The following is a 57,671-nucleotide window of genomic DNA, read 5'->3' on the forward strand; positions in this document are numbered from 1 at the left end:
GAGTGGCCAAAGGGATCAGACTGTAAATCTGACGGCTCAGCCTTCGAAGGTTCGAATCCTTCTCCCTCCACCATTTTACATCTTACTTTAATTCAACGCTGTTTTATTACTGTGTCCTGTAGCTTATTTACCCTTGTTAAAAATATTTCCCTATCTGCGCTTTGTCGACCTCATCTAGACCAATTTATGTCATCCAAGTTATAGTCTGTTTACACCACTATCTGTTGTACTCACTATCTGTTGTACTAACAATCTGTTGTACTAACAATCTGTTGTGATAACTATTGTGTTATTTATTGTGGTAGTACTTGTACTCACTACTGGGTTACTTGTGCACTAATTGTTGTTTTAATTGTTGTTCTAATTGTTGTGTGATTAGCTGATCTCAACAATATTGCCCTTCATCGCCGTTATTCAATAATAATTGTTTCCTTGTGTCGATAAACACTACTCTTAAGTTTGTATTTTAGTTATTATTTATTCCTTTTTGGAATAACGGGTGCAATTGCATGTCATCTACTTGGGTCAATCAGGCCATCGCAAAAATAGAAGCCGATTATCAACGTTCTGCAGATACGCATCTTATAAAATTAGATCTTCCACAACTTGATGGAATAGACATTTATTTAAAAGATGAGAGTACTCACCCCACTGGTAGCTTAAAACATCGCTTAGCTCGATCACTATTTCTGTATGCGCTCTGTAATGGCTGGATAAAAAAAGATACCCCGATTATTGAATCCTCCTCTGGCAGCACCGCCGTTTCGGAAGCCTATTTTGCAAGATTACTCGGATTACCTTTTATCGCAGTGATGCCAACTTCTACCGCCAAGAAAAAAATCCAACAAATTGAATTCTATGGTGCTCAATGCCATTTTGTCGATAATGGCAGTCAAATGTATGCAGAATCAGAAAGGTTAGCCACTGAGTTAAAGGGTCATTATATGGACCAATTCACTTATGCTGAACGCGCAACAGATTGGCGGGGTAATAACAATATTGCTGACTCGATTTTTAATCAGATGGAAAGAGAACCTCATCCAATTCCAAGTTGGATTGTCATGAGCCCTGGTACTGGAGGTACAAGTGCCACCATTGGCCGCTACATTCGTTATCAACAACAACAAACACAACTGTGCGTCGTTGACCCAGAAAATTCAGTATTTTATGATTACTTTCACAGTGGTGATGCCACTCTGGTTAGTGATAAAAGCAGTAAAATTGAAGGCATTGGTCGACCTCGCGTTGAACCGTCTTTTATTGCTGGTGTGATTGATAGCATGATTAAAATCCCTGATGCCGCCTCAATCGCAACGATTCAGTGGTTAGAACAACTCATCGGGCGTAAAACCGGTGCGTCAACCGGCACAAACTTATACGGCGCATTGTTGCTGGCATCGCAGATGCGAAGTGCCGGTCAAACAGGCTCGATTGTGACCTTGATTTGTGATGCCGGAGAGCGTTATCTAGATACCTATTACAATCCACAATGGATTGAGGACAACATTGGTTGTTTTGAGCACTATCGAGAAAAACTGACCGCGTTTAATGACACAGGTTTACTGAGTTAACTATCCGAACATAAAAAAGCCGTTGAACCTGTGTTCAACGGCTTTTTTATGGCACAACTGTGTTGACACAATTGTGCCTGAAATAAATACCTGCTAATCGATATTCAAATATTTGTGTGTTTGGATAGATAATCGCCAATTACGACTAATACATACTTTTATTGCAAGTTCTGTCGCGCGGGCCTTTTGGCTGATCGGTTGCAAACAAATGGTTTTATCGCTGACATCAATATTTCGCAATAGCTCATCTAATTCTTCAATATGATATTCTGTGGCGATCGGATGTTTAATTTCATTTGCGCGGTTTAATGCTTGTTCGAGCACCTTGTATCCACCTTTCATATTGATTTTAGGTGATACAGTTACCCAAACCTTAGCATGGCATTTCACTTCAAAAGTACCACTGGTTTCAATCTGGATCTTATAACCAGCCTCTATAAAGTCGGTAGTTAACTCTGTTAAATCATACAAGCACGGCTCACCACCGGTTAACACTATGTGCTTAGCCGTAAATCCTTTCTCTGTGAACGCTTGCAATAATGTTTGCCCAGTATGATCAGCCCATCGACCGAGGGTGCCATCCACTTGAATAACTTGATCCGCAGTAACTTTATTTTCAGGTAATACATCCCAAGTTTGCTTAGTATCACACCATGCACAACCCACAGGACAGCCCTGTAAGCGCACGAACAGTGCAGCAACACCAGTATATGAGCCCTCACCTTGTATTGTTTCAAATACTTCGTTAATGGGATATTTCATCGTTTACCTTACTTTTAGCGACAAGTATCGGCTACCTGACTTTCAACGGGGCGGCATTTATAGAGTATTTTGCCATTAGCTGCAAGTATTTACACCTATGGCTTTGCAGTTGGGTCTGCCTTAGGTAAAATATCATTTCTATTTACTTGAACCACTAAGCGTTGATCACACCGATCTTACCCGTCAGTTCAGTACGTTAATGAGTATATCCATGCCAGATGCAAAGCAAAACCCACCAACTAAAGCCCTTGTTGTTTTCAGTGGCGGTCAAGATTCAACTACTTGTGTTATCCAAGCTTTATCACAATATGATGAAGTACATGGGATCACTTTTGATTATGGTCAACGTCATCGTCAAGAAATAGAAGTGGCAAAATCATTGGCAACAGAGTTGAAATTAGCAAGCCATAAAGTCATGGATGCTACCTTGTTAAACGAGTTGGCCATTTCTGCGTTAACGCGTGACGCCATTCCCGTATCACATGATTTGATGAATAATGGTTTGCCAAATACCTTTGTGCCTGGGCGTAATATACTATTTTTAACCTTAGCGGGTATTTATGCTTATCAACTTGGTTGTGAGGTTATCATTACTGGCGTATGTGAAACGGATTTTTCCGGATATCCAGATTGTCGTAACGAGTTTATTCAATCGATGCAATCGTCTTTAGCTTTAGGTATGGACAAACCGATTAAAATCGTTACCCCACTAATGTGGCTCAATAAAGCTGAAACATGGGCATTGGCAGACAAATATCATCAATTAGCCTTAGTGCAACAACAAACGTTAACTTGTTATAACGGTATTATTGGTGAGGGCTGTGGAGATTGTCCTGCATGTTTACTGCGTCAACGAGGCTTAGATGATTATCTGCAAAATAGTCAATCAGTCATGACATCGTTAAACAATAAAATATGACCATATCGTTCACACTCTTTAACTAACAACAGAGGTTTACACTTTAATATCCCTCTGTTGTTATTGCATTATTTTTCATTAAGATACCAAAACGACATAGGGTTAACTCAAAATAACCTTTTTGCGCTACAGTTAACTCAGTGTCTTCAAAACAAATTGGCTTGACTGAAATTTGACGGTGAGTATAGAGGATATTTTGTTAAAACATAAATCAAACACTGTTGGCCTATATCATGTTGTTGTGGTGATCAGCCTCATTTGTATTGGGCTTTTTGCGGCAGATTTACCTTCGCCTTCATTTTGGCCTACTGATCAGTATTTCAGTTATCAGTATGACGCAATTGCTCATGGTCAAGTTTGGCGATTAATCACCGGTAACCTGCTGCATACTAATTTATGGCACTTGCTAATGAATTTAGCCGGTTTCTGGGTCATTATCTTCCTCCATGAAGTTCATTATAAGCAGCACGCCGGTAAATTATTGCTGCTTTTTTTCAGTTTATGCCTGTTAGAGGGCATAGGCTTATATATTTTTTATCCTAGCTTGAAAGCCTATGTGGGGCTAAGTGGATTATTACATGGCTTATTTGTATTTGGCGCGGTAATGGATATCCGCAGAGGTTATCGTTCAGGTTATTTACTCTTGCTCGGTGTCATCATCAAAGTGGGATATGAGCAATTATTTGGTGCGAGCGATAGCATTACTCAATTGATTAATGCGCGAGTTGCCACTGAATCCCATTTTGTCGGCTTAATCAGTGGGATGATCTGTGCATTATGCTGGTCTAGTGTCGTTCACCGTTTTAAGTATAAAAAAGTATAATCTCCGCTTCGCCTTATTGAGCATATTCAGCTCAATTACACTTCAACCAATTTTCGTTGATTGAAGTGACTATTCATTGCCGTTCAACAAACAAGCAAAGGCTCATTTAACACCGTTTAAACTTTGCTCCGCTATTGCACTTTTATCACATAAGCCATGCCACTGATGCTTTAGCTACCGGTAACACTCTCGACCTAGTATCGATCACAAGTCAGTATTGATCACAAGTCAGTGCGCAGCAAGAATATCAATAGACTACTGTATCGAAGCGGTCTAGAACCAATTTGATCCAATCAACACATTGAAGCATTAACCTTTTTGCAGACAATCAAGCTTATCTAGATTACTGGTGACGGGTGCCAACTCGGAAAGACTAACTCAGTGACGGTTACTTGCGCTGATCAGTGCTAGACATTGCCTTTTCAGGCGCTTGTACCACATCATTATTGATAACCTCAGTAACAGGTACATCTATTATTGCCGTATTATTGGTTGCATTCGATTTGAGATTAGCTCGCTCAACCAATTTGTCATACTCGGCTTGGGTGATGAGGTAACTTTTAAGTGGGGGTAAAGGCTTAGCTTGATTGCGACTTGCGGCATCGGTTAGCGGAATATCGAGTAAACCACCAACATCGACTTTCCAATAAATGCTCGCAAAAATAATCAGTAACACGTGTACCGTAACAACAATAATCATTGCATTTGTTGATGTCATTATTCGGGTAATAAGCTTATTAACAACAGAGCCTATTGGGGCTGTATCTGTTTCTGTTTCTGCATCTATCTCAGTCATTCCAGGCGCTACCAAATTATGTTGAGACTGAGTTGCCCCCAATAATTGCAGTTTAATCTTATTCGCAACTCGTTGTTGATGAGCATGAAGTTGACTGTCATCGACATCCTGTTGTTGAGGATCAATAAAAGGTGTCATATCTTCATTAAAGTCAATCTTAGCAATCTCATTAACTTGAGCGGTTTCATTACCCCACACAGAGGACTCATCAGTGTTAGCGTGGACATTTCGCGTAGGATTGGCCATAGGATACTTATAAAATAATTATGAATAAAGTAATACAGGTTTCATTGCCATAGTATAGCGTTAATCACCGCATAAGCGACACACAGTAAGATTAATTAAGTTAAACATAACGACCAATGGACACTTCACTTAACTCAATGCACTGTTAGCTGTACATCATAAAAGGTTGTTGCATGCTATCCTGCGATAGGGTTTTAGCACAACGAACAGCCTTAATGTTTGCGTCATATGTCTAACCTTTACAGTGGCAGCGTCGAGATTATTAGCTTGTATGAACAAACTATCTTGCTATTTTTTGTACTACAGCTATAGCAGTTCAAACGGATGTAGACCCAAGGATCATATTCAGCTTACACGTGTTCACCAATTTAATGCTATTGTAGTTGGACACTGTTAGACTTGATTTCGATTCATTTCCATTCAACAACACAACGGACAATCATGAATTCATCCATAGCCACATCGTCAGCTCATCAAGATAACTTAACTCATACTGCTTCTGACTATTGTCACAAAGAAGAAACAGCAAACAGCCTTTCCCATGGCTTAGGTATCTTAGCGGGAATAGTCGGCTTAATCCTAATGTTAACCAAAGCCCCTGCACACTTATCATTCATACAATTAGCCGGTGTGTTTATCTATGGCATTAGTATTATTGCGCTGTTTTTGGCCTCAACATTGTACCATTCAAGTAAAACAACACTTTGGCGTCGCCGTTTTAAGATGGCAGATCATTGTGCCATTTATACCCTCATCGCTGGCACTTATACCCCAATGATGTTGATAAGCCTTCAAAGCCCACAAGCTACAAGGGTACTTATCGCCATTTGGGCGTTGGCACTTGGCGGTATTATTTTTAAAACCTTATTTATCGGGCGATTTAAAGCGTTTAGTGTGGTGTTATATTTAGTGATGGGTTGGTTATGTGTCACCGTAATCAGCGATTTAAACCAACACATGAGTGATGTAGGTTTAGGCTTATTATTCGCGGGGGGCTTATTTTATAGTCTGGGAGTGATATTTTATATTGGAAAACGTATTCCCTTTAATCATGCTATATGGCACTTGTTTGTGCTCGGCGGCGCGGTGTCACACTTTTTATGTATCTACTTAACGGTACTCTAAACGTTGATAATACAGTTATTATATCCTCGCTATCACCTATATTGCGATTGTACACTTGATGCTATTTTTATTATCCTTGCCTAATATTCAATATTTAATCATTATTGCGTCTAAAGCATCTTTGTTTGGAATGTAATGGCAACCCTTTCTTCGATGGAGCGTATCTGGTTTATTGTTAACCTCATCCCCAAAGGCAATGTATTACCTTATGGCATAGCCGCCGATTTAGCGGGATTACCAGGACGGGCGCGTTACGTATCACGAGCCCTAAAATTAGCACCACAATCATTAGCATTACCATGGCATCGTGTCATTAACAGCCAAGGAAAAATATCATTCGCTAACAATACTGAACCTTTTCGAACCCAACAAGAATTATTAAGATTAGAAGGTATAGAAGTGAACGCAGGCAAGATTTCATTGTCTCAATATCAATGGAAACCTGATATTGCCACATTGGTAATGACATTACCCTTTTAATATCAGATTGTTAACTGTTTTTATACTTTAAGGTAATTATACATTGGCAAATAAATTAACTCGCTTATTCACGTTGATCTTGTGTATTAGTCCTGTGATTTTCGCACACGCCTCTGACAACCAACCGCTGACTTCAGATGCTGAGATGACGGAGCCATTAGGTGTGTCACAAACCGCTGTTATCGGAAAACAAGGTGAACAAGTTAATCCAACTGCGGCATTAAGTGGTATCCAAAAAGCGGCTATTTTATCACCCTTGACGGCCCACACCGCTAAATACAACGTATTTTATGGCAGCATTGAATTAGGTGTAGCAAATTATCGCTTACCTGCAACCGATAGCGGTTTTTACAGTTATCATTTTGATAGCGATGTCAGTTTATTCATACTGTCTGATCAACGTCACCTTAAAAGCGAGTTCACCCTAGAAGATGGTAAATTGGTGCCATTTAGATACATACATGAACGGACAGGTACAGGCAGTGATTACACAGAACAGACTGCATTTGCCAAAGCCCAACAATTTATTCATACCATCTATAAGCAGGAAGCATTAAAACTGCCATACGAAGAAAAAGTATTTGATCCTTTAATGGTGCAATTACAATTTAGAATGGATCTCGCTGCAAATATAAGACCGTTAGATTATAAAATGGTTAAAGAAAAAGAAGTCGATGACTATCAATTTAGAGTATTAGGCAAAGAAAAAGTCATCATAGAAAGCGGCACTTACGATACGGTTAAGGTTGAAGTTGTTCGCGATAGTACCAAAAGACAGACATTTTTCTGGATGGCACCAGATTTAGCTTATCTACCGGTGCGATTAAGTCATTTTTCAAAAGGCAGCAAGCAACTGGATATTCAGCTAGCAAGCTATCAATTTGAACAAGCATTGCCACCAATGACCCCCGTGCTCATTGATGGTCCTGAGCATGAAGGTTCAGCAGCGCTTGATAAACTAGTGGCAGATGCTGAAAATGACGCAGGCATCAGTGAGTCAGAATTAGACAACATTAAGCAATTAGCGACGGATTAACTCACCTTTACGGAATAACGTCCACTCACCTGGCTGTAAAATAACCCAATTTTCATTATTGGTTAACGGTCGGGTGGCAATTACTGTCACCACGTCATTGGGGGTGGTTTCTTGACTAAAATCGATGACCACATCGGTATCGATCAAGGTTGCCTTTCCAAATGGAGCTCGGCGAGTGATGTGGCATAAATTATTGGTACAGTAAGTCATTAAGTCTATGCCGTTACTGAGCAACATATTAAATACACCTAGTTGTCTTATTTCATCGGCAAGTTGGCCAATATACTCAAACACCTCATTCATATTGTCAGGTTCATACTCACCAAATTTATTGACCACAGATTCCAATATCCAGCAGAAAGCCAGTTCACTGTCAGTTTCTCCAACAGGTTGAAACCGTGACACGATAAATTTAGTCTGATAATCAGTTAATTGACCATTATGCACATAGGTCCAATAACGGCCCCAAAGCTCACGACTAAATGGGTGAGTATTGACCAAGGACACACAGCCTCGATTTGCCTGGCGAATATGACTGATCACTATTTCACTTTTAATTGGATATGACTTAATGAGCTCTGCAATATGTGACTTACTGCTAGGACAAGCATCTTTAAAGGTGCGGTGTCCTTTGCCTTCATAGAAGGTAATCCCCCAGCCATCAACATGAGGACCCGTTACCCCACCGCGCTCAGCTAAGCCCGTAAAACTAAATACAATATCCGTTGGTACATTGGCACTCATCGCCAGTAATTCACACATTAACCTTGCCTTTTTATTGCCATATTGAGCTAAACACTTCTTATAAACGTATTGTATATACTAAGCTTATTGAGTGGAATATTTCTGTCACACAAATATTTAAACAATTGTTTGAAAAACACTTGTAATCGAGTCTGCATAAGGTTAACTTTTACGTGACACAGGTCTGACCACGATCGAATCTGTGAATAAGATCAACAATTGACGGGCTATTCATTACCTATTTTGAATAGTTTTAAGGAGAAGTACATTGACCACCCTACTTTGGATCATCGCGATGATCTTTGTGCTCGGCGCTATGGCATACCTAAGGGTATCCCTACTATCAACCACAGTTGCAGCAGCCATTGTGCTCGTTGTCGGTAGCACTTTAGACATTACTGGTGTAATTGCATGGATTATTTTCATTGTTATTGCACTGCCACTCAATATCAAATCATTCAGGCAGAATTTTATCAGTCGCCCACTGATAAAAGTGTATCGCGGTATTATGCCAGAGATGTCTTCAACAGAAAAAGAAGCCATTGAAGCTGGTACTACGTGGTGGGAAGCAGATTTGTTTGCCGGTAACCCTAACTGGAGCAAATTACACAACTACCCAAAAGCACGGTTAACTGCCGATGAACAAGCATTCCTAGATGGTCCGGTTGAAGAAGTCTGTAAAATGCTTAATCAACATGAAGTGTCTCATGTGCTTGGGGATTTACCACCGGAGATCTGGCAATTCTTAAAAGATCATGGCTTCTTCGCGATGATCATCAAGAAAAAATTCGGTGGTCTTGAATATTCAGCTTATGCTCAATCATGTGTGTTACAAAAGTTGGCCGGCGTGAGTAGCGAACTAGCCTCTACAGTAGGCGTACCCAATTCACTAGGCCCTGGCGAGCTATTGCAACATTACGGTACTAAAGATCAGCAAGATCATTACTTACCACGTTTAGCGAAAGGCTTAGAAGTGCCATGTTTTGCATTAACGAGCCCTGAAGCAGGCAGTGATGCTGGTTCAATCCCAGATTTCGGCGTTGTATGTAAAGGTGAATTCCAAGGCGAAGAAGTTCTTGGCATGAAACTAACGTGGAACAAACGTTATATTACGTTAGCACCTGTCGCGACCGTATTAGGTCTTGCATTTAAACTACGCGACCCTGATCACCTTTTAGGTGACAAAGAAGAATTAGGCATTACTTGTGCGCTTATCCCTACGGATGTTCCTGGTGTTGAAACCGGCCGTCGTCACTTCCCATTGAACTGTATGTTCCAAAATGGTCCAACACGCGGAAACGAAGTGTTTGTGCCATTAAGCTTCATTATTGGTGGTCCAGAAATGGCAGGCCAAGGGTGGAGAATGTTGGTTGAATGTTTGTCAGTGGGTCGTGGTATTACCCTACCCTCAAACTCAGCCGGTGGAGTAAAAACCGCCGCGGTAGCGACTGGAGCTTACGCTCGTATTCGCCGCCAATTTAAATTACCTATCGGTAAGTTAGAAGGTATTGAAGAGCCAATGGCGCGTATTGGTGGTAACGCATACTTAATGGATGCTGTTGCCACATTAACGACTACTGCTATCGATTTAGGTGAAAAACCTTCGGTGATTTCTGCCATCGTTAAGTACCACTTAACCGACAGAATGCAAAAGTGTGTTATTGATGCAATGGACATTCATGGTGGTAAAGGTGTTTGTCTTGGCCCTAATAACTATTTAGGCCGTGGCTATCAAGCAGCACCGATTGCAATTACCGTAGAAGGTGCAAACATACTGACTCGTTCAATGATCATTTATGGTCAAGGCGCAATACGCTGCCACCCATATGTATTGGCCGAAATGGAGTCTGCATTTGATACGGATGCAAACCGTGGTTTAGCTAACTTTGACGCCGCGATATTTGGTCATATTGGTTTTGCAACATCTAACTTCATTCGTAGCTTCTGGATGGGCTTAACCTCATCTCGTTTCTCCAATAGCCCTTACTCAGATAAAACTAAACGTTATTATCAACAGATGAACCGTTTCAGTGCTAACTTAGCATTATTATCTGATTTAGCGATGGCAACCCTTGGTGGCAACCTAAAACGTAAAGAGCGTATTTCTGCTCGTTTAGGTGACTTGTTAAGTCAGCTGTACCTAACCTCTGCCACATTAAAACGTTATCAAGACGATGGCCGTTTAACTGAAGATTTACCGTTAGTGCAATGGGCTGTTGAAGATTCGTTATACAAGTTACAAGATTCGTTAGATGACTTGCTTAACAACTTCCCAATGGGCTTAGGCATTGCGCTTCGTGCGGTGATCTTCCCATTCGGTCGTCCAATTAAGCGTCCAAGTGATGTATTAGATCACAAAGTAGCTAAGATTATGCAAACCCCCTGTGCTAGCCGTGACCGTTTAGGTAAAGGCCAGTTCTGGACGCCATCTGAGTTCAATCCTGTTGGTATCCAAGAACAAACGTTTAAGGATATCCTAGCTGCAGAACCACTGTATGACAAAGTCTGTAAAGCTGCCGGTAAACGTCTACCATTTATGTGGTTAGACAAAGTTGCTGCAGAAGGTAAAGCGCTTGGTGTGTTAAGCGACAGCGAAATCGCTTTACTTGAACGAGCTGAAATTGGTCGTTTGAAATCAATTAACGTTGATGACTTCGATACCGATGAGCTCCGCGCGCAACTAGCGCCTAAAGCTAAGCGAGAAAAAGCAGCCTAGCTGCCTAGGTTATAAACCTAAAGTAAAAAGGGTAAAGCGGAAGCTTTACCCTTTTTTATTGCTACAGATTGTTCAGATAGACAAAGGGTTAACATGAAGCACTTTACCGGATTACAATTAATGCAAGCCATGCTCAATGGCGATATCCCAGCTCCCTCCATCACCAAAACCATGCCAATGACGGCCATTGAAGTGAGCCAAGGATCGGTTACCTTCGAGGCCTTCGCTGATGAGCGTCACTTAAACCCTATGGGTGGCGTTCATGGTGGTTTTGCCGCCACGGTATTAGACTCGGCAACGGCATGTGCAGTTCATTCAGCCTTGCCTGCTGGTGTCGGCTATTCAACCATAGATTTAAACATTAAGATGGTCCGCCCAGTACCGCAAAAACAACGTTTATTAGCCAAAGGTAGCGTGATGAACTTGTCTACATCATTGGGCATTGCTGAAGCAACATTAACCACTGAAGACGGCAAACTATTGGCCACGGCAACAGCAAGCTGCTTAATTTTACGTGGCGCATAGCTATTTCTCTATAAGAATGACCCGGTCACCATAAAGTCACCTATAAAGAGATCGCAACCACAATAAAATCGTCGATTAAACTGCCGCCGAAAAAGCTAAAAAGCCAGTCATTTGCATAACTGGCTTTTGACATCACTCAAAAAAGTAAAGTTAGTCGTCTTGTAATTCTATTTCTAACTGCTTCGCCACCGCTTGCGGTGAGCTGCTATTACGGGCAAATAAGCTATAAGCAACAGGAATAACAATCAAGGTAAAGAAAGTCGCCAGTAAAATACCTGACAACACCACTACCCCTATTACAAATCGAGTTTCAGCCCCTGCTCCACTGGACAACACTAATGGAATAGCGCCTGCAGCAGTGGTAATACCGGTCATTAAAATGGGCCGTAAACGTTGAGTCGAAGCTTGTAAAATCGCTTGTTGAAACTCAACACCTCGGTCGCGTAATTGATTGGCAAATTCAACGATTAAGATACCGTTTTTAGCAGCCAAGCCAACCAGCATGATAATTCCAATTTGACTGTAAATATTGATACTTTGGTCTGTAAACCATAACCCAATTAGCGCACCTAAAGTCGCGAGTGGTACAGTTAACATAATCACCAAAGGATGAATATAGCTTTCAAACTGTGCCGCAAGCACTAAAAAAACAATTCCCAATGCTAGTAAGAATACAAAGTTCATCGAGTTACCCGACTCTTGGTAATCTAACGATGGACCTTTATAACTGATCACCGCTTCTGCAGGTAAATACGTCACAGCAAGTTCATTGAGATAATCTAACGATTCACCCAGAGTATAATCATCTGCTAAGTTGGCTTCTAACGTGATGGCACGCATACGATTGTAGCGATTTAACGAACTCGCATCGGCAAACTCTTCAACCGAGACTAAGTTTGATAACGGGATCAGTTCTTGCGAGCGGTCAGAACGAACATAAATGTTCTCCATATCAGTCGCAGTACTTTGATTATCACGATTACCTTCAACAATAACATCATACTCCTCGCCATCGCGCATAAAGGTTGTGACCAAGCGCGACCCCAGCATTGACTCTAATGTTCTGCCAATATGGGAAATCGACACACCTAAATCTGCCGCGCGTTCCCGATCAATTACCACTCTCAACTGTGGTTTGGTTTCTTGATAATCGTGATCTAAACCAATGATTTTATGATTCTCTTTGGCTTTATCAAGCATAATATCACGCCACTCCGCCAGTTCTTCGTAGCTTGGACCACCGATAACAAACTGCACAGGTTTACCCACACCGCGACCAAACGCTTGGCGCATAATCGGGAAAGCACGAATGCCGGCTAAATCTGATAAGCGATTACGGATATCGACAATAATTTCATTAGCACTGCGGCGCTCAGCCCAATCTTCGAGCACAATGATCGCCATACCATTTGAAAAATCAGCAGAGGTTCCAAAACCACGAGGGGCACGGATCAATAAGCGCTTAATTTCGCCGCTTTCAACCAGTGGCATTAACCGACCTTCGACTTCATCCATGTATTTTTCAATGTATTCAAAGCTTGCGCCTTGAGGACCATTAACAATTAAAAACATAGAACCCCGGTCTTCTTGTGGGGCAAATTCTTGGGGGATTTTATTCAATAAAAACCCACTTAATGCAAACGAGAACAGTACAATTAATGACACTAAAATCGGTTTTTTCATGCCCGCTTGTAAACTTATCAAATACCAACTTGATAGCTTACTCATCATCTTATCGACTTGTTTAACTAACCACGGGTCTTGGTTTGCGGGTTTTAATAATTTTGAGCACATCATCGGGCTTAACGTTAACGCCACAATACTGGAAAAAATCACTGCCGCGCTCATGGTGACCGCAAACTCTTTAAACAGCTTGCCTAAATCACCCTCTAAGAAGGTGATCGGCATAAACACAGCAACAAGTACCAAGGTTGTTGCCACCACGGCAAATGCCACTTCACGCGCGCCTAAGAAGGCTGCTTTTAACGGTGAATCGCCTTCTTCAATACGTCGATGAATATTTTCGAGCATCACAATGGCATCATCGACCACCATGCCAATGGCGAGGATCATCGCCAACAATGTCAGTAAGTTGATGGTATACCCTAGTGCATATAGCACTATAAAGGTCCCCATTAAAGATACGGGCACAGTGATGGCTGGAATTAACATCGCTCGCACGGAACCTAAAAACAAGTAAATAACGATAATAACTAACACCATGGCAATAAACAGTGTTTTATAAACCTCAGCAATAGAGGCTTCAATAAACACTGAGCTGTCATATGATCGTTTAATCTTCATGCCGGCTGGCAATGTTGGGTTAAGCTTGTCTACCAAGATATTCGCCGCGCGCGCGACGTCCAGGGTATTAGCCGTAGATTGTTTACTGACGCCTAAGCCAATCATCGCCTCTTTGTTGCCTCGGAAGATAATACGCTCTTCCTCGGAACCAATTTCTACTTTGGCGACATCACTTAATTTAATTAAATAACCGTCCTCACCTTGCTTGATCACTAAGTTAGAAAAGTCATTCGCCGTTTTAAATACCCTGTCTAGGCGCACCGTAAAGTGACGATCTTTCGATTCGATTGACCCGGCTGGCAATTCAACATTTTCAGAGCGTAACGCATCTTCAACATCAGAGACGGTTAGATTGCGCGAAGCTAACGCTTGACGGTCAATCCAAATTCGCAAGGCATACACCTTGCCGCCACCTAAACGTAATGTCGACACCCCATCAATTACGGCAAAACGATCGACTAAATAACGATTGGCATAATCCGTAAGCTGCAAGATATCCATTTGATCGGACACTAAATTCAGCCACATAATCACTTCGTCGCTGCCGTTGGCTTTGTAAATGGATGGCGCATCGGCTTCTTCTGGAAGCTGCTCTAATAAACCAGAGATGCGGTCGCGCACATCATTGGTCGCAGCCTCAATATCTCGATTAATATCAAACTCAATAGTGACATTTGAACGGCCATCACTACTGGAAGAACTAATATGACGTATCCCTTCTACACCACTGATCTTGTCTTCGATAAGTTGGGTAATTCGACTCTCGACGACAGAAGCACTGGCGCCACGATAACTGGTCTCGACCGACACAATCGGCGGATCAATATTTGGGTACTCCCGCAAGGGTAATTTACCGAATGATACTAAACCTAATACAATCAGTAAGATACTAATAACAGATGCAAAAACCGGTCTTTTAACCGATAAGTCAGTTAAGATCATGCCGACTTCTCCATTGCTTCAATAAGAGCAAAATTGAAGTTTTCAGCTTGTTGAACTTGAACCTTATCTCCAGGTCGAACTTTTAAAATACCGCGAATAATCACTTGCTGATCAACCTTAAGCCCTTTGGTTATTTCAACCCAACCTCGCGTCCGGGTGCCTAAGGTAACTTGTTGCTGTTCAACTTTATTTTCTGCATTAACCACATACACATAATGTTTGTTTTGAATAGGAATAATAGCGGCTTCTGGTAACAATAATGCTTCACGACTTTGCTTAATAAGACGGACTTTCATTAGCATGCCGGGCAGTAACTTATAATCATCATTAGGCATTACCGCACGCACGACTACCGCTCGGGTTTCAGGGTTAACCCTGCTGTCAATCGAGGTCACAACGCCTTTGAATATCTGGTCTGGATAAGCAACGGCTCTGGCTTCCACTAATTTACCTGGTTGTAATTCTTGGATAAAACGTTCTGGCACTGAAAAGTCTAATTTGATTTTACTCACATCATCTAACGTACTGATTTGCTCACCAGGGGTAACCAAACTGCCGACACTCACTTGGCGTAAGCCTAATTTACCTGCAAATGGCGCTTTAATAGTGCGATCATTGAGTGCCGCTTTTGCTTGCTCGACTTCCGCACGAGTGGTATCGATTAAACTTTGTAACCGGTCTCGTTCTAATTCTGCGATGGTTTTGCTGGTGACCAATGAACGGATACGATCCAATTCACGTAGATTTTCAATTAATTTGATTTCAGTGACGGCCACTTTGGCTTTATGTTCGTCATTTCTCAATTGCACTAATAGCTTACCTTTTTCGACCAAATCACCATCTTTAAAATTAATATTGGTTACAATTTCAGTGATTTTTGATGTCACTATGATCGATTCATACGCTTTTCCTGTACCTAAAGCTTCTACTTCATCACGAATAGGCATAATCGCCACGTTAGCTACAACCACATTAGGTATAGGTCTCGGACGTTGAATGACGGCCTCTTGAGGAAACATTAAATAGTAAGCCGACAGCGCAGCCAACACTATGGCGATCAGTACAATTATCTTTTTCATTTCAGGTCCGTAACCATCGAAGGTTAAATGAATTATATATATGATTTTTAACTTGTATGATTGTACTTAGCAATAAAACTACATCAAGTTGTTTTACTTTCATTTACAAACTACGAACATATCAAGCAAAAGGTTCACATCGAAATTATATGCACTATATTGTGCTTTTAAAGCAATAATAATGCATATTTTTTGCTTTTTACGCATTATGTGAATATCAATCCAATATAGAGGTCTGATTGTCGACACATGCTGTGACAAATCGTTTATAGCATCACTTTAAGTCTCGGTTCATTCTGCGAGAGTTAAGCTTTTCTGGGGGATTATTTAAAAAAGGAGCTCGCGTTATCGTGTCTATATGGATTGAACTGGAGACATTAATATGTGCAGACTAACGACCCATTGAATAAAATGAATATTAAAACTGTATAGCCGGCAAAGCAAAAGAGACGCTCGAAGCGTCTCTTTTAGGATAAAGTCGTTAACCGTAACGCTTAACGAATTTTACGGTCTTCTTGCATTAAGTCTGAGATAATGTTGTACACTTCTGTAATAGACTCATCAGGTAATGGTTTGTCTTCTACATCACGCAGCAATATTTTAGTTTGATTAACATCTTCGGTTTCTTTAAGCAGTAGACGATAATTGCCTTTTTTCAATGACAACTTTTCTTCACTCCATAAAGAGCTCCAGAAACCGCCGCTTTCTTCTAAATTAATGTAAAACAAGCCTTTGCTGTTATCCATATCAACAACATCAAAACCCATTTCCGGTAACACTAACCGTAAGCGATCCCAAACCGATTTGTAACTTGCATCAGCTAACCAATAAGCAGATTCGCTGGCATTCGTCACTAAATCAACTTTAATACCAAGACTTTGCTCAATCCGTGCAGCACGGATAGCTTGATCACGTTTAATACTCATATAAGCAATGGCATTATTTAGCATATCAGTGGTATAACGACGCTTGTCTTCACCATTTAATAAAATCTTTTGATCTTTATCATCGTAAAATTCTTGATGTTCAATTAAATCAATTGCGACAGAGCCTGAACGACCGTGAGATTTCACCTCTACTTGATAACGATAGCGTTGACGAAGTTGATACACTTTGTCACTGCTCCACCAATTAGATTCAATGACTTCATCATTTTCAATCCAATCAGTTTCAATAAAGCCTGCAGCCATATCTTCACTACGCACAGCAATATTGTTTTTGGCTAGATAACCATTAATCACATCAAATATTTCTTGATTTAAATCAGTGGTACTTTCAATCGATTCAATCACCACTCGAATATTATCATTGCTTTCTTCGATGTGTGTGCCTTCAGCCATTGGTAATACTTGCAATGGTGCACGAATATCAAGATTTTTACCCACAAGTTGCTTGTTTACTTTATTGCCCACAGCGGGAATATCATATTCTTTGCTGTAAGTAGGCGTATTCAAGCCCTGTGGGATCGTCAATAATGGCGTAGTTTCAGCATTGACGAAATCATCATCACCATTTGCCTGACGGCGATCTAATGGTGTACTGCAAGCTGTAATAGCTGCAACAAGGAGTAACGGAGTGACTTTCTTTAACATGAATTTATTTTACCTCGATATGAGCTTGTTTCATTGTTTCTATTAACAGACCATGAAACTGCTCAGAAAGTTCAGTTAAAGGTAAACGAATATGACCATCAGCTATCAAACCCATTCTATGAACAGCCCATTTTACTGGGATTGGGTTGGCTTCACAAAATAAAGAGCGATATATGCCCATCAATGGTTGATCAATGGTGGCAGCTAATTGAGCATTTTTAGATAATGCGGCATCACACATGGCTTTAAACGCATGTGGAACAATATTATTCGCTACGGAAATAACGCCATTACCACCCAGCAATAAAAACTCGCGTGCTGTGGCATCATCACCGCTGTAAAGTAAAAACTCATCACCACACAATTCGCGCAAACGTGAGACCCGGCTTAAATCGCCAGTAGCCTCTTTTACACCAATAATATTACTCACCTTTGATAATTCCGCCACGGTTTCGGGTTTCATATCAACAGCGGTACGACCTGGTACATTATAAAGAATTTGCGAAATGTCAGTACTTGCAGCAACCGCCTTATAATGGGCAATGAGCCCCTTTGGCGAAGGCTTATTGTAATAAGGGGTCACGCCAAGCATGGCGACAACACCTGATTTTTGCATTGCTTTGGTTAATTCTATTGCTTCTGCAGTGGCATTGGCGCCATTACCACCAATAACAGGCAGACGACCTGATGCAAACTTAACCGTTTGGGTAACAACAGCCACATGCTCTGTCATAGGCAAAGTTGCTGATTCGCCTGTAGTACCGACCGCGACAATGGCATCAGTACCTTGTTCAATATGAAACTCAACAAGTCGTTCAAGACTTGCATAATCTACTGTGCCATCACTATTCATTGGTGTGATTAAGGCTACGATGCTTCCGTTTATCATCTATCTTCCCCACGGTTTCAGGATTCGCTATGTTACTGATGCCAACCACTAATGACAAGCTCTACGGTAACCAGAATCTGAAATAAGTTATTTATACTATTTATTGCACAGTAACCTAGCATCTTTGAAGCCATAGCGCTAAAAAATAATCACATTTATGTGAGTGATATAGGTTAGTATATTGAGGTGTTTTAGTGAAAAATGATAGTATTAACACCCGCACCAAAACTTACATGCTTTGGCATAAGTTTTCGCTCTAAGATATCAAAAAGTGAGGAAAATCCATGACCAATTATCTGGTCGTTACGGCAATGGGCGCAGACCGTCCTGGATTAGTGAGTCGTTTAGCGCGTTTAGCAAGTGATTGTGATTGCGATATAGTCGACAGTCGTATGGCATTATTTGGTAATGAATTTACCTTAATTATGATGATATCAGGATCTTGGTCAGCGATGACAAAAATCGAAAGCTTATTACCCGTGTTGAGTGTTGAACTTGAACTCATGACGGTAATGAAGCGAACATCCAAACATACGCCCAAAAACTTTGTCTCTCGTATTGAAGTTATTTTTAATGGTGAAGATCTACGCGGAACCATGAAGAGCATTACCCATTTCTTGGCTGAAAGAGGCCTCGATTTAGGTGCAGTCCGCTCCCACGCTGAAGATAATAACAATCTTAAAACTCAGTCGATTCTACTCGCTATCAATATCCCCGATAAAGTCAATCTATTGAAGCTTGAACAAGGTATTCATGAACTGGCTGAATCTTTGTCATTAGAGTGCACCATTAAACGTATGCAAGGTATTGCGGCGCCATAATAGTTAAAAATGTTTAACCACGGTAATACAATCCATATTGATGCGATTAACGTGAACTTCTCAGGGCTTTTTGAGCAGAAATCGCATCTTAAATATTAAGGACAACTGATGAATACATTACAGGTCGGTGATAACGCACCACAATTTAGTCTTAATAACCAAGCAGGTGAAACCATATCGTTAAAGGAAGTATTAACGAAAGGTCCTGTGTTGGTGTACTTCTACCCTAAGGCATCGACTCCCGGATGCACAGTGCAAGCACAAGGCCTGCGCGATATCAAAGCACAACTTGATGGCTTAAACGTAACAGTATTGGGCATTAGCCCTGATCCTGTGGCTAAACTGGCCAAGTTTTCAGACAAACAACAACTCAATTTTGCTTTGTTAAGTGATGAAGACCATGCCGTTGCTGACGGTTTTGGTGTGTGGGGCGAGAAAAAATTTATGGGTAAAATTTACGATGGTATTCACCGTTTAAGTTTTGTCGTGGGGACTGATGGTAACGTTAGCCATGTACTCAACAAGTTCAAAACCAAAGATCATCATGAAGTGGTATTAGCGACACTGGCAGATTAATTCAGCTCAATCCCATCGTATGACAGTTACATGACCCTTGCATGAGCAACAAAAAGGCTTAGCAACTGCTAAGCCTTTTACATTATTATCAAGCTAATTAAGACGAAATGTCACTAATAATCACCTCACAGTGAATTACACCACTTTAGGTTCTTCGCCGGTTTTAAGTTCACAGACAGTATCGCGAGTCGCATCGTCAACGGGTGTTGCGGCGAGTTGATCCTTAGTGGTCTTTTTGACAACCTCTTGTTCAGTTAACTTATTGGATAACTCACTGGTTTCCTGCTGCACTAGTGTCGCTTTTTCAGCTAATCAACGGGCTTTTTCATCCACTTCAAACAGAGCAAGCTCTTCTTCTTTACGGCGTGACTTTTCAATTGCACGAAGCTGCGCTTCTTGTGCTTCACGAACGACTCTCGCTTCAGCTGCCACTTTTGCATCTGCTTCAACTAATGCTTTGGTTTTCCGCTCCGCTTCATCATCTACAGCTCGCTGAATAACCGCTTGATCTTGTGCTTCTTGCGGCAATAAGCTAATTAACTCGATACCCACAGGGAGAACAATCGCTTCAACGCCAGAGAACACTTTAACTTTACCTTCTTTCGTTAAATAAACCAGAGGCATAGCCGTTTCTCCATAGCGTTTTTTGAAATGTGCAAAGGTAAAGTTTTCGGTAATGTTAGTTATTTTCAGTACCGCGCCTTTTGCCATTAAAGTGGCAATCTTGGCATAAGAGATATTCTCACCAAACAAACATAAGCGTTTTAGATAGGATTCAGACAACTGATGACGAGCACTCGCACTGTCAGCATTATTTAAACCATAAACTTTTTCTGTGCCCATTAAATCTTGGAAGTGAAATATTACCAACGGATTTAACTGACGGTAAGGCGATATCACTAACACTCGGCCAATGCCACTTAAGTCCATGTAATTAGTGGCATGCTCTGAGGCAGGATTACCAAAATATACCGGAATATTGACCATGCGCGCTTGACGAATGTTGTCCCAGTTGTTATCGGCTAAAATGACCTTAATATTTTTGGAAATTAAAATTAAAGCCAGTTCACGGGAGAATTTTGATGCTCCAAATATCAATACCCCTTGGTTTGAGCCTTCTTTTACCCCTAAAAATGCCGCCCAACGACCGGCGGTTAAACTTTGGATCACTACCGTACCAATAATGATTAAGAATACTAACGGCACAATCGAACTCGCGCCTTCTAACCCAACCGACTCTAACTTAATTGCAAATAAAGATGAAATGGCTGCCGCCACAATACCGCGAGGTGCAACCCAACTTAAAAACCACTTATCTTTTGACGATAAGTTGGTGCCTAAGCCAGAAATCCAAATGCTTAATGGACGCGCAATAAACATCGCCACTAATAGTACGCCAAGACCACCAAAACCAAGATCAAGCATCGCCCCCGAATCAAGACGAGCCGCCAATAGAATAAATAGCGCTGATATTAACAGTACCGTTAGGGTCTCTTTAAACTCGAGGATATCAGCGATGTCTACGCCACGCATATTGGCTAACCAAATCCCCATAACGGTTACGGTTAACAGACCAGACTCTTCTTGTAAGATGTTAGAACCGACAAAAATACCCAGCATGATGGTGAGCACGGCAGTATTACGCAAATAATGTGGAAACACGTTTTTACGGATTGCGATACCGGTCAAAAAACCGGCCGCAGCGCCTAAGCCAAATCCAAGCAGTAAGGTTAGCCCTAACGCATTCAATACATGAGTGGTTGGATCGGCGGCGGCGGCAATATACTCAAAAACAAGTACCGCTAATAACGCACCAATGGGATCAATAACAATACCTTCCCAACGTAAAATACTGGCCAAATTTGATTTGGGTTTTACGGTGCGCAACATTGGTACAATCACGGTTGGACCCGTTACCACTACTAATGCGCCGAATAACATGGCGATAGCCCAATCAAAACCGAGAAGGTAATGGGCGGCGGGCGCAATACACGCCCAAGTAATAAAAGCGCCGATCGTGACGAGGTGTGTCACCATGCGGCCATGCTCTTTAATTTCTTTAAAATTAAGTGTTAGTGCCCCTTCAAACAGGATGACCGCAACACCTAAAGAAATAATAGGAAACAATAAATCGCCGAAAATTTCATCTGGATCTAATACACCTAACCCTGGCCCTAACAGTAGACCACATAATAGAAGTGGTAAAATTGCTGGTAGACGTAATTTCCAACCAACCCATTGACACAAAAGCGACAGCACACCGATTAATGCCAGCATGCCGGTAATGTGTTCAACCATAATTGTTTCCTTTTGTATTGCCCTCGGCGCCATTCATTGACTCTGTCAGCAATCTGTTTCATGTTAATACATGAATGATTAATAATCGTCTCGCTTATTAACTTTTAAGTTAACAAGATTAAAAGGAACTTAGTGTATTTAATGGATCACAACAACGAGGTAGCTCCTTAATTAGAGACTTTTTTAATGACATAAAGATGACTTAATACGCATCAATATTGGGACAAATAAACTCAGCATATGACATACTAATTTGCCTAAGGGATCAAGCATTTTTTAACTTAGATTACAATTTTATAACAAGATAACGTTTTTCACATAAAATATTGTTTCTAATAAAATAATATTCTTTTTTGTGTCAAGTTAAGCTGTTTATTTATCGATAAAATAAAAAACCTCGGACATGCCGAGGTTTTGGGTAATAAACAGAGCCGTGACTATTGTGGCACTCTCACCTTACCTTCCATCAGTACCCGCGCACTGCGACTCATGATGGCTTTTTTGACTTGCCATTGACCTTGCACTAATTCAGCCTGTGCACCAACGCGCAGAGTTCCAGATGGATGACCAAAACGAACGGACGTTCTGTCTCCCCCACCGGCAGCCAAATTAACTAGCGTCCCCGGAATGGCAGCCGCAGTGCCAATAGCCACCGCAGCGGTACCCATCATGGCATGGTGTAATTTCCCCATAGATAATGCCCTAACGACCAGGTCGATATCTGTGGTTGTCACACTTTTGCCACTTGATGACACATAGTCAGCGGCAGGCGCAACAAAGGCGACTTTCGGCGTATGTTGACGAGCGACAGCTTCGTCGATATCACTTATTAAGCCCATTTTAACCGCGCCATAAGCACGAATGGTTTCAAACATGGTTAAGGCTTTATCGTCATTGTTTATGGCGTCTTGTAGCTCAGTGCCAAGGTAGTTAATATCTGCAGCATTGATGAAAATCGTCGGAATACCGGCATTGATCATGGTGACTAGAAAAGTCCCCACGCCAGGTACGTCAAGTTCATCAACCACATTACCCGTCGGAAACATTGCACCATCACCGTCGGCAGGATCAAGAAATTCGACTTGCACTTCAGCAGCAGGAAACGTCACGCCATCGAGTTCAAAATCACCGGTTTCTTGTACTTCACCGTGGGTTATCGGTACATGAGCGATAATGGTTTTGTGAATATTGGCTTGCCAAATACGCACTACTGCGGTGCCATTTTGCGGCACCCGACGAGCGTCAACTAACCCATTACTGATGGCAAATGAACCCACCGCGGCGGTCAAATTGCCACAGTTACCACTCCAATCGACAAACGGCTTATCAATCGAGACTTGGCCAAATAAGTAATCAACATCGTGATCTGCTTGAGTGCTTTTAGATAAAATCACCGTTTTACTGGTACTTGAGGTCGCGCCGCCCATGCCATCAGTGTGCTTACCGTAAGGGTCGGGACTGCCAATGACTCGCAGTAATAACGCATCACGTTCAGCCCCAGCCACTTGGGCTGCAGCAGGCAAGTCGGTTAAACTAAAAAATACCCCTTTACTGGTGCCGCCGCGCATATACGTCGCGGGAATTTTCATTTGTGGTAAATGAGTCATCAGATATTCCTGTTAAGCTTAAAAATAAGCAAACCCTTATGCCTGTTGATCATTAATCGAGATAAGGGTTTGCGGTAACGACATGATTACTTCGAGCCTTCAGACGCTAGAAAATCTTGGGCAAAGCGCTGTAATACACCGCCAGCTTCATAAATTGACAACTCTTCGGCAGTGTCAACACGACACTTAACAGGAATGGTCACTTGCTCAGCGTTTTTACGCGTCATGATCACCTTTAACATGGCACCCGGCTTGCGATCACCCAAAACATCATAGGTTTCAGTACCATCAATATGATAAGTATGACGATTATGACCTGCAGTGAACTCAAGCGGTAACACACCCATACCGACTAAGTTAGTGCGGTGAATACGCTCAAACCCTTCAGCAACAATCACTTCAACTCCAGCAAGACGCACACCTTTGGCCGCCCAGTCACGTGACGAACCCTGGCCATAATCAGCGCCAGCAATAATAATCAGTGGCTGCTTTCGCTCCATATAGGTTTCAATCGCTTCCCACATGCGTGTCACTTGGCCTTCTGGCTCAAGGCGCGCCAGGGAACCTTGTTTAACCTTGCCGTTTTCCTGCACCATCTCGTTAAACAATTTAGGATTAGCAAAGGTGGCTCGTTGGGCGGTTAAGTGATCGCCTCTGTGGGTAGCATAAGAGTTAAAATCAGCTTCTGGTAAGCCCATTTTGTGTAAGTAAGCCCCTGCAGCGCTGTCGAGCATAATCGCGTTTGATGGCGATAAATGATCGGTAGTGATGTTGTCGCCCAGAACGGCTAATGGACGCATACCTTTCATGGTACGCTCACCCGCCAATGCTCCATCCCAATAAGGTGGACGGCGAATATAGGTACTTTGTGGACGCCAATCATATTGCGGATTAATGTGACTGCCATATTCCACTTTAATGTCGAACATTGGCTCATACACTTTACGGAACTGTTCTGGCTTGACGCTGGCTTTGACAACCGAATCGATTTCTTCATCGGTTGGCCAAATATCTTTTAAGGTGACCGAGTGACCTTGGTTATCGATGCCTAAGATATCTTTTTCAATATCAAAGCGAATCGTACCAGCAATGGCATAGGCTATCACTAATGGCGGTGATGCCAAAAAGGCTTGCTTGGCATAGGGATGAATACGGCCGTCAAAATTACGGTTGCCCGACAATACTGCTGTGGCGTATAAGTCGCGATCAATCACTTCTTGTTGAATAACCGGATCAAGCGCGCCGCTCATGCCGTTACAGGTGGTACAAGCAAAGCCGACAATGCCGAAACCTAAGTGTTCAAGCTCAGGTAATAAACCGGCTTCTTCTAAATACAATTGCACCGCTTTTGAGCCAGGTGCCAGTGACGATTTCACCCAAGGTTTACGTAATAGGCCACGTGCATTGGCATTACGAGCCAATAAACCAGCTGCTATCATGTTGCGTGGGTTACTGGTGTTAGTACAACTGGTAATGGCGGCAATAATGACTGCACCGTCGGGCATTTTACCCGGTTCGTTTTCAACCACGCCACTAATGCCACGCGCCGCTAATTCTGAGGTTGGCACCCGAGAATGCGGATTTGATGGCCCAGCAATATTGCGACCGACTGACGATAGGTCAAAATGCAGTACCCGCTCATATTCAACACCCGTTAAGGTGTCTGCCCATAAACCCGCTTGTTTAGCATAGGTTTCGACTAATTTAACTTGGGCGTCGTCACGACCCGTTAGGGTTAAGTAATCGATGGTTTGTCTATCGATATAAAACATTGCCGCGGTGGCGCCGTATTCTGGGGTCATATTGGTAATGGTGGCACGATCGCCAAGGGTTAAATGGCTGGTACCTTCACCATAAAACTCAAGATACGATGACACTACTTTTTGCGCTCGTAAGTATTCAGTTAACGCAAGTACTATATCGGTGGCAGTAATGCCAGGTTGCGGCTTACCCGTAACCTCAACCCCAATAATATCAGGCAGACGCATGTAAGATGCACGTCCTAGCATGACGCTTTCAGCTTCTAAGCCACCTACGCCAATCGCAATAACGCCTAATGCATCCACGTGAGGCGTATGACTGTCGGTGCCCACTAAGGTGTCTGGAAACGCCACACCATCGAGTGCATGTACCACAGGCGACATACGCTCTAAATTAATTTGATGCATAATGCCGTTACCGGGTTGGATAACATCGACGTTTTTAAAGGCGGTTTTAGTCCAGTTGATAAAATGGAAGCGGTCTTCATTACGGCGATCTTCAATGGCACGGTTTTTCTCAAACGCGTCTTTTTCAAAACCGGCATGCTCTACCGCAAGTGAGTGATCGACAATTAATTGGGTCGGTACCACTGGGTTTACTTTTGAAGGGTCGCCACCTTTTTCAGCAATGGCATCACGCAGACCGGCTAAGTCAACCAATGCGGTTTGGCCTAAAATATCATGACACACCACACGGGCCGGGTACCACGGAAAGTCGAGGTCACTTTTGCGTTCAATAAGCTGCTTTAACGAATCAGTAAGCGTCTCAGGAGAACAACGACGGACTAAGTTTTCGGCAAACACCCGTGAACAATAAGGCAGTTTGGCATAAGCACCGGCCGCAATAGCATCAACGGCTTCTTCGGTATCAAAGTAGTCTAATTTTGTGCCAGGTAAAGGTTTACGATAATCAGTATTCATAACAACATCCACAGTAAATTCGGCGATCGGTGATCAATATGTGATAATTAATAGATGATCATCGAAAAAGTCGCGTCATCATGATGATGACGCGATCATCAAATTAGCGTTGGCTGATAGGAACCACTTTACGAGGTTCGCTACCAACATAATCAGCACTTGGACGAATAATGCGGTTGTTCGAGCGCTGCTCCATCACATGTGCCGCCCACCCCGTTAAACGTGAACAGACAAAAATGGGGGTAAATAACTTGGTTGGAATGCCCATAAAATAATAAGCCGAGGCATGGAAGAAATCCGCATTACAAAATAGCTTTTTGGTGTCCCACATAAACTCTTCACAGGCGACAGAAATGTCATATAGCGACGTATCACCCTGTTCATGAGCCAGTTTTTCTGACCACGTTTTAATGATCACATTACGAGGGTCCGACTCGCTATAAATGGCATGGCCAAAGCCCATGATTTTTTCTTTGCGGGCTAACATCAACGCCATTTGCACTTTAGCATCAGCTGGCGAACTGAATTTTTGGATCATGTCCATCGCCGCTTCGTTAGCACCACCGTGCAAAGGACCACGTAATGTACCAATCGCACCGGTAACACAAGAATACATATCAGATAGTGTCGAGGCACATACTCGTGCAGTAAAGGTTGAAGCGTTAAACTCATGCTCTGCATACAAAATAAGTGACACATCCATCACCTTACGGTGCATCTCTGACGGGGTTTTACCGTGCAGTAGTTTGAGGAAATGACCGCCTAATGAGTCTTCATCGGTGGTGCAATCAATGTCTACACCGTCATGGCTATAACGATACCAATAACACATGATCGCTGGGAATGCGGCTAACAAGCGATTGGCGGCTTTATTCTGCTGAGTAAAATCGACTTCTGGCTCAAGGTTACCTAAAAACGAGCAACCGGTGCGCATTACATCCATTGGGTGCGCATCAGCAGGAATGAGTTTTAATACCGCTTTAAGGGCATCGGGTAAATCACGCTGCGCTGTTAATTCGGTTTTATAAGCAGCTAATTGCGCTTGGCTAGGCAGTTCGCCGTTAAATAATAAATAAGCGACTTCTTCAAAGGTAGCGTTATCAGCCAAATCAGAAACATCGTAACCGCAATACGTCAGGCCTGAACCTGATTTACCTACAGTACATAATTTTGTTTCGCCAGCACTCTGACCGCGTAATCCTGCGCCTGATAATTTCTTGTCTACCATAATATCTTCCTTTCTATGCTGTTCGCGATTTAGCGCTGCTAAATCGCGATTGTAGGGTATTTTTTATTTTAGTCGTAAACCTGTCAATCTGTTGTGCTGGGTGGTTATTTGTTTTTACCTTCGGCAAATAGACTGTCTAATTTTTGCTCATAATCGTGGTAACCTAAATAGTCATACAAATCCATCCGCGTTTGCATAGTATCAACCACGGCTTTTTGGTCACCATCGATTAAAATTGCACTGTAAACATTTTCAGCTGCTTTGTTCATCGCACGGAACGCGCTTAATGGGTATAACACCATAGATGCACCCCACTCGCCTAATTGTTGCTTATTCCATAATTCGGTTTGGCCGAACTCTGTAATATTGGCCAAAATAGGCACATCAAGTGCTTCAGCAAACGCGCGATAATGTTGTTCGGTTTTAATGGCCTCAGCAAAAATACCGTCAGCACCAGCAGCAACATAAGCTTTTGCACGTTCTATGGCGGCTTCGAGACCTTCTTGAGCAAATGAGTCAGTACGCGCCATAATGAAAAAATCTGGATCAATGCGGGCATCGACTGCCGCTTTAATCCGATCAACCATTTCTTCTACTGGCACAATTTCTTTATTAGGACGATGGCCGCAGCGCTTTTGTGCCACTTGATCTTCCATGTGCACAGCTGCTGCGCCGGCTTTTTCCATATCACGAATGGTTTTAGCAATATTAAATGCCCCGCCCCAACCGGTATCAATGTCCACCAGCAAAGGTAAGTCACAGGCAGACGTAATCCGCTGTACATCAACCAGCACATCATTTAGCGATGTCATGCCCAAATCGGGTAAACCATAAGAGGCGTTAGCCACGCCACCACCAGACAAATATATCGCTTGATGACCAATTTTTTTTGCCATCATGGCGGTATAAGCATTAATGGCACCAACAATTTGCAGTGGATTATTGTTGGCTAAGGCTTGACGAAATTTTTTACCTGCACTCATGATATTTTCCTCTTTGTAATTATGGCTGTGGGCGTAAAACGCTACACGCAAATCGCTACGATAATTTATGTTCGATACTGTTTTTAGAATACATAATATGGCGGCGCATCAGCATTTCGGCTAATTCTGCGTCACGATTGAAAATGGCCTGAACAATGTGTTTGTGTTCATCATAGGCGGTGGTCACTCTCGGACCGGCCATACTAAGTTGCACCCGGTACATGCGCACTAAATGATAAATGCCATCAAACAGCATTGAAATTAGGTGTTTATTTTTACTGCCTAAAATAATTCGATAATGAAAATCAACATCACCGGCTTCTTGATAATAAGACTCGCCCCCTTTGACCTCGTCAAAGTGGGATTGTAATAAATGGTTTAAATCGGTAATTTCGACATCGGTCATGTTCTTTGCCGCTAAACGTGCAGCCATGCCTTCAAGTGATTCACGCACTTGATACAGCTCTATCAACCCTTGTGGAGATAACGCCACAACACGAGCGCCTACGTTGGCTTTACGCTCAACAATATGACACGACTCTAAGCGGTTAATGGCTTCACGGATCACGGCTCTACTCACGGCGTACTTTGTCGACAATTCAGTTTCGCTCAATTTAGAGCCAGCCTGAATACGACCTTCGACTATATCGTCTCTAAGGGCTACGAAGGTCTTATCTGCAGAAGTAATCGGCTGGATCATATTTATACCTTGGATAATAAAAACAGACATTAAAAACAGCTATACAAAACAAGTTGTCGACAATATAGCACCTTTGTAACGTATAACAACCCTAAATGGTACTTTTTGTCGACAATTAATCTAATTAACCCTAAAGCGTTAGCCATTCCTAATTTATGATGTCACTCAATACACCTTACCTCACCCCATGCTAATATTAGCCGCCGAGGTATGACTCATCACACCATTGTGGTTCGATGCTCACTCAGCTATCTGTTACACCCTATGTTGCGTTACACTCAATGATATAAAGAGATTGATGTATCGATTAATAGAACGATAAATACAATAAGGGTCTCTTGATGAGCCAACACTTAGCTTGCCAACTTGAATTGATCCATTTGTTTGTCCATGTGGTCAATGCAGGTGGTTTTTCATCTGCTGCACAAGAGTTACAGTTGCCCATTGCCACTGTCAGCCGCAAGATAAGTAAATTGGAACAAAGCCTTAATACTCAGTTGATTATGCGCAGCACGCGAAAGCTGCGATTAACTGAAGAAGGCGGCGCGTTATTTGATCGTTACCATAATGTAGTGGCACAATTTGATCGTATTTGTGGTCAAACCATAAACGAGCCGCAAAGCACCCTACGGATATCTACGCCCGTCTCGATAACCTCGATGATATTAATTGAGGCCATCAACGACTTTTCGAAACAACATCCGCACATTCAACTGCACATCACCCAAAATAACAGCACCATTGATTTAATTGACGAAGGAGTCGACGTTGCCATTGTCGGTGGCGCACAACCAGACTCATCTTGGGTATCTACATCATTGGGGGTATTAAACTACGGCCTATATGCATCACCTGAATATGCTAAGCAACTCATTGAGCTGCACCATCCGCAGCAGCTAGTTGATTATCAGTTAATTAAAGTGTGGCCGCTGTTTAACTGGACCTTAAAACATCACAATGGTGAGCAGTATTATTACGATGGTCCCGCTAAATTAACCCTAGGGGATTTACACGGCGCAATACGGGCAGCTGTCGGTGATGGCGGGATTTTATATGGCCCTGAATTATTTGCGAAACAGCAATTATTGAACGGTGAACTCGTGCATGTATTACCACAATGGGCTGGTGAGCATCGTCGCATCAGTATTTTGTATCATCAACGTCGCCAACAACCATTAAAAGTGAAGTTGTTTATTGAGTTTATGCAGCAACGTGCAGCCACTATCTTCGACTTGTTCTAACTCGATTCGATTTTTGATACTTTAAATTTGCATGCGAAGTTGAAGTTGAAGTTGAAGTTGAATATTTTGCTTCAATAGCGGGCGTTTTCCTAACCTAAGCGATTCGAATTATATTGCTATAGGTTAGCGTGATGCCATCGACTGACACACTCAGTCAATGGCATCACTGGCAACTAACAGCTGGCGACTAATGACTAGCAACTAATGACTAGCACCTAATAACTCGTAACTAGTCACTAGCTACTAGTTACTAGTTACTAATGCCTAGTATAAGTACACATTTAAACTACAGGCGCCATGGGCCCCCACCACTAATGCTTGTTCAATGTCAGCGGTTTTAGACGGACCAGATATAAATAATCCTAACTCACCTTGTTGCAGCGATACTTGTTTAACCGCTTGATGCATATTGGCGACAATATTATCTTTCGATATGGCAAGAATAAGGTTTTCACAAATAAACGGCGTCACTCGATGACTGGGTTGATTGACCCAAATAGCCCCATTTTCGGCCACACCAAGATCGCCTGGAATAACCGCATAATCAATATCCGCCAGATCATGAGCGGTTGCAGGCACCTGACGATTGCCTTTAATCCCCTCCATCAACGAGATCACCTGCATATTTTGTGTTATCAGATCATCGACGGCCTGTTGTAGCAATACTAAGCCGCCTTCGCTGTGAAGCGTCCCTGCGACTGTCTTTAAACTTGCGCTAAATTGGCCAACAAGATCATCATTATTAGCAACTACATCAATGTCTGGCATGGCATGATTATCCAATGCCGATTTCGATAGTTCAGATAAAATACTATTTTTATTAGACATATTAACGGCTCCGATTCTTGTTATACCAGGTGGCAAAGCTTGACTCTGGCGCGACAGGTAATTCGCGATATTTCCCCCATGCACCGCTAAATGGCTTGAGTAAACTTCCCGGTAATACCCGCAATGCTAATCTTGCTGCTGACATAGAGGTATTCATTAAGGTTTCATTGCCCATAAAACGGCCAACTAACGGCATATAGCTACCTTTGCCATAAGGCAAGGTCTTGGCCTCCGCTTTTAAACGACGATGATGAGCAATAATTTTATCCAAAGGCACCATCGTTGGGCACACGTAAGTGCAACTGCCACATAACGTACATGCCCAAGGGATAGAATTGGTATCATCATGCTTGGCACCTACGGCAATACCAATAGGGCCTGGAATGGTGTAGTTATAGCTATAACCACCTGAACGGCGATATACAGGACAAGTGTTTAAGCAGCCACCGCAACGAATACATTTTAGCGACTCGGCTAAAATTTTATCCTTCATCATATCGCTTCGGCCATTATCAACAATGATCACGTGCATCTCACCGCCATCTTGTGGACCACGGTAAAACGATGAATAGGTGGTAATGGGTTGCCCTGTGGCATTTCGGGCCAGTGTCCTCAACAACACCCCTACAGAATCCATATTAGGAACCACTTTATCGATGCCCATTGAGTGCAATTGCAACTTAGGTAAGTTAGCGCCCATATCAGCGTTACCTTCGTTGGTACACACAACGATAGCACCTTGATCGGCAATGGCCATATTGACACCGGTCATGGCGGCGTCGGCAGTGAGGAATTTCTCTCTCAAATGCGCTCGAGCAGCACGGGTTAAATACAAAGGATCTGATTCACCGGCTTTAGTGCCTAACTGTTGGTGAAATAACTCACCCACTTCTTCTTTTTTCATGTGAATGGCTGGCACCACAATGTGCGATGGTGGCATATTGGCTAACTGAATAATGCGTTCACCTAAATCGGTATCAACCACTTCAATGCCATGGCGTTCTAAATACGGATTCATATGGCATTCTTCAGTTAACATCGACTTTGATTTAACCAGTTTCTTAACTTTATGTTGAGCTAAAATACCTTGGACAATTTCATTATGTTGCTGAGCATCTTTAGCCCAATGCACCTTAATACCATTGCTAAGGCATTGTTGTTCAAATTGTTCAAGGTAATCCGCTAAGTGGCTCAAGGTATGAAGTTTAAGTTGTGAGCCTAGCAGCCTTAATTGTTCCCATTCGGGTATACTGCCCGCGGCGCGATCACGTTTTTCACGTAATGCCCAAAGGGCTTTAGAATGCCAATCGACACGGGTTTCATCGCGGCAAAAAATTTCAGCTTTATGGGCATGCACCTTTGAACCGGATGCAGAATATAATTCAGTCATGGTCGCTCCTACAGTGCATCATTAATGATTTGGGCAATGTGACGGGTTTCTATCGGTAATTTTTGGCGACGGATCATGCCATCTAAATGCAACAAGCATGAGGGATCAAACCCCACCACATATTTAGCTCCCGTTGCCGCATGGGCTTGAGCTTTATCTTTACCCATCTTAGCGGAGACCGCCCCTTCATCTACGGCAAACGTGCCACCAAAGCCACAACATTCATCGATACGCGCCGGATAGACAATCTCGAGCCCAGCAATGTTGGCCAACACAGCTTCCACTTTATTAAAGCGTTTTTTACCCATTTGTTCTGTGGGCGTCGCCAAATTAAGCATACGGATCCCATGGCAGCTCATTTGAATACTAATTTTAGCCGCCACTGAACGCTTGAAGGTTTTAATCGGCGCGATGTCATGTAAAAATTCGGTCAACTCATAAAGCTTACTGATGACAGCTTGTGCCTCTTGGCTACCATCAAATTCGTGAAAGTTTTCTTTGGCTGCCACAAGGCAACTGGCAGCAGGACATACAATGGCATCACACTCAACACCTTTAAATGCATTGAGTAATTTAAGCGTGGTATTTTTGGCTTCATCAAAACAGCCTGAGTTTGTCATCGGTTGGCCGCAACAGGTTTGCCCTGGCGGAAAAATCACTTCATGGCCTAACTTTTCCAATAATGTCAGGGTTGCGATGGCCACATCGGGCATCATTTGATTCACTAAACAAGGTATAAATAGTGCTATTTTCATAAGGCGGTGTTATCCCCAAAAGCGTCATTAAACATGAGTCAAATCACATTGAGCTATTCAACATCATGACCAACAACTCATAATCGTAGGTACAATGTATTCCGATACCCTTATAAAATGTAGTGCTAATTTAACAAATATCGCTACAGACTTTTCCATTTTTGTAATATTGAATATCGGCGTTAAAATTAAGCCTAGTTTACGCGACACTATGACGCACTTAAATTTAGGCTTTATTGTTGATATGAATGATGATGAATCGAGAAAAAGTCATTGGTTAATTCAACAAAAATTATTAATAACAATAACGTTAATCCCAGCAGTTCACTTAACAAAATATTGATAAATAGCTAGCACCTTAGTGAGTATTTTCTGGATGCACCGACCCATTAAATTGAGTTGCTTACAGATTTCAATATCGTTTTTATTTGACTAAACCATCGATAAATTTATGAATATTCATTCACAGCAGATACTTAATCAGAGCATTTTATTTAGTCAGTGCACACCGTTTAGGCGCTATCATAATGAGACGCCTACCATGGCATAACTGGTATTTTTGCCACACATGAGCGGAATCAATATCAAGGCCATTACAACATCAACAGATTAGGTAATGTGAAAGGTTCACCTAATGTAAAGGGCCTCTCATATTAACTGCGACATGGTGTCGCAGTTTGGCACTATTTGATTGCCCTGCTTGGGTAGATTCAGCAGACTCAGTTGATGGGTGACGTCAGTGACATCTCCCCCGATTTAAATAACATATTTAACACTGATGTTATAACCTGTTTGATACGACACTTTGGCGTTGTTTGGTTGATGACTTTGAGTCGCAATCAAATGTCTACACTATGCTTGGTGACTTTACTCTGTATTTATTTACTATGGGAATGGGGATGGATGCAAATTAAAGGTATCGTTTTTAATCTGAATAAGATTATTGGGCCTCTATTAATATAGAGGCCTTTTTTTTATGGCTAACTGTCTGCAGATAATGAAGTTTGTCACTTTTATGGGGCTAAACGCGCGCTGGCGGAACAGACTAACTCATTTGCGTTCCAAAGCTTGTTAGCCAGTTTGCTTTACCATCTTGAACGCTACTTGATTTGAGTGAGTTCTATCATGCTAAAGCCTATTTCTCAATATTATAGGCCGATGATTACGTCATGCAGCAAAGTGTTTATGAACAGTCAATGTCGAGGATAGCAAACTAAGTTGACCACACCCCATTTTAGCCTATGGTAGAAATTTGTTAACAAACTGTATTTTATAGCATTATCCAATATTTTATTTTTGATATTGCACAATAACTCATCCTCTGCGGACATAAAATGTACGACGATTGCGAGTCTACGAAAATTAGCGCTATTAAGATTGACGTCAATCAAAGTGATCTTAGCTTAAGTTATGATATTGTTAATAGATTTACTTGTATGAGTTTTTATGGCGAAGAAATATGACTTTAAAATTGAAATAAAAAAACATTTTTGCCTATAAAAAATTTAATTTATTGTGTTAAATATGGATGCATCATATGGAAGCTGGCTCTCGTAGAATACAGTTTATTTCTATACCGGTAACGTTGCTCATCATGGCGATTGTTTACTACTCATTCAACACCGGACGCGATATAGCAGTACGCTACTCACCATTAGTTGATGCGGCGATGGAGATCAAACTTGAAGCGACCACGGCTCATTTGTGGTTTGAAGAGGCGATTAGTGGTGACCCAACTATTGATATCGAGGCGATATGGACTCATCTTGATCAGTCAGCATGGTATGCACAAGCAATGCTTGATGGTGGCGTAAATAATGAAAACACTTTCCTCGCACTTAACGATCCTCATTTACGACTGCAAATAGAAGACACAATTGTCGATCTTCAGCATTTCCGTCAAATTGCTCAACTACGCTGGAATGCACAATCAACATCCGGTATTGGTTCTAATATTGATCAACAGTTTGATCAAGCCTTTTTAGAACTTAATCTTGCTGTTGATCATGTTCAAACCACCTTACAGAAAATCATCATTAACGATCTGCAAACATTTAAACTCATGCAACAGTTGTTGATGGCCCTGACCCTTATCGTAGGGTTGGTTATACTTGGCTTATTGCTGCGCTACAACACTAGGATAAACAACCATATACTGGCGTTACATAAGCAAGAAGAAAGCCTGCGGATTACGTTAAACTCTATCGGTGATGCTGTGATTGTGACCGATACCCATGGCACTGTAACCTACATAAACCCAGTGGCGATTAAACTCACTGGCTATACCGCTGCTCAAGCGATAGGACAACCGTTAACGGCGGTTTTCAATATTATTCATGCTCTCACATTCGAACCGGTTAATAACCCAGTAAAAAAGGTACTCGAAACCGGTTTAATCGTCGGGCTAGCTAATCACACTATGCTTATTGCCAAAGATGGATCTGAATACCAAATTGCAGACTCAGGCGCCCCTATACGCAACCCTGCTGGTGACATTAGTGGCGTGGTACTGGTGTTTAGAGATGTCACCGAAGAACACACATTATTTTCAGAGTTAGAGTCTAGTCAGGCACTGATAAAAACATTGTTAAATACCGTCCCCGATATGATTTGGTTAAAAGATGCAAAAGGGGTTTATTTAGCCTGCAATTCAAAATTTGAACGGATGGTTGGCGCTCGAGAACATGAGATTGTGGGTAAGACGGATTATGACTTTGTAGACCATGAGCTTGCCAATTTTTTCCGCAACAATGATGACAAAGCTTTAATTGCCGGAGAAGCTACTGTCAATGAAGAGTCACTTACGTTTGCCGATGACGGTCACATTGAGCTTGTCGAAACCATAAAAACCCCGATGAGAGATAATAATGGTCACTTAATCGGCATATTAGGTGTTGCCAGAGATGTCACTAACTATAAAAAATCGTTGGCACAACTTAAAGAAAGTGAGACGAGGCTAATTGAGGCTCAAGTTTATGCACAAATAGGCTATTGGGAGTTGCTGGCAGATCAGCAAACAGCCATTTGGTCTGATCAAATGTACGCTTTATTTGGACTCGTCAAAACATCTAAAGCTGGGCCAGACACCATATGTGAAGTCATGAATAAAAGCGACTTTCCAACCTTTATTGCATCCGTTAAAGAATGCTTCTTTAGTGGCAAAGAACACCATGTCGAGTATCGGATCATAAGACCCAGTGATGGTGAGGAACGCTGGATAGAGTGTCGAGGTAAAGTGGTCACGGATAGTGATGGAAAACCGCAAAAAATATCAGGTTTTATCCAAGATATTACTGAGAGTAAAAAAGCCGAAGAGACTTTACGCCAAAGTGAAGCGACTATCCGAAACAAGCTAAAAGCGATATTAGAACCCGATGCTGATATTGATTCATTAGCACTATCCGATATCATTGATGCCGAGGCGCTGCAATCCCTGATGGATGATTTTTATGATCTTACCGGTATGTTAGGTGCGGTACTTGATATCAAAGGCAATATTTTAGTCGCCGTGGGCTGGCAAGATATCTGCACTCAATTTCACCGTTGTCATCCTGATACGCGAAAAAATTGTCTTGAGAGCGATTTGTTCCTCACACACGGTGTAGAGCATGGAACATTTAAGGAATACAACTGCAAGAACAATATGTTCGAAATGGTCACTCCTATCGTTATCGGAGGCAAGCATCTCGGCAATGTTTTCATTGGCCAGTTCTTTTATCAGGATGAGGTCCCTGATGTTGAGTTATTCCGAAAGCAAGCAAACAATTATGGCTTTGATGAACAAGAATACCTTGCTGCACTTGACAGAGTCCCCCGCTTCACCCGCAATGAGGTCACTCGAGGAATGCATTTCTATGCCAAACTTGCCGATATTATTTCAACATCAAGTTTCAGTGCGATTAAACAATCAAGGTTGCTTGCTGAGCAAAAAAAAGCCGAAGAAAAACTTCAATTATCCTCTAGGGTCTTTAGTGATACCCACGAAGGCATCATTATCACCGATGCCCAACAGCACATCGTTGATGTTAATCCTGCATTTAGTCAAATCACTGGTTATAGCCGTGAGGACATTATTGGCAAAACGCCAGAAATCTTGAGATCGGGTAAGCATAGTCCGCAATTTTATTCCGCGATGTGGCAAACCGTCTCGGAACATGGATACTGGCTAGGCGAAGTATGGAACAGGACAAAGCAGGGACAACTCTATGCTGAATTACTCACCATTTCATCATTAACAAATGACCACGATGAAGTGACTCACTATGTCGGGATGTTTTCTGATATTACCAGTAGCAAACGACAACAAGATCAACTCAATATGATGGCGCACTATGATGTACTCACTAAACTGCCTAATCGCGCTTTATTTGTAGATCGTTTTCAGCAATCCATTGCCCATAGTCTGCGAACAGGACACCAACTTGCGGTATGCTTCTTTGATTTAGATGATTTCAAACCGGTAAATGATAACTATGGTCATGAAGCGGGAGATCGTTTATTAATTGAAGTAGCAAACCGCATCACAGTTTGTATTAGAGAAGAAGATACAGTATCACGTCAAGGTGGCGATGAATTTGCAATATTACTTAATGATATTGAATTGGCATCACAATATGAAGCAACCATAAAGCGTATTCATCAAGCACTGGCGCAACCTTATTTTATTGATGATGTTCAACATCATATTACCGTCTCTAGTGGTGTAACCTTATACCCGTCAGATAATGCTGATATAGATACCTTACTACGCCACGCTGATCACGCGATGTATCAATCTAAATTGGCAGGTAAGGATCGTTCCCGATTATACAGTCCAGATTCAGACCAACGTATTATCCAAAAGAACCATCTCCTAGAAGAAATTGAACAAGCTTTAGGTAATCATGAATTTCAATTGTACTATCAGCCAAAAGTTAACATGGTTAGTGGCCATGTTTTTGGGGTTGAAGCCTTAATACGTTGGATCCATCCAGGAAAAGGACTCATTCCCCCATTAGACTTCTTACCCTTTATCGATGGTACGCCATTAGAGGTTAGGATTGGCGAATGGGTTATCAATGAGGCGCTACAGCAACTTGATGATTGGAAACTGCAAGTTATTAACCTTGAAGTCAGTGTCAATATCTCATCAAACCATCTACTCTCGCCCTCTTTTGTCGTCAATCTAGAAAAGAGTTTAGCTAAGTACCCCAGTAACAATTCTCAATATTTACAATTAGAGATATTGGAAAGTTCTGCTTTTGGCGATATCAATACCATTAATCATATTATCGAGACATGCCAAAACAGGCTAGGCGTCAGTTTTGCTTTGGATGATTTTGGTACCGGTTATTCATCGTTAACCCATTTAAGAAGTTTACCGGTGAATACAATTAAGATCGATCAACGTTTCGTTTTTGACATGTTGGATAATCCAAGTGACTACTCCATCATTGAGGGCGTCATTGCGTTAACGAAATCATTTAACCGCAATGTTATTGCTGAAGGTGTTGAAAGCACAGAACACGGTCTCATGCTACTACTAATGGGCTGTGAGCAAGCTCAAGGTTATGGGATAGCGAAACCAATGCCAGCTAAAGCTTTTTTACCATGGCTTAGCAACTATACTCCGAATAAAAACTGGCGTGTTAGTGGCAATAAGCATCGTAATAATACCGAAAACAGTTTGGCGATATTCACTATGCTTAATGCTCAGTGGAGAGAGACATTTAGACAAAAGATAGTATCGTCTCCAGATGACCATGCACTCTGGCCTATTCTTGATGTGCAGTCTTGTCAATGTGGCAACTGGATCCGTCGAGAAAAGCACAGGACATTATTTGAAACACAATACATACAGCGACTTGAACAAGCTCATAATAATATTCATTTTATTGCTCATGCAATACAGCATCAATATCAACAGGGCAATATTGACACTGCACGTAATAGCTTAGTCAATCTCGAATTAGCTTTTGATGATATAATTAGCGTACTAAGTTTGAGCTAATCAAAATTATGATTAAAATGATTCTATAACATAAAAAAGCGAACATTATGGTTCGATCTAGGCGTTACGCTATATAATGAGGGTCACAAATATTGTGGTACTCTCTTCATAAGGTTAAATGACCAAATGTATGCTTTGGATCGATAAAATCCATTATTGAGATCATTGCTATGACGACTACAGAAGTAGTTTAACGTGTCGATCTGCTCTGATATTTAACCACTAGTTCCGCTGTTAAAATCCCGATGTAGTAAATTTGTCGCAAAAACGGGAAGAAAACCATACATTCCCCTAATAGCAAGAGTCATTTTAAGATCTAAAGCACTAACCCACGTTTGTCCGTGCGAGTTAAAAACAATCAAAATTTATTGTCCGCAATACTAACGATTATCTGCCGTCGGCTTTTTCAGCAATTTGCGTTGCAAGGTTCTGCGGTGCATGCCGAGTTGGCGGGCGGTTTCTGATACGTTGCCGTTGTTGTTGGCGAGAACTTGTTGAATGTGTTCCCATTCGACACGTTTGGGGGTTAAAGGCTGTTCCCCAATGGCATCATAAGTTGTTGTTTCTGCCGTGACTGATAATGCATTTAATAAGGTTTGGGTGTCGACGGGTTTGGCGAGGTAATTGTCTGCGCCAAGGCGGATGGCTTCTACGGCGGTGGCGATACTGGCAAAGCCGGTGAGCAATACCATGTGTACATGGGGTAAAAGTTGTCTTAACGGTTTAATCAACGATAAACCATTATGGTCGGCCAATTTCATGTCTAGCACGATATGGGTGGGGAAAAATTGCCTTGCCATTAATAAGCTGTCGCTGGCGTGATGGCAGGTTTTACACTCAAAACCCTGCTTGCCGAGGCGGCGGGCTAAAATGGCGGCTAGGGCTAAATCGTCTTCAATAATCAATAGCTTGTTCATGGTGTTCTCAATTCAACTTCTATTTACTTCTATTCGCTTCTATTCGTTTAAAATAGCGTCAACTCGCTTTTTGTTCGTTCAGCGGCAAGGTCACAATGGCTTCGGTGCCGCATTCGGGATGAGGTTTAAGGTATAATTTACCGCCTAAACGCTCAAAGCTGGTGTGACTTAATAATACCGCGATGCCCATCCCTTTAGGACTTTTTACCATGTTACTGCCTAATGTTTGTAATAAATGAGTCGCAATCCCCACACCGTAATCACGAATAGTAATACTCAGTTGCTTGGGTTGTGACAAGCCAATATTTACATCTACGCGGGTCTGATGCTGATTATCTTCACTGGCCTGAATGCCATTTTGAATTAACGCCATTAATGCTGGTAACAAGCTCATGTCGGTCATCACTATACGTGACTCAACTTGTGGTGCTATGGATATATTCAGTTGCGCTTCTGGCATCAATAAACTTATCTGCTCGGTTAAGGTTGCCACTAACTCATCGACTCGCTGTTCTGCTAGTTTTTGCTCCCGTATCGATTCGGTCGCTAAACGTAAGTCAGCTAAGGTGACTTCGCAGCGATTCAGTGCGTGCTGCATTTCGGTGATCAATTCCAGTTGTTCAGCATCGTGCTGAGTATCAACTAACTCATCGGTGAGTAAACGTAATGTGGCTAACGGCGTCGCTAGTTGGTGAGCCATTTGCGCTGATGCGGTGCCTATGGCCAATATCTTTTCTTGGCGTAACTGGCCTTCTCGTAAATAGCGCAGCTCGGCATTTTTCTGTCTGATCCGTTTGGCAATAAAGCCGACGGTGACGGTTAACACTAATGCCGAAATCACAAAATTAAACCACATGCCTAAATAGTGCGATCCCATGTCCATACTTTGACTTGCGGGCATCGCCTGATTTGCTGGCATAACGTGGTCCATTGGTATTTGGCTTATGTCGTGTTCCATTACCGAGCCACTATTTTGTTCGGTGATATCAACAATCATCAAGCTATAAAATATCGTCGACACTATGGTTAAGCACCAAGGAGCCCATCGGGGTAAGGTAATGGCTGAAATCGCAATCGGTAATAGCAGTAATGAGACAAAGGCATTGGTTGCTCCGCCGGTGAAATATAACCACGTAGTCCAAAACAAGGTGTCTAATAATAAGGTTAAGAACAACAAACCATTGTTGTTCATGCTGAGTCGATGAAAGCGATAGCTAAAACCCACATAACAGGCTTCAAAAATTAACACGTAAGACAAGGTTACTGGAGGAGTTGTTAAAGCAAATAAGTCGGTGGCAAACAAAATAAGACCAATTTTAAGCCCCCAATTAACCAATCGCAGTAAGGCTAATTGTTGCTGGCTGGCATTAAAAGGCAGATTCGCATTTGTCATACTATTATTTATCCTAATTTTTATGATGTATTAAGCTAAAGAACCCGCTTTCAAATATGAGTGCCTTACAACACGGCAATTATGGGGGTATTTTATCAAATATTTACCCTTGCAGTGCCAATATTAACGATATTAATTCAGCGAAACAGACTCACTTTTTAGTCAAAAATAAAGTTAACAAGTAACAAAAACGCCTCGCCTAGCATTAAATATGTAGCTACAATGCATATAAATTCACGCCATAAAATCAACCAACCGCATTATAACCCCTCTTTCACGGTTATTAACGCATTTGGACTTTGGCTGTGTTTGCATTTATAGGCCATTTTTTCTAAATGTAACCTTTTTAAATATCTAATAATAAAACGATAAAACCAAGGAAGTTGTTCAATGATTAACGACATTATATCGCTCGCCAACAATGTGCTGTGGGGCGAATACCAAGTACTCATTTATATCTTGGTATTCGCCGGAGTGTGGTTTTCATTGAAGTTAAGGTTTATTCAATTTCGCCATTTTGGCTATATGTTTAAGGTAATGAAAGGCAGTACCCAAAGTGACAGATCAGGCATTAGTTCTTATCAAGCCTTGTGTACAGGTTTGTCAGCCCGTGTCGGTACCGGTAATTTGGCCGGTGTCGCCATGGCCATATCATTAGGCGGCAGTGGCGCGGTCTTTTGGATGTGGGTTATCGCACTGCTGGGTATGGCGACCGGCTTTGCGGAAAGCATTTTAGGCCAGCTGTATAAAGTACGAGACGATCATAAAGAATACCGCGGAGGACCCGCCTATTATATCCGCGCAGGACTCAACAAACCTTGGTTAGCAGTATTATTCGCCCTGTGTTTGTTCCTCGGTTACGGCATTAGTTTTAGTGCCATGCAAGCCAACACCATTACCGACGCACTCAACCACACTTTCGAAATTTCGCCAGTATATTCTGGGGCAGTCATTACCTTCATTGCTGGCATCATTGTTATGGGAGGCCTTCGCAGCATTGCTCGGTTTGCAGAGTTCGTGGTGCCTTTTATGGGCCTGGCATTTATTTTGGCAGCGGTAACCGTCACCATCATTAATATCCAACAAGTTCCCGGAGTATTGATGGATATTATTAACTCTGCTTTTGGATTAAATGAAGCGGCGGCCGGCGCACTTGGTGCAGCCATTAAAAATGGTATCCAACGCGGTTTGTATTCTAACGAAGCCGGTGCGGGCAGTGTGCCACATGCCGCCGCAGGCGCGACGCCGGTGCCAAATCACCCGGTTGCGCAAGGTTACGTACAAATGCTGGGGGTGTTTATTGACACTATGGTGTTGTGTAGCTGTACCGCCATTGTAATTCTACTGGCTCAAGGCAGTATTGGCAGTGAAATGGAAGGTATTCGTATCACTCAAAACGCCATGACTTATCATATGGGCATTAGCGGCGATATGTTTGTTGCCATCATTATTACTCTATTCTCTTTTACTTCTGTAGTGGCTAACTACGCCTACGCCGAAAGTAATTTACATTTATTTAAACTCGACAACATCTATGGTCGCACCGGGTACACACTATTGTATTTAAGCATGGTTTATTGGGGAGCCAATGCCTCATTAAAAGAAGTGTGGAACATGGCCGACATGGCGCTGGGATTAATGACAGTAGTTAACATCAGTGCCATTATGCTGCTCACCCCGACCATCGTAAACTTAACCCGCGACTACCAAGTTAAGCTTAAAACCACTAATAAGCCTGAATTCAAGCTGGCCGATGTAGAGATTCAAGGTAAAACCGAAAAAGGGGTTTGGTCTTAGCCGTTCATTAAGGCAGTTTTTTACGATAGATTTCACTTTAGCGTCAATGTAGCGGTTAGTTTTCAAAGCGGAATTGAATAAATGAGTTCAATTCCGCTTTATCGTTTATAACAACTCATTACAGCCGTACTAACTATAACGCCACTATCAAAATGCCACCATTACATCACTACTAGTACAACGCCACCATTACATCACTACTAGTACAACGCCAATATCACAGCACCACTTATGCTTGCAGCTGTCTTTTTCCCTCAATTTTGAATTCAAATAATCTCACACAAATGCTGCATTGTTGTTTAATCGGCTTTATTGGTTTAAATATCAATAGTTCATATCACATCCATAATTAAGCATAATCAGCAACAATGGCCGTTATGGTTAAAAATAACCAAAAGATACTGGCCTTACCTCATCGAGTTAACGTAAAATAATAATCTAACTAAAGAGGGGCTAATGGCTAATATATCTAAATTTGATCGCGAAGACGTACTCAAAAAAGCAAAAAACCTGTTTTGGCAAAAGGGGTTTCTAGCCACTTCTACGCGAGAAATTCAAACTATCATGGACATGCGGCCGGGCAGCATTTATGCCGCATTCGGTAGTAAGGCTGATTTATATAATCAGACATTAATTCATTATGCACAAACGTCCGCTAGCAATTTAAATGATAAAATCGAGCAGAATGACCACGTATGGGACGGGTTGAAGCAGTATCTGCGCAGCTTAATGGCTCCTTGCAGTGAAACCGTACCCAGTGAATTATGTATGTTGATGCGCACGCTTTCAGAACTTGATGAGTCACATCAAGAAACCCTTAGCATCGCTCGTGATTTATTGACTCAAGTTGAGCATCGCTTTGTCAATATCATTGAGCAAGCTCAAAACGAAGGTGATTTGCCTGCTCAATTGGATAAACATAAGCTCGCGAAAAAGCTACAAGTGCATATTATCGGTTTACGCTCTTACCTAAAAGCCACCGGCGATACTGAAACAGTAAGCCAGCAACTCGAAGAGTTTTTTATTCAGATACAAAGTTAACAAAGCGCCTAAGGCGCTTTTTAAATAACGCAACGACAAAGTTTTGCACCTATTTTACTGCCAAGATTTATTTAGCGGTAAAATTAGGCCAGCGCATCGTAAAACCTCACATCAAATTGACCAATGCCATGATAGCCAATATTGATTTTTGTCGCTAATGGCACTTTTACCACACCGCAGTATGATCCGGTAATGATCGCTTGCCCTGCACTGAGATTAATGCCTAATTTTGCTAAGTAATTAATCAGCCAATACACAGGCATTTGTGGTAATTCACACGGATGGAACCCAGAAAACTGCTGCACCATTTGGGTCTTAAACTCGCTCACCACCACATCGATATGACTGGCTTTATACGCGACAGACTTATCTATTTTAGGGCCAATATACAGGCCTTGATTACTTAGTCCATCGGCAAGTTTTTGATAAAAACTCGGTTGACTCTCACGGCTAAATCGATTCTGGATCAGCTCTAATGCCATATGCGTAGCTGAAATCATTTGGTCAATTTCACTATGGCTGTATTGACGATAAGCTTCAATGTCTTGCCCTAGTATAAACGCTATTTCTGGCTCTATCAGCGCTGTCGCCTGCCCGTCTGTCACTCTGGGTATAATCGCGCAATCAATACTATGACTCACCGGACCTTGCAAAATGGGCGCTACAATTAATTGACCATTGGCTTGTGGAACTAAGCATTTCCACCCCGCAATGGTGCCATTAAGATTAATCATCAATTGTTGTACAGCAATTGATTCTTCAATACTTTGAGGAAGTACCGCTAGGTAGTTAGAGTCGGGATGAAGAGTATTTCGCTGAGCAAATAAATGCATAGCAAGTTTAATAAGAGCGGGGTTATCAGTCAAAATAGCATCATCAAAACAATCAAAATGCTACATTATCGTTTTTAGCGACTTGGATCGATAGATTTCGTCACCGTATAATAAAAAAAAACCGCTGCAACATAGTCAGCGGTTTAGTTTTACATCCAATGATTTGGCTACGTTAGCCTAAATATGATGCTTAAAGTAGATTACTTGCTCATCGCTCTTAACATCCATGCGGTTTTTTCATGTATCCGCATTCGATCGGACACTAATGCTGCCGTAGACTCATCCTCAGCGGCTTGGGCTAATTTGAGCACTTGTCGCGCGGTTTTGATCACTTGCTCGTGACCTTTGGTCAGTAAATCGACCATGTCAGCTGAACTCGGTACGCCTTCAATTTCTTTAATGGAGCTTAAACGGGCAAACTCTTTATAAGTTCCTGGTGCGGCCACGTCCAAGGTGCGAATACGTTCGGCAATATCATCAACCGCTAGCGCAAGTTCAGTGTAATGCTCTTCAAACATTAAGTGCAGTTCGCGAAAGTGGATCCCGGTGACATTCCAATGGAAATTATGGGTTTGCAAATATAGTGTATAGGAATCGGCTAATAAACTTTTTAAGCCATCAGCAATTTTTAGTCGATCTTCTTTTTTTATACCAATATCGATGTCAGTCATTTTATTCCTCGTAAAGTAGAATTAATTAGTCATAACATTACAGCATTTGTATAAATGGTGATGACAAGCTAGCAAGATTAACAATAAATATGGTTTATTCTTAACATGTTGCTTACATTGTATCTCAGCGAGTCTTTATCGTCGTATTATGACACCAACGAAAACAGCACACGCTGTTAAAACAAATATTACACCACTAATAAAACGGGTCTCAATTCAAATAACATTTATTTAATAAATAAGTTTATTGAATGTCTACATAAATTAACGTAATAAACTCGGGTAAATTAATTGCGATTACGCTAACTCATCGTTAATGTTAGTGAGTATTCATACTAACATTACCACTTAATGGATCAACCGCTGGCCATTAAACTCTGTTAATACTTTTATATTAATAACTGTAACCAAACATTGAAGCGGATCTCATATTGATGCTCGAAGAGGAAACAACACAAAATACATATACATGACCACCACAAGATTAATCAGCAGTACAATCACACTGAGCAAGCTAAAGTGGCTCATCATTTCATAAAACTCAAAAGGTAAATATATTGCGCCGCTAAGCAGTGCAAACCATTGGGTCCAGCGCATGTTATGCCATAAACCATAGGCTTCAATAAAGCGCACCAAAGTATATGCCGCAGCGCCTAGTGCCAGTATCGTCAGGCTTGATTGCGACACTGAACCCACTGCTGAAATAAAAATACTAGGGTAATGACTAGCAGGGTTTAGGTGTAAATGAGTAACTAGCTCAATTGCCAGCGTTGACAAGTTTTGACCGGCATAGATATGTAGACCAATCGCGACCAGTAACGACAATAGACCTTTAGATGCTTCAAGTACCGCAACGGCACGTACACCTTTATTCGAGTGCTTCATTGTGTAGCGTTTCCAATTTCCGGTAAAGCAAGCCGGCTAATATTAGCTTGTGACAATGACGATGGCGATTAATATTTCCCCGACAAAAAAGCACTTCGGTTAACGTGTTTAGTCGTCAATACCGATTCATTTTTACAAGTAAGTAACGTAAACACCTCGTCCAACTTAAACGGTGAAGTTACTGATTTTGGGCTGATAAAAGCTCGATTTGTTGACGCTCATCATCGGTTAGTGCACCGTAATCTCTTGGGTATGGCCAGCCATAACCCCAGCGAAATTGGGTCGGTAAATAAGGTGTACCGCCAACGCGGACCCCGGCTAACATCAATAATGCCACTTCAGATTGGCCGACTTGAGCCACACAAATACGTAATGCCTTATCTGATGCCAAACGCTCATCAGATGTCCCCCCTTTCCAGTAGTCATAATCATGACGTTCGCAACAGGACAACCATAATTGTTGCTGTGCAAAAGTGCCATCAGGAAATGCACTGCAGCCATCACTGGTAAACGGCACGAGTGTGTCGGCTTGTAAAGGATTGCCTAGCATCGACATACTGGCGATAAACATGGCAGCGCAATTTAAGCGGTATTTTTTCACTATTAGCATCCAGCTTTTCATTATTCACGCATTATGATGCCACAGCAACGATGACAGTAATAGAATATAAACGTTGTTTCTTGATTAAATCTTCTTTTACATCAATGGGTAAATCTATATAAGGCCAGACTAATAAGCCAGATTAATGTGCCAGATTAGCAAACCATTTTTGGTACGGTTGATACACGTCGTAAAGCCAATTAAATATAAAGGTATAGATAAAAAGAAAAGCTAACAGGCCCGCCTCCAGCATTAAGGTATCGACAAGGGTTAACCCTAAATACCACGACACTGAGGGGATTGTGATTATAAGCATTCCTCCTTCAAAGCCGCAAACATGTACTCCCCTGATAAACATCGTGCGCGCGAGTCGTTCCGCACCAAACAAACGATCAAACCATAAGTTATAAACATAATTCCACAACACGGCAAACACCGACAGAGCGAAACTGACCAGTAACATATCAGCGCTATTTTGCTTCATCACTATCGCACTTATTGGCACAATAAAGGCCATGGCGATCAGTTCAAAAGACACGGCGTGAAACATTCTTTCTCTACTTTGCATTTATATCTCAATTGGGGGGTGACGTTTTAACTATTTTCATCCAATATAAAGATACATTAAAGTTAGTAAGTATCGGTAAAAGCGATATGTATAGTATTGAACAGCTTGAGGCCTTTGTGGCAACCGTAAAAACGGGGTCATTTTCATCTGCGGCAAGAGCGCTTAATAAAGCGCAATCAGTTATCAGTCAGCATGTGATAAACCTTGAAATAGACTGCAATAGCGAACTATTTGATCGCAGTGGACGTTATCCTCAATTGACACCAGCAGGAAAAAAACTGCTACCCCATGCCCAAGTATTACTGAGCCAACATCAACGCCTGCGCGATTGCGCCAAAAGCCTAGACCAACAAGCAATATCTGAGCTGACAATTGGTTTAGATGAAGGCATTCCGCTGCAAAAGCTGTCTAATATTATTAATGAGCTCGAAGCTCAATTTCCAACTATCACGCTTGAGTTTTTAACGGCATCGAGCATTGATATAATCGATATGATTGACACTGAGCGGGCTGTTACCGGAATTATTTTCAGCGAGTTAACGATCCCGACTCACATCGACTTTGAATCTATCGGGTCAATTAAGTTTGATATGTATGTGGCGAGTGTTCACCCTTTAGCACAACAGATATGTGATAACTTAGCCAACTTAAAATTGCATCGTCAACTCTTGATCCGTTCGCGGAATACTAAATCCAGTAGCTTTCAGACAGCAATTAGCCCAGATGCTTGGTACGCCGACAATTACTATATTTTGCTCGAACTTGCATTGCAGGGACATGGTTGGTGTTTACTACCCAATCATATTGCCAATAACTATGTTAATAGCGGTCAATTAGTATTATTACCGTCTGAATTTAAAGAGATTGGCTGGCAAGCTAATGTGGATGTTATACAGCACCATTGTTACAGTCACGAGCCGGTATTTAAGCAACTTAGACACTCGCTACGGCAATTACTGACGCCATAATTTACGTTGATAATAACTATTCTCCATGTCATATATCGAACCGGCTTTGACAAACGAACCTTGCTGAACAACATGTAAAAACATTCCCAATTGAGCGGTGACAAACACGGCTTATCCCAACCCATTTATGATTAACATCAAAAAAAGCGCTACTGATTCAGCCTTAGTCGTGTAGCAAAGAGTACACCCAGGCTAGTGATTATAGTGGGGTTAACTATTATTTTTAAAAAAATACAACAACTCAAACAGCAGACTTTATACTTTGTTTCACACCTAGTTTTTATACCGTTTACAGCTTGTAAAAGATACTGGCTCTATTTTGAGAATTATCAATTGTTGAGATATCATCCGCTGTACACTTTGGTTTAACATTCTGTATTGACGATATATAGTTAATTAACCGCACAAAAATATACAACCAAACAACGATTGTTCAAAGCCATTGAGCCTTAGGTGATTTCGGCATAAACTCTGATGATGTTGCCTGTAACATAGTTGATTAACACCACAAATAAACCTTGAATAACGGTTGTGGTAAAGCTTGTTCTACGAAGCGTTATTTCGCTTATATTACAGCATCAAATTCGTGATATTGTAGCCTATCGTATGCTAAATTATACGATACAGTTGATAGCTCTGATGCTGATAAATAGCCCGAGGAACCGATTTATGCTGATTGAACATGACATTACTGACGTTTGTGTTGGAATGTATGTGGTCGAAATCACCGAGCCCAAAGATACGTTTTCGCTAACTAAACCTGGTGTGCTTAACAATGCACGAGTTATCGAAGCACTAAAGCGAAAATCGGTTACTAAACTACTCATTGATACCAGTAAAACTGAAGTTATTATCAAAGAAGTCGAGCAAAAAATCAATGTGCTCAAGCCTCAACCGCCTCGTAAAGTCACGCCTGCACGCACCGATGTGAAAGCAAATTTCTTTAATCAAGAATTAGTTAAAGCTCGCCAAGTATTTAATGAATCAAAAAACATTCAAAAACAGTTATTCCATAATGCCCAACACGGTTTGCCATTAGAAATGGACCCGGTGCAGAAAATCACCTCCGAATCGACAGATTTGATTTTCAATAATCCCAATGCTTTGTCGTGTGTGATTAACATCCGCAATAAAGATGAATATTTACTTGAACATTCGGTGTCAGTATCGGTATTGATGACTATGTTTTCTGTATATAAAAAAATCGACAAAGATATTGTTAATCAATTAGCAGTCGGTGCATTTTTACATGATGTGGGTAAAATTATGGTCCCCGATCGCATTTTAAATAAGCCTGATAAACTGACAGATGAAGAGTTTCATATTATGAAAACTCACGCCAGCTATTCAATTGAAATCATGAAAAACACCCCAGGCATTAGCCCGCTAAGTTTAGAGGTGGCAACTTTACACCATGAAAAACTTAACGGACAAGGTTACCCATTTGGTGTGCCAGCAGAAAAAATTACCCTATACGGACGGATGATCAGTATTTGCGATATTTTCGATGCTCTCACCTCCAATCGTTGCTACAAACAAGGTTATGCACAAGTCAAATCCTTTAGTATTTTGCGGGCATTGGCTGAAAAAAATGAATTAGATAAAGACCTAGTCGATCAATTTATACGTTGTATGGGGGTTTACCCTGTCGGCTCAGTGGTTCAACTTGAGTCGAATAGACTTGCTATTGTTGAAAGTCATAATCCTAAAGACCCAATCCGCCCGCTTGTGAAACCGTTTTATCATTTAAAACCGGATCATTTCGAAGTCGGGCAAAAGATTGATTTGGCAACAGTGACTGACGACTTAATCGTAAAATGTGTTCGCGCCGATGATTTTAACCTAAACATGGAACAAATTATTCAATATTTAGCCCACGAAGGCTAGCCAGTAAACGTTGCAGGCTTTACCTGTCGCAGTTAATTGAACTATGGGGTTTAAACGCTCTCGTACTTCAAGCTCATCAATCACGAAGTGCGCTTTACCATCAGTGTGAAACTACCAATGCTCACGATGTACCTGGGCAAAATGTTTGGCAAGAAAATGGCTATTGGGTAAATTGTGCACCACAAACTGCGACTAAATTCAGTGTATACATTGCATCCTTACGCTGCAGCATTACCTTTACAAATCGCGGTATGCTCACAAGCCTCTGAAGATAAATCAACCCAAACCACCTATGTCACCGAACATCACTAAAGCTTTAGTCTATTTTGCCTAAAGAGGCATACTTACTCATTTTTAGGTAATAACGTGGTTTTTCAAGACAGTTGTCGCCTAAAGGTTTAATAAGCCAATAACACAGCAATGCACAGACAATATATAAGGCTAAAGCTGATGCTAAATATAAAATGAATAGATCAATTCATTGGTTAGATGTAACCACGTCGGAGTGCGGATTATATGGGCATTGACGTAACCTGTCGGGGTTAATAATCCACTCCATGACACTAAAACACACACCAACCACCATAATTGCTAACGGGCAGTTAACGACAAATAAGGGCTTAAATCCGGTGAATAATAGTAAGCATAATTCAATAATGAGCTCACTAACAGGCAGCTTAAATATCGATGTAGATGGGTGGTTAATGCGCGCCAAATAACGTCACTTGTAACAAACTCATGCCTGCGAAAAATAAAACAAATAGAACACACTCAATGACAGGTTTTCGATATGGTGACTTTCCTATGGCGCCATATACTTTAAGGCGCAGCGTAATATCACTAATAGCACGACCAAAGATAATAAATTGTACCAATGGCAGCTTATTCGCTCAAGCCACTGTTGCCACTACCCCCCTTGGTTTACTAATTAAAAAGTGTTTGAATGGCACTGCCAATAACAAAAAAGATGAAACACCAGCGCCATAAAGTTAACGAATCAACGTCTGTTCAGCTTTCATCTCTTCTCTAGTTCTTAAAAACGGTATGAGTATTAAAGGTAATATAACAATTACTGATTCTATAAAGAACATATTAGCATAGCCCATATGTTCTGAGACAATCCCCTGCCAATAGTTAGATACCATAATGGCTAGGTTTCCAAAGGCCATATAAACTGTAAATTGGGTTGCCGCTACCATAGGATTGGTTGCACCCATAAAATAAGCTATCGATACGGCAAAGCCCATACCAAAGATAAATCCATGCGCTGTAGCAATGGTGTAAAACTCATAAGTATGAATATCTTCTAAGCCAGCCATATATATTCTTGTACCTAAATATAGTCCGGGAAATATCAGTAGGAAATAGAAAGTAAACAACATCTTTCGCAAGCCAAAGATATCAGCCAAATATCCGCCGATGACACACCCAATGCCCGCAAAAATGGTATTGAGTATTGTTACCTGAGAAATTTCATTATTGCTAAGGCCTAGATCGACTTGAATAGTCTGCAAGGAAGCATAAGCCAAAGCCATGGTGCCAGTAGGAAGAAAAGCAAACAATAAGGCTAGGATCGGTATTCTACCCGAAAGCCAAAAACTATCGAAGACGGCTTTAATGAAGTAGATAAAACTAACGTATAATTCATGAAGAACTGATTTTTCTGTGACTATTTTTGCTTTTTGTATATGTAGATCTTTTACAAAAAACAAAATAAACAATAAATTCAGAAATAATAGTACGCTAATGACCATAAGAGCAACATCAAAACCCCAATAGCCATAGATGAAAATCGCACCACTACCACCAATCGCAATACCTAAATACTGGCCACCGAACATAATACCACTGGCTCGGCCCCGCTCATCAGGTTTCAAATTACTTATTGCTAATGCATCAATAGCCACATCCTGTGTGGCGGCAAAGATGTTGTGTAGAATAAATAGACTCACTAGTGCATCGAAATTTTCAACAACATCCAGTAACCCTGAGATCAATAACGTGATCAACATCATTATGGTACAGGCAACAATCCATGCTTTTCTACCGCCATAATGGGTGAACTTGATAATATCGACAAATGGGGCAACCGCCCATTTAAAGGTCCAAGGAAGAAAGAGTGCAGCGGTGAAAATCCCAATTACGTCTAGACCTAAACCAGACTGACGCATAATAGAGACGAGTGCAATACTGGTAAATCCAAATGGGATACCCTCAGAAATATACATCATACCAAAGGAAAACAATCGGCCTTTGGTCGTATTAAATAGATTACCTTGCATAAACATCCTAATTATTTTAATTAAATATATGATGCTGGTGCGAACGTAACACAAACGTCTGTGATATTTAGGTGTGTATATCAATCAATGACTTGTGATGTTTTAATGATTGAAAAATTACTAATAAACAATGTTATGAATACATATTGTAGTCTATTAAATGGCTAATTTTTCTAAAACACAGTGCTTCATTAATGGGTTAAGCCAAAACCGGTGCAGTAACACTTATTAAACGCGTTGGCAGTACGCTAGATTTGAACATTCAGTTTCACATGCTGTTTTAGAAGGTGCGCGGAGCGGAGATAAGCTAGGTAACACCAAAATTACGCACATTAAAGCGCCTACCCATAATGATATAGTCAATCAAATGCACACCATCAGTTGTCGCGTGAGCGGTATGTGTAAAAAGTAGGGTTATTTACCCAAAAGATGGAGAACACTTACCTAAACTTTGCAGAAGATGATGACGACGGCCTGTTAGCGTTTACAGGGGAAAAACAGCCCAACTTACCATCTCAATAAAATATTGATTCCGACAATCAGACAAACCCTAGCTAAAAGCAATCAATAAACGTGGTTAGCCTAACCATTGCTTAAACTGATCCCAAATACCTAATGACGTGTCAGAAAATAAATCGATACCTAATGCTGACTTGATAATATAAAGCACCAGCAAACCAAGTAGCATCGAGGCAAATATAACCGTAAAAACTAACATTACCATGATCGCTAACGAGGCATTTTTTTCACGACGTGTGTAAGCACGTTTATTTCGTCCCAGTAGAAATACATAATAAAAACGCCACTTTATAAACGGAAATTTAAATGTTCCCCGATTATCAATAAAGTGGCTGCCCCATGTATTTGGACCTAACGCGCCTTTAATACCCTCAAGTTGTTCATCAGTATAAGATTGAACCAGTTGTGCTGGTAACCTCCCAAGTAACTTAGCGATTAAAGGATCTTGTCTAATATCCTTTTTATTGGGAGCCAGAGGGTCATCTTGCTTACTCGCTTGCCACAGTGTCATACATGAGTCTCATATTGTTGCGATAGACTTAATCATAATCCCGTTAACGGTAAATGATGCGTTATTATCATTAGTTTAGTTATCAATGCCATTGATCTACGGCAGACCGCTAAGTCGAGAAAGCGTTGGTCATCACCAGTAAAATACATAAAGATGATCCCTGTGCCCTATCAACTCTCGTCATTCATTTCCCTTAACATTATGCCTAAACCCATGCGGTATAATCGATACAATATTGCCCACGGTACATTCAAGCTTAACGGGTTAATCACAGAGTAAAAAATATCATAATATTTCTGCATTAGGTGCCATTAAGCATTTTCTGTTTGTGCTACTTTATTGTATGAATATTTAATATTAAACAGCGAAGACCAATGAATACACTAACGCTCGAATATATCAATAGTATATTGCCGCCAAGGCCAGATGACAGTCATAAGATGACCTTTGGCCAGGTGCTGAATATTGCCGGTTCGATACATTATCGAGGGGCGGCATATCTTTCTAGTTTATCAGCGCTGCGGGTTGGTGCAGGTTACGTCACATTAGCCAGTAGCCCATCGGTCTGTGACAGTGTGAGCGCGCAAACCCCAAATGTAGTTACCTTGCCGCTACCACCTCGTCAAGCACAGCAAGCTATTGACATAAAACATATAAATACACAATCCATAGCCCCCCAAGCTGTTTTACAACTTCGGGATAAACTCGCACAAGCCAGTGTAATTTCAATAGGCAGTGGATTGAGCATTAGCCAAAGTACAGATCAATTGAACCGTTACCCTAACCCTATAAATGGCTTAATAGTCCCTGATGGTAATAGTGAATTTTTTTATGCCCTGCTAACAGAAATCCAAGCGAATACTCATCCGGTGATATTCGATGCGGATGCACTGAACTTTATGAGTCATTTACTTCACCATCCTACAAGCACCGCGCAAAAACCGATTAGTTTCACCAAAAATAGCATTATTACCCCACATCCAAAAGAGCTCTCACGGTTATTAAATGTAGATGTCAACATGATTCAAGCGCAACGGGTTCATTTTGCTAGCTTAGCGGCTAAACAATTAAATACGATCGTGGTGCTTAAAGGTAAGCACACCGTCATAAGCGATGGGGAGCACATTTTCATTAATCCTACTGGCAACAGCGCGCTAGCCAAAGCCGGTACTGGAGATGTCTTGACCGGTATGATTGCAGGATTTTGCGCCCAAGGCGTCAGCCCACTTAACGCTGCGTGCCTAGGGGTATATTTGCATGGTTTAGCAGGAGAGTTAGCCGCAAATGAATTAAGCCAATATGGGGTGCTTGCCAGTGATCTACTCGAGTACATACCTAAAGCCATCTTGCGAGTATTAAATGCCGGTCATTAAGGTTAATACGCCAATAACACACAATGGTTGTGTGTCTTAACAATAGCGAGCTTATGTGGGATGGGGAGTAAGCCGCAATTTACCCTGTTAACGTGACTCTGGGGTTGAATATAAAACGCTGATGCTAATCAACGTAATCGCAGTCAAATTAGGTTATTGATTGGCGGAAGGTTTATACGTATTAACCCGTTTTAATTAATTACTAACCTAGATATGTACTTGTTACCTTGCTGCAACCTCCGGATTAAGAGTCGCTTTATCTAAAATATTAGGATGATGAGCGAAAGACAGCAACCATAGTCAGCAACACTAGCCAGCAACCATGCCATCCATTTTTTAATCAATATCATAGCCTCTTTCAGCATTTATTGCGTGACTCAATCCTTACAGAAAGATCCGAAAATACGAATAGCACTGAGGATCGACTTGTGTTTTTTGTTAACACACCGACAGATAATCGACTTGTACCTATGATTTAAATCGACTAAGTTGCTGTTTGAGCCTATAGACTTCATGCTCCAATTGTTCTCTTTCATCGAGTAATTGCAAAATTAAGCCAATGCCCCCCCAATCCAGTGCAAGATCACGTTGAATTCGAGTGGCTTTTTTAACTTGATGTAAATTTTCCACGCTAAATTGCCATTGTTCTATCACCTCGCCTTGCAGTGGAATGGCTATACTATGCTCTACGAGCTCAAGTAATAATGTCGAGCTAATATCGCTGCATTCACACAGTTCATCGCTACTCAACCAACAATCTTGTTCGTTTATATTAATCTGCAGCATGGTTATTTACTCCAACTGGCACGAGGGTCGAATGTATTTTTTTCGGCTAGCTCAGTCCACAATGGCTTGCTTGTCTCATCTGGTGATGTCGGAACCACAATTTTAAGCACCGCAAATAAATCGCCCTGCACTTTTTTACTGAGTAAACCTTTGCCTTTTATGCGTAATCGCTGTCCTGACTGACTATTGGCGGGGATACTGAGTTGAATATTACCCGTTAACGTGGGCAATTTAAGCTTGGTACCCAACACGGCTTCCCAAGGTGCAATAGGCACAACAATACTCAAGTTTCGACCATCAACATCAAATAAAGGATGCGGCGCAAAACGAATTTGTAAATACAAATCGCCATTATCGGCTTTGGTCGGTCCCGGTCCACCTTGCCCTTTAAGGCGAATACGTTCGCCATTAATAACCCCGGCAGGAATTTTAACTTTTAGAGATTTGGGCTGATCAACAACATGACCTTGGGGATCACGTTGCTGTAAGGTAAACGCTACAGGCTTAAGAGTGTCGACCAAGGTTTCTTCAAGGAACATCGGGAACTCAATTTCGATATCTTGGCCTTTTGGCTGCTGAGCTTGGTGACTTCTTTGTTGCCCGCTATGCTCAAAGCCTGAATGCCTTCCACCAAACATTGAATTAAAAAAGTCCGCAAATTCTTGATCAGTTTGTGGATCACTTTGCTGTTGGCCCCAATCTTGACCTGCACCATTTGCACCACCTTGATTAGCATAGCGATGTTGGGTTCTATTTAGGTGATGATGGCGCAACTCGTCATATTCGGCACGCTTTTTAGTATTGTGTAATACCTCATAGGCTTCACTAATTTCTTTGAATTTTGCTTCTGCTTCAGGATGTTTGCTCACATCAGGATGGTACTGCACCGCGAGTTTTTTATACGTTTTTTTTATTACTTTATCATCCGCATCAGGTTCTACCCCTAATACAGTGTAATAGTCTTTAAAATTCATTTTATCCCCTAACAAAAAA

The 57,671-nt window shown here is 41.6% G+C and carries 47 protein-coding genes; 18 read left to right on the forward strand and 29 right to left on the reverse strand.

Features of this window, described 5'->3' with window-relative positions; all coding sequences use genetic code 11:
• Positions 1-509: 509 nt before the first annotated feature.
• The gene (locus AAEY93_RS08585; protein WP_351076152.1) at positions 510-1,571 is read left to right on the forward strand and encodes a PLP-dependent cysteine synthase family protein; all 1,062 of its coding nucleotides are present in this window, start codon (positions 510-512) and stop codon (positions 1,569-1,571) included.
• 93 nt (positions 1,572-1,664) lie between these two features.
• Here AAEY93_RS08585 and queE read toward each other — a convergent pair whose 3' ends face one another.
• Positions 1,665-2,333, reverse strand: a complete 669-nt coding sequence (gene queE, locus AAEY93_RS08590; protein WP_124011514.1) for a 7-carboxy-7-deazaguanine synthase QueE — start codon at positions 2,331-2,333, stop codon at positions 1,665-1,667.
• A 211-nt stretch (positions 2,334-2,544) separates the two neighbouring features.
• On the opposite strand from queE, the gene queC reads away from it, so the two are divergent.
• Positions 2,545-3,252, forward strand: a complete 708-nt coding sequence (gene queC / locus AAEY93_RS08595; RefSeq protein WP_124011515.1) for a 7-cyano-7-deazaguanine synthase QueC — start codon at positions 2,545-2,547, stop codon at positions 3,250-3,252.
• A 196-nt stretch (positions 3,253-3,448) separates the two neighbouring features.
• The gene (gene rrtA, locus AAEY93_RS08600; RefSeq protein WP_232772044.1) at positions 3,449-4,075 is read left to right on the forward strand and encodes a rhombosortase; all 627 of its coding nucleotides are present in this window, start codon (positions 3,449-3,451) and stop codon (positions 4,073-4,075) included.
• Positions 4,076-4,463: 388 nt separating this feature from the next.
• Here the strand turns inward: rrtA and AAEY93_RS08605 are convergent, their stop codons facing one another.
• A complete protein-coding gene (locus tag AAEY93_RS08605) occupies positions 4,464-5,117 on the reverse strand; it encodes a hypothetical protein (protein ID WP_351076157.1) in 654 nt (217 codons plus the stop codon).
• 441 nt (positions 5,118-5,558) lie between these two features.
• Here AAEY93_RS08605 and trhA point away from each other — a divergent pair, with 441 nt between their 5' ends.
• From trhA to AAEY93_RS08620, 3 genes are all read left to right on the forward strand, one after another.
• Positions 5,559-6,242 (forward strand): PAQR family membrane homeostasis protein TrhA, encoded by a 684-nt coding sequence (trhA, locus tag AAEY93_RS08610; protein WP_124011517.1) that lies wholly within the window; start codon positions 5,559-5,561, stop codon positions 6,240-6,242.
• Between the two features lie 135 nt (positions 6,243-6,377).
• Complete coding sequence (locus AAEY93_RS08615; protein WP_124011518.1) at positions 6,378-6,722, forward strand: MGMT family protein; 345 nt, start codon at positions 6,378-6,380, stop codon at positions 6,720-6,722.
• A gap of 43 nt (positions 6,723-6,765) precedes the next feature.
• Positions 6,766-7,758, forward strand: a complete 993-nt coding sequence (locus tag AAEY93_RS08620; protein WP_233768533.1) for a DUF3108 domain-containing protein — start codon at positions 6,766-6,768, stop codon at positions 7,756-7,758.
• Here the strand turns inward: AAEY93_RS08620 and AAEY93_RS08625 are convergent.
• Positions 7,744-8,520 carry a class II glutamine amidotransferase gene (locus tag AAEY93_RS08625; protein ID WP_335687483.1) on the reverse strand — a complete coding sequence of 259 codons (777 nt, stop codon included), beginning with the start codon at positions 8,518-8,520 and terminating at the stop codon, positions 7,744-7,746. The two genes, AAEY93_RS08620 and AAEY93_RS08625, sit on opposite strands and share 15 nt — an antisense overlap.
• Positions 8,521-8,770: 250 nt before the next feature.
• Between AAEY93_RS08625 and fadE the strand changes: the two genes are divergently transcribed.
• Positions 8,771-11,218 carry an acyl-CoA dehydrogenase FadE gene (gene fadE, locus AAEY93_RS08630; protein WP_124011520.1) on the forward strand — a complete coding sequence of 816 codons (2,448 nt, stop codon included), beginning with the start codon at positions 8,771-8,773 and terminating at the stop codon, positions 11,216-11,218.
• Between the two features lie 93 nt (positions 11,219-11,311).
• Positions 11,312-11,743 (forward strand): PaaI family thioesterase, encoded by a 432-nt coding sequence (locus tag AAEY93_RS08635; protein WP_101031772.1) that lies wholly within the window; start codon positions 11,312-11,314, stop codon positions 11,741-11,743.
• A 150-nt stretch (positions 11,744-11,893) separates the two neighbouring features.
• Here the strand turns inward: AAEY93_RS08635 and AAEY93_RS08640 are convergent, their stop codons facing one another.
• The 4 genes from AAEY93_RS08640 to dapA form a co-directional block, all read right to left on the reverse strand.
• On the reverse strand, positions 11,894-14,989 hold the full coding sequence (locus tag AAEY93_RS08640) for an efflux RND transporter permease subunit (protein WP_101031774.1): 3,096 nt from the start codon (positions 14,987-14,989) through the stop codon (positions 11,894-11,896).
• Positions 14,986-16,068 (reverse strand): efflux RND transporter periplasmic adaptor subunit, encoded by a 1,083-nt coding sequence (locus tag AAEY93_RS08645; protein ID WP_351076166.1) that lies wholly within the window; start codon positions 16,066-16,068, stop codon positions 14,986-14,988. The genes AAEY93_RS08640 and AAEY93_RS08645 overlap by 4 nt, the downstream gene beginning before the upstream one ends.
• Positions 16,069-16,562: 494 nt before the next feature.
• Positions 16,563-17,660 (reverse strand): NlpB/DapX family lipoprotein, encoded by a 1,098-nt coding sequence (bamC, locus tag AAEY93_RS08650; protein ID WP_124011522.1) that lies wholly within the window; start codon positions 17,658-17,660, stop codon positions 16,563-16,565.
• 4 nt (positions 17,661-17,664) lie between these two features.
• A complete protein-coding gene (gene dapA, locus AAEY93_RS08655; RefSeq protein WP_124011523.1) occupies positions 17,665-18,549 on the reverse strand; it encodes a 4-hydroxy-tetrahydrodipicolinate synthase in 885 nt (294 codons plus the stop codon).
• Positions 18,550-18,833: 284 nt separating this feature from the next.
• On the opposite strand from dapA, the gene AAEY93_RS08660 reads away from it, so the two are divergent.
• On the forward strand, positions 18,834-19,370 hold the full coding sequence (locus AAEY93_RS08660; protein ID WP_124011524.1) for a glycine cleavage system transcriptional repressor: 537 nt from the start codon (positions 18,834-18,836) through the stop codon (positions 19,368-19,370).
• A gap of 108 nt (positions 19,371-19,478) precedes the next feature.
• A complete protein-coding gene (gene bcp / locus AAEY93_RS08665) occupies positions 19,479-19,946 on the forward strand; it encodes a thioredoxin-dependent thiol peroxidase (protein WP_351076172.1) in 468 nt (155 codons plus the stop codon).
• A 135-nt stretch (positions 19,947-20,081) separates the two neighbouring features.
• On the opposite strand, the gene AAEY93_RS08670 is transcribed toward bcp, so the two are convergent.
• From AAEY93_RS08670 to AAEY93_RS08700, 7 genes are all read right to left on the reverse strand, one after another.
• A complete protein-coding gene (locus AAEY93_RS08670; protein ID WP_351076176.1) occupies positions 20,082-20,237 on the reverse strand; it encodes a hypothetical protein in 156 nt (51 codons plus the stop codon).
• Between the two features lie 21 nt (positions 20,238-20,258).
• On the reverse strand, positions 20,259-22,244 hold the full coding sequence (locus AAEY93_RS08675; RefSeq protein ID WP_351076179.1) for a cation:proton antiporter domain-containing protein: 1,986 nt from the start codon (positions 22,242-22,244) through the stop codon (positions 20,259-20,261).
• Positions 22,245-22,681: 437 nt separating this feature from the next.
• Positions 22,682-23,851: a 2-methylaconitate cis-trans isomerase PrpF gene (prpF, locus tag AAEY93_RS08680; protein WP_124011569.1), complete on the reverse strand. Its 1,170-nt coding sequence runs from the start codon at positions 23,849-23,851 to the stop codon at positions 22,682-22,684.
• Between the two features lie 86 nt (positions 23,852-23,937).
• Positions 23,938-26,532, reverse strand: a complete 2,595-nt coding sequence (gene acnD / locus AAEY93_RS08685; RefSeq protein WP_124011570.1) for a Fe/S-dependent 2-methylisocitrate dehydratase AcnD — start codon at positions 26,530-26,532, stop codon at positions 23,938-23,940.
• A 103-nt stretch (positions 26,533-26,635) separates the two neighbouring features.
• Complete coding sequence (prpC, locus tag AAEY93_RS08690; RefSeq protein WP_101031790.1) at positions 26,636-27,760, reverse strand: bifunctional 2-methylcitrate synthase/citrate synthase; 1,125 nt, start codon at positions 27,758-27,760, stop codon at positions 26,636-26,638.
• A gap of 104 nt (positions 27,761-27,864) precedes the next feature.
• Positions 27,865-28,743, reverse strand: coding sequence for a methylisocitrate lyase (gene prpB / locus AAEY93_RS08695; RefSeq protein WP_101031792.1), 879 nt, complete (start codon positions 28,741-28,743; stop codon positions 27,865-27,867).
• A gap of 55 nt (positions 28,744-28,798) precedes the next feature.
• Positions 28,799-29,443: a GntR family transcriptional regulator gene (locus AAEY93_RS08700; RefSeq protein ID WP_101031794.1), complete on the reverse strand. Its 645-nt coding sequence runs from the start codon at positions 29,441-29,443 to the stop codon at positions 28,799-28,801.
• A gap of 341 nt (positions 29,444-29,784) precedes the next feature.
• Here AAEY93_RS08700 and AAEY93_RS08705 point away from each other — a divergent pair, with 341 nt between their 5' ends.
• Positions 29,785-30,684, forward strand: coding sequence for a LysR family transcriptional regulator (locus AAEY93_RS08705; protein ID WP_124011571.1), 900 nt, complete (start codon positions 29,785-29,787; stop codon positions 30,682-30,684).
• Positions 30,685-30,948: 264 nt separating this feature from the next.
• Here the strand turns inward: AAEY93_RS08705 and AAEY93_RS08710 are convergent, their stop codons facing one another.
• The 3 genes from AAEY93_RS08710 to AAEY93_RS08720 are packed head-to-tail and all read right to left on the reverse strand — an operon-like array spanning position 30,949 to position 33,657.
• Positions 30,949-31,512: a LutC/YkgG family protein gene (locus AAEY93_RS08710; RefSeq protein ID WP_101031800.1), complete on the reverse strand. Its 564-nt coding sequence runs from the start codon at positions 31,510-31,512 to the stop codon at positions 30,949-30,951.
• A gap of 1 nt (position 31,513) precedes the next feature.
• Positions 31,514-32,902, reverse strand: a complete 1,389-nt coding sequence (locus AAEY93_RS08715; protein ID WP_101031803.1) for a lactate utilization protein B — start codon at positions 32,900-32,902, stop codon at positions 31,514-31,516.
• Between the two features lie 8 nt (positions 32,903-32,910).
• Positions 32,911-33,657, reverse strand: coding sequence for a (Fe-S)-binding protein (locus tag AAEY93_RS08720; RefSeq protein WP_101031805.1), 747 nt, complete (start codon positions 33,655-33,657; stop codon positions 32,911-32,913).
• Positions 33,658-35,194: 1,537 nt separating this feature from the next.
• Here AAEY93_RS08720 and AAEY93_RS08725 point away from each other — a divergent pair.
• On the forward strand, positions 35,195-39,646 hold the full coding sequence (locus AAEY93_RS08725) for a PAS domain S-box protein (protein WP_164839489.1): 4,452 nt from the start codon (positions 35,195-35,197) through the stop codon (positions 39,644-39,646).
• A 380-nt stretch (positions 39,647-40,026) separates the two neighbouring features.
• Here the strand turns inward: AAEY93_RS08725 and AAEY93_RS08730 are convergent, their stop codons facing one another.
• Both AAEY93_RS08730 and AAEY93_RS08735 read right to left on the reverse strand, forming a co-directional pair.
• A complete protein-coding gene (locus AAEY93_RS08730) occupies positions 40,027-40,563 on the reverse strand; it encodes a response regulator transcription factor (RefSeq protein ID WP_124011574.1) in 537 nt (178 codons plus the stop codon).
• Positions 40,564-40,621: 58 nt separating this feature from the next.
• Positions 40,622-41,956, reverse strand: a complete 1,335-nt coding sequence (locus tag AAEY93_RS08735) for a sensor histidine kinase (RefSeq protein ID WP_351076191.1) — start codon at positions 41,954-41,956, stop codon at positions 40,622-40,624.
• 390 nt (positions 41,957-42,346) lie between these two features.
• On the opposite strand from AAEY93_RS08735, the gene AAEY93_RS08740 reads away from it, so the two are divergent.
• Positions 42,347-43,753: an alanine/glycine:cation symporter family protein gene (locus tag AAEY93_RS08740; protein ID WP_124011576.1), complete on the forward strand. Its 1,407-nt coding sequence runs from the start codon at positions 42,347-42,349 to the stop codon at positions 43,751-43,753.
• A 456-nt stretch (positions 43,754-44,209) separates the two neighbouring features.
• On the forward strand, positions 44,210-44,794 hold the full coding sequence (locus tag AAEY93_RS08745) for a TetR/AcrR family transcriptional regulator (protein ID WP_124011577.1): 585 nt from the start codon (positions 44,210-44,212) through the stop codon (positions 44,792-44,794).
• Between the two features lie 83 nt (positions 44,795-44,877).
• Here the strand turns inward: AAEY93_RS08745 and AAEY93_RS08750 are convergent, their stop codons facing one another.
• The 5 genes from AAEY93_RS08750 to AAEY93_RS08770 form a co-directional block, all read right to left on the reverse strand.
• Positions 44,878-45,660 (reverse strand): hypothetical protein, encoded by a 783-nt coding sequence (locus AAEY93_RS08750; RefSeq protein WP_124011578.1) that lies wholly within the window; start codon positions 45,658-45,660, stop codon positions 44,878-44,880.
• A gap of 167 nt (positions 45,661-45,827) precedes the next feature.
• Positions 45,828-46,298, reverse strand: coding sequence for a Dps family protein (locus tag AAEY93_RS08755; RefSeq protein ID WP_124011579.1), 471 nt, complete (start codon positions 46,296-46,298; stop codon positions 45,828-45,830).
• Positions 46,299-46,724: 426 nt separating this feature from the next.
• A complete protein-coding gene (locus AAEY93_RS08760) occupies positions 46,725-47,183 on the reverse strand; it encodes a DUF2127 domain-containing protein (RefSeq protein WP_124011580.1) in 459 nt (152 codons plus the stop codon).
• A 178-nt stretch (positions 47,184-47,361) separates the two neighbouring features.
• Positions 47,362-47,754, reverse strand: a complete 393-nt coding sequence (locus AAEY93_RS08765; protein WP_124012118.1) for a hypothetical protein — start codon at positions 47,752-47,754, stop codon at positions 47,362-47,364.
• A 172-nt stretch (positions 47,755-47,926) separates the two neighbouring features.
• The gene (locus tag AAEY93_RS08770; protein ID WP_124011581.1) at positions 47,927-48,352 is read right to left on the reverse strand and encodes a PACE efflux transporter; all 426 of its coding nucleotides are present in this window, start codon (positions 48,350-48,352) and stop codon (positions 47,927-47,929) included.
• An 86-nt stretch (positions 48,353-48,438) separates the two neighbouring features.
• On the opposite strand from AAEY93_RS08770, the gene AAEY93_RS08775 reads away from it, so the two are divergent.
• The gene (locus AAEY93_RS08775) at positions 48,439-49,320 is read left to right on the forward strand and encodes a LysR family transcriptional regulator (protein WP_124011582.1); all 882 of its coding nucleotides are present in this window, start codon (positions 48,439-48,441) and stop codon (positions 49,318-49,320) included.
• Here the strand turns inward: AAEY93_RS08775 and AAEY93_RS08780 are convergent.
• On the reverse strand, positions 49,306-49,428 hold the full coding sequence (locus AAEY93_RS08780) for a hypothetical protein (protein ID WP_351076199.1): 123 nt from the start codon (positions 49,426-49,428) through the stop codon (positions 49,306-49,308). The genes AAEY93_RS08775 and AAEY93_RS08780 overlap by 15 nt on opposite strands.
• Positions 49,429-49,989: 561 nt before the next feature.
• Here AAEY93_RS08780 and AAEY93_RS08785 point away from each other — a divergent pair.
• Positions 49,990-51,207 carry a cyclic di-GMP phosphodiesterase gene (locus AAEY93_RS08785; RefSeq protein ID WP_124011583.1) on the forward strand — a complete coding sequence of 406 codons (1,218 nt, stop codon included), beginning with the start codon at positions 49,990-49,992 and terminating at the stop codon, positions 51,205-51,207.
• Between the two features lie 174 nt (positions 51,208-51,381).
• Complete coding sequence (locus AAEY93_RS08790; RefSeq protein WP_164839490.1) at positions 51,382-51,519, forward strand: hypothetical protein; 138 nt, start codon at positions 51,382-51,384, stop codon at positions 51,517-51,519.
• A 677-nt stretch (positions 51,520-52,196) separates the two neighbouring features.
• On the opposite strand, the gene AAEY93_RS08795 is transcribed toward AAEY93_RS08790, so the two are convergent.
• Both AAEY93_RS08795 and AAEY93_RS08800 read right to left on the reverse strand, forming a co-directional pair.
• Positions 52,197-53,489, reverse strand: coding sequence for an MFS transporter (locus AAEY93_RS08795; RefSeq protein WP_351076203.1), 1,293 nt, complete (start codon positions 53,487-53,489; stop codon positions 52,197-52,199).
• A gap of 577 nt (positions 53,490-54,066) precedes the next feature.
• The gene (locus tag AAEY93_RS08800) at positions 54,067-54,519 is read right to left on the reverse strand and encodes a hypothetical protein (protein WP_351076206.1); all 453 of its coding nucleotides are present in this window, start codon (positions 54,517-54,519) and stop codon (positions 54,067-54,069) included.
• A 374-nt stretch (positions 54,520-54,893) separates the two neighbouring features.
• On the opposite strand from AAEY93_RS08800, the gene AAEY93_RS08805 reads away from it, so the two are divergent.
• Positions 54,894-55,892 (forward strand): NAD(P)H-hydrate dehydratase, encoded by a 999-nt coding sequence (locus tag AAEY93_RS08805; protein WP_124011588.1) that lies wholly within the window; start codon positions 54,894-54,896, stop codon positions 55,890-55,892.
• Positions 55,893-56,360: 468 nt separating this feature from the next.
• Here the strand turns inward: AAEY93_RS08805 and AAEY93_RS08810 are convergent, their stop codons facing one another.
• Positions 56,361-56,678, reverse strand: a complete 318-nt coding sequence (locus tag AAEY93_RS08810) for a chaperone modulator CbpM (protein ID WP_101031846.1) — start codon at positions 56,676-56,678, stop codon at positions 56,361-56,363.
• A gap of 2 nt (positions 56,679-56,680) precedes the next feature.
• Positions 56,681-57,652 (reverse strand): DnaJ C-terminal domain-containing protein, encoded by a 972-nt coding sequence (locus AAEY93_RS08815; RefSeq protein WP_124011589.1) that lies wholly within the window; start codon positions 57,650-57,652, stop codon positions 56,681-56,683.
• Positions 57,653-57,671: the final 19 nt, after the last annotated feature.

The organism is Shewanella sp. CAL98-MNA-CIBAN-0140 (assembly GCF_040309905.1).
Classification (GTDB): Bacteria; Pseudomonadota; Gammaproteobacteria; order Enterobacterales; family Shewanellaceae; genus Shewanella; species Shewanella psychromarinicola.

Coding starts and splice junctions, on each gene's coding strand:
- AAEY93_RS08585 (WP_351076152.1), top strand. CDS start 510: ATGTCATCTACTTGGGTCAATCAGGCCATCGCAAAAATAGAAGCCGAT.
- queE (WP_124011514.1), bottom strand. CDS start 2,333: ATGAAATATCCCATTAACGAAGTATTTGAAACAATACAAGGTGAGGGC.
- queC (WP_124011515.1), top strand. CDS start 2,545: ATGCCAGATGCAAAGCAAAACCCACCAACTAAAGCCCTTGTTGTTTTC.
- AAEY93_RS08605 (WP_351076157.1), bottom strand. CDS start 5,117: ATGGCCAATCCTACGCGAAATGTCCACGCTAACACTGATGAGTCCTCT.
- trhA (WP_124011517.1), top strand. CDS start 5,559: ATGAATTCATCCATAGCCACATCGTCAGCTCATCAAGATAACTTAACT.
- AAEY93_RS08615 (WP_124011518.1), top strand. CDS start 6,378: ATGGCAACCCTTTCTTCGATGGAGCGTATCTGGTTTATTGTTAACCTC.
- AAEY93_RS08625 (WP_335687483.1), bottom strand. CDS start 8,520: ATGTGTGAATTACTGGCGATGAGTGCCAATGTACCAACGGATATTGTA.
- AAEY93_RS08635 (WP_101031772.1), top strand. CDS start 11,312: ATGAAGCACTTTACCGGATTACAATTAATGCAAGCCATGCTCAATGGC.
- AAEY93_RS08640 (WP_101031774.1), bottom strand. CDS start 14,989: ATGATCTTAACTGACTTATCGGTTAAAAGACCGGTTTTTGCATCTGTT.
- AAEY93_RS08645 (WP_351076166.1), bottom strand. CDS start 16,068: ATGAAAAAGATAATTGTACTGATCGCCATAGTGTTGGCTGCGCTGTCG.
- bamC (WP_124011522.1), bottom strand. CDS start 17,660: ATGTTAAAGAAAGTCACTCCGTTACTCCTTGTTGCAGCTATTACAGCT.
- dapA (WP_124011523.1), bottom strand. CDS start 18,549: ATGATAAACGGAAGCATCGTAGCCTTAATCACACCAATGAATAGTGAT.
- AAEY93_RS08660 (WP_124011524.1), top strand. CDS start 18,834: ATGACCAATTATCTGGTCGTTACGGCAATGGGCGCAGACCGTCCTGGA.
- bcp (WP_351076172.1), top strand. CDS start 19,479: ATGAATACATTACAGGTCGGTGATAACGCACCACAATTTAGTCTTAAT.
- AAEY93_RS08675 (WP_351076179.1), bottom strand. CDS start 22,244: ATGGTTGAACACATTACCGGCATGCTGGCATTAATCGGTGTGCTGTCG.
- prpF (WP_124011569.1), bottom strand. CDS start 23,851: ATGACTCATTTACCACAAATGAAAATTCCCGCGACGTATATGCGCGGC.
- acnD (WP_124011570.1), bottom strand. CDS start 26,532: ATGAATACTGATTATCGTAAACCTTTACCTGGCACAAAATTAGACTAC.
- prpC (WP_101031790.1), bottom strand. CDS start 27,760: ATGGTAGACAAGAAATTATCAGGCGCAGGATTACGCGGTCAGAGTGCT.
- prpB (WP_101031792.1), bottom strand. CDS start 28,743: ATGAGTGCAGGTAAAAAATTTCGTCAAGCCTTAGCCAACAATAATCCA.
- AAEY93_RS08700 (WP_101031794.1), bottom strand. CDS start 29,443: ATGATCCAGCCGATTACTTCTGCAGATAAGACCTTCGTAGCCCTTAGA.
- AAEY93_RS08705 (WP_124011571.1), top strand. CDS start 29,785: ATGAGCCAACACTTAGCTTGCCAACTTGAATTGATCCATTTGTTTGTC.
- AAEY93_RS08710 (WP_101031800.1), bottom strand. CDS start 31,512: ATGTCTAATAAAAATAGTATTTTATCTGAACTATCGAAATCGGCATTG.
- AAEY93_RS08715 (WP_101031803.1), bottom strand. CDS start 32,902: ATGACTGAATTATATTCTGCATCCGGTTCAAAGGTGCATGCCCATAAA.
- AAEY93_RS08720 (WP_101031805.1), bottom strand. CDS start 33,657: ATGAAAATAGCACTATTTATACCTTGTTTAGTGAATCAAATGATGCCC.
- AAEY93_RS08725 (WP_164839489.1), top strand. CDS start 35,195: ATGGAAGCTGGCTCTCGTAGAATACAGTTTATTTCTATACCGGTAACG.
- AAEY93_RS08730 (WP_124011574.1), bottom strand. CDS start 40,563: ATGAACAAGCTATTGATTATTGAAGACGATTTAGCCCTAGCCGCCATT.
- AAEY93_RS08735 (WP_351076191.1), bottom strand. CDS start 41,956: ATGACAAATGCGAATCTGCCTTTTAATGCCAGCCAGCAACAATTAGCC.
- AAEY93_RS08740 (WP_124011576.1), top strand. CDS start 42,347: ATGATTAACGACATTATATCGCTCGCCAACAATGTGCTGTGGGGCGAA.
- AAEY93_RS08745 (WP_124011577.1), top strand. CDS start 44,210: ATGGCTAATATATCTAAATTTGATCGCGAAGACGTACTCAAAAAAGCA.
- AAEY93_RS08755 (WP_124011579.1), bottom strand. CDS start 46,298: ATGACTGACATCGATATTGGTATAAAAAAAGAAGATCGACTAAAAATT.
- AAEY93_RS08760 (WP_124011580.1), bottom strand. CDS start 47,183: ATGAAGCACTCGAATAAAGGTGTACGTGCCGTTGCGGTACTTGAAGCA.
- AAEY93_RS08765 (WP_124012118.1), bottom strand. CDS start 47,754: ATGTTTATCGCCAGTATGTCGATGCTAGGCAATCCTTTACAAGCCGAC.
- AAEY93_RS08770 (WP_124011581.1), bottom strand. CDS start 48,352: ATGCAAAGTAGAGAAAGAATGTTTCACGCCGTGTCTTTTGAACTGATC.
- AAEY93_RS08775 (WP_124011582.1), top strand. CDS start 48,439: ATGTATAGTATTGAACAGCTTGAGGCCTTTGTGGCAACCGTAAAAACG.
- AAEY93_RS08785 (WP_124011583.1), top strand. CDS start 49,990: ATGCTGATTGAACATGACATTACTGACGTTTGTGTTGGAATGTATGTG.
- AAEY93_RS08795 (WP_351076203.1), bottom strand. CDS start 53,489: ATGCAAGGTAATCTATTTAATACGACCAAAGGCCGATTGTTTTCCTTT.
- AAEY93_RS08800 (WP_351076206.1), bottom strand. CDS start 54,519: ATGACACTGTGGCAAGCGAGTAAGCAAGATGACCCTCTGGCTCCCAAT.
- AAEY93_RS08805 (WP_124011588.1), top strand. CDS start 54,894: ATGAATACACTAACGCTCGAATATATCAATAGTATATTGCCGCCAAGG.
- AAEY93_RS08810 (WP_101031846.1), bottom strand. CDS start 56,678: ATGCTGCAGATTAATATAAACGAACAAGATTGTTGGTTGAGTAGCGAT.
- AAEY93_RS08815 (WP_124011589.1), bottom strand. CDS start 57,652: ATGAATTTTAAAGACTATTACACTGTATTAGGGGTAGAACCTGATGCG.